The sequence below is a fragment of the Mannheimia granulomatis genome (genome assembly GCF_011455695.1).
Lineage (GTDB): Bacteria > Pseudomonadota > Gammaproteobacteria > Enterobacterales > Pasteurellaceae > Mannheimia > Mannheimia granulomatis_A.
On the sequence record NZ_CP015030.1, the window covers coordinates 1153430 to 1211100 of the forward strand.

Genomic DNA, 57671 nt, shown 5'->3' on the forward strand with positions numbered 1-57671 from the left:
TTGGACATTGTAAAGATGAAGAGGATATTGTAGTAAAAGGCTTAAAAATGATTGCAGACTTTGAGCTTTCAGCCTTGTTAGTCACGCGTTCCGAAAAAGGAATGACCTTGCTACGTGCCGGTAAAGAACCTTACCACTTACCAACCCAAGCTAAAGAAGTTTATGATGTAACCGGTGCCGGTGATACTGTTATCAGCGTACTTGCAACAGCCATTGCAGATGGTCGCCCTTATGAAGAGGCTTGCTATTTAGCTAATGCAGCAGCAGGTGTAGTAGTCGGTAAACTAGGTACATCAACTGTAAGCCCTGTTGAGCTTGAAAATGCAGTACACCAACGTGCTGAAACCGGGTTTGGAGTCGTTTCTGAAGCAGAATTAAAAGTAATTATCGATGAAGCTAAAAAACGTGGTGAGAAAATCGTAATGACCAATGGCTGCTTTGATATCCTTCACCCGGGGCATGTTTCCTATTTAGAAAATGCCCGTAAATTAGGTGATCGTTTAATTGTGGCTGTTAATACGGATAATTCGGTTAAACGTTTAAAAGGTGAATCTCGCCCAATTAACAATTTAGAGGCTCGTATGGCAGTATTAGCGGGCTTAGCCTCTGTGGATTGGGTTGTGCCTTTTGATGAAGATACGCCACAACGTTTAATCGGTGAAATTCTCCCTGATCTTTTAGTCAAAGGGGGAGACTATAAGCCGGAAGAGATTGCAGGCAGTCAAGAAGTTTGGGCAAACGGTGGAGAGGTTAAGGTACTAAACTTTGAGAACGGTTGCTCTACTACCAATGTAATTAAGAAAATTCAAGCATTATAATGACTATGGAAAAAATCATAATTGATACTGAGCAATTTCAGCGAACGATATCTCGTATTTCGCATCAAATTATCGAAAAACACGGAGATATGCAAAATGTGGTTATTGTAGGTATTAAACGCCGAGGAGCTGAAATTGCTGAATTCATTCAAAAACGTATAGCTGAGTTATCTAATATCCATTTACCCAGTATGGCATTAGATATTACTTTCTATCGTGATGATTTAGACTTAATTTATCAGGATCCGGTTTTTACCGGTGCTGATAATCAGCTCAATCTCAATGGTAAAAAAGTAATTTTGGTTGATGATGTGTTATTTACCGGCAGAACCATTCGTGCCGCATTAGATGCTTTGCTAGATTTTGGGCGTGCTGCTCGTATTGAGCTAGTGATATTTGTCGATCGTGGACATCGTGAGTTACCAATTCGAGCAGATTATGTCGGGAAAAATATTCCTACGGCAAAAAATGAACAGATTCAAGTTCAAACATCACATTATGATGGAATTAATCAAGTGGTCTTAGTTCCTGCTTTGAATGAAGAAACTGCTTAAGTTTAGTGAACCTTTTCTATAAAATTATCTCTAATGAAAGGTATTACTTATTATCTCCACTAGGATTGTTATAAAAATGAAATTAGTAAAATCATTATTTGCTGTAGCCGTTGCTACATTTAGTCTTACCCAAACTGCTCACGCTTTTGAAGAACGCGTTGTAGCTTTAGTTAATGATACACCAGTGATGGCCAGCCAAGTGCAACGTATTTTAGGCAAGAAAAAAGTGTCTGAAGCTGCTCACCGTGCTGCCATTGATCAAGTGATTGATGATATGTTGGTTCAACAAGTCACCAAAGAAGCGGGTATTACAATTAGCCCTTCATCAGTTAACCAAGCGGTTGAAAATGTGGCTATCCAAAACGGTATTACCTATGGCCAGCTATTAGACGCTTTAGACTATCAAGGCATTACACTTGAACAATTTAAACGCAATATTGCTCAACAAATGGCAATGGAACAGGTTCGCCATATCAGTATCAGCAAATCTATTCAAGTTGCACCAGAGCAAGTTAAATCTTTAGCCCAAGAATTAATGGCAAAAGATAAAGCAGCTGGCAAACTCAAAACGGTTTTAGGTAAAGAACACCGCGTAAGCCATATTCTCCTTAAAACTAACCCGATCTTAAATGACGCACAAGCAAAAGCAAAATTAAATAGTTTAGCTGCTGATATCAAAGCCGGTAAGACTACTTTTGAACAAGCTGCAAAAGAAAACTCTGTTGATTATGCTTCTGCTGCAGATGGCGGGGATTTAGGTTTTAATATCTTAGATATTTATGATCCTGCATTCGCAAATGTAGCTGCAAAAATGAAAAAAGATCAAATTTCTGCGCCATTTAAATCGCAATTCGGTTGGCATATTCTTAAAATTACCGATGCCCGTGAAGGAGATAGAACCGAAGATGCTTATCACCAAAGAGCTTATCAGCAACTAGTGACCAAACAAGCTGAGGAGGCCTCTAAAGATTGGATTAAAGCATTAAGAAGCACTGCAAATATTCAATACATTGGTCAATAATACAAAGATATTCTAAGAACCTCGCCTTGCGGGGTTCTTTTCTTATTACTAAAAAGGATAAAAATGAGTTCACCAAATTCCAAAAAACATTTAGGTCATACCGCTCGTAAACGTTTCGGGCAAAACTTCTTATACGATATGAATATAATTCATGGTATTGTTTCTGCAATCAACCCTAAAAATGGTCAGTTCCTATTAGAAATTGGCCCGGGTTTAGGTGCTTTAACCGAGCCTGTGGCAGAGCTTGTCGATAAATTAACGGTAGTGGAATTAGACCGTGATTTAGCAGAACGCCTTCGTCATCACCCATTCCTAAATCAAAAATTAACCGTGATTGAACAAGATGCTCTACGTTTTAATTTTCGTGAATATTTTGAAAGTTTGAATTTAGCTGAAAATGAAGCAGTACGAGTATTTGGTAACTTGCCTTACAACATTTCAACGCCGTTGATGTTCCACCTATTCAAATTCCACGATTTGATTGAAGATATGCACTTTATGTTGCAAAAAGAGGTAGTAAAACGTTTATGTGCCGCCCCAAATAGCAAAGCTTACGGCAGATTAACCATTATGGCACAATATTACTGCCAAGTAATGCCTGTGCTTGAAGTGCCGCCAACTGCCTTTAAGCCTGCACCGAAAGTGGACTCTGCCGTAGTTCGCTTAGTACCTTACAAACAATTACCTTACCCAGTAAAAGATGTTTACTGGCTCAATAGAGTGACCACCCAAGCTTTTAACCAACGACGTAAAACGTTGCGTAATGCCCTTTCTACACTTTTTAGTGCAGAGCAGCTTGAAGCATTGGAAATTGACCTCACCGCACGGGCAGAAAATTTAACCATTAAAGATTATGTGCGCTTAGCAAATTGGTTATGCGATAACCCACCTGAAGTGGATAATCTTGAAGAAATTGCCGATAAAGATTGCTAAAAGCTAAGATAAGATAGAAACAACAAGCGGTTATATTTGTAAAAAATTTTGCAAATATAACCGCTTGTGTATTGAGATGAGAAAATTATTTCGTACCGAAAATTTTATCGCCCGCATCGCCTAAACCCGGGATGATATAGCCTTTTTCGTTTAAATGGCTGTCAATTGAAGCGGTATAAAGCTCAACATCCGGATGGGCTTCTTCTAAAACCTTAACTCCTTCAGGTGCTGCAACTAAAACTAATACCTTGATATGTTTACAACCTGCTTCTTTTAGCAGATCGATAGTGGCAACCATTGAACCACCGGTTGCTAACATTGGGTCGGTAATAATGGCTAAACGCTCGTCTACATCATTAGCTAATTTTTTGAAATAAGGCACAGGTTGTAGCGTTTCTTCATCACGGTAAATGCCTACAACACTAATACGGGCACTTGGAATATGCTCTAACACACCATCCATCATACCTAAGCCAGCTCGTAAAATAGGCACAACTGTGACTTTCTTGCCTTTGATACGCTCAACTGCAACTTTATCGCCACTCCAACCATCGATTTCAACTTCTTCCATCTCCAAATCTTTGGTTGCTTCATAAGTCAGTAAACTGCCTATTTCATTTGCAAGCTCACGGAAATCTTTGGTGCTAATGTCCGCCTCACGCATTAAGCCTAATTTATGCTTTACAAGCGGGTGTTTTACTTCAACAATTTTCATTTTAAGTTCCCCTTTGAAAGAATTTATGCACTATTTTTGATTTTTGCCAATTCTTCATCTTTTAATACTCGACGAAGAATTTTGCCTACATTACTTTTTGGTAGCTCATCACGGAATTCAATATCTCGTGGGATTTTATAGCCGGTTAAAAATTGGCGGCAATAAGTACGCAATTCATCACGTGTCAGGCTTTCCTCTTTTTTCGTTACAAAAATTTTAATGCTCTCACCGGAAGCCGGATTTGGCACACCAATCGCTACTACCTCATTAACTTTCGGATTTTGTGAGATAACCTCTTCAATTTCAGTTGGATAAACATTAAAACCCGACACAATGATCATATCTTTTTTGCGATCGACAATGCGTAAATTAAGATCTTGCCCCATTTCAACAATATCCCCCGTCGCCATCCAACCATCTTTCAATACTTCTGCTGTTTCATCCGGGCGATTCCAGTAGCCCAACATAACTTGAGGACCTTTTACTAATAGCTCGCCACGTTCGCCAAGCGGCACCTCATTACCTTCATCATCTACAATACGGATATCGGTATTAGGTACAGGAACACCAATAGAACCTGAATATTCTTGAGAATCGCCACGCGTTGCGGAAATCAATGGGGAACATTCGGTCATTCCATAGCCTTCAATAATATGGCAACCCGTTAAATCATGCCAACGTTTAGCAACATTAGATTGAATCGCTGCACCACCACCTACACTTAATTTCAACGAAGAAAAATCAACTTCTTTTAAGCTTTCATGATTTAATAAGGCATTGAAAAGGGTATTTACGCCTGTAATCACAGAAACACGATATTTTTTTAATTCTTTAATAAAGCCCGGAATATCACGAGGATTAGTAATGAATAAGCCTGTAATTCCCAATTCAAGGAATAATAGGCAGTTTAGCGATAATGCAAGCACATGATATAACGGTAATGGTACAACCCCGATAAGATTAGGAGAGCTTCCTAATAACGGTTCAACAATCCACTTTGCCTGCATCATATTAGCGATAAGATTTTGATGCGTCAGCATTGCACCTTTAGCCACACCGGTTGTCCCACCTGTGTATTGTAAAAACGCAAGATCACTACTGTTAATTGTCGGCTTGACATATTGTCTTTGCTTACCAATACTTAAAGCTTCACGAAAACTTACTGCGTGGGGCAACTTATATTTAGGCACTAACTTCTTAATATATTTAACCACAAAATTAACCAACGTACGTTTACCAAATGAGAGCTGATCACCCATTCGAGTTAAAATAACATGTTTAATATTGGTATTAAAAACCACTTTTTCTAATGTGGCCGCAAAGTTAGACACAATGACAATCGCTTTTGCTCCACTATCATTTAGCTGATGCTCTAATTCACGTGGGGTATAAAGTGGATTCACATTCACCACTACCAACCCCGCACGCAAAGCACCAAATAAGGCAATAGGATACTGTAATAAATTGGGCATCATTAACGCAATACGATCGCCTTTCTGTAAACGCAATTCATTTTGTAAATAGGCTGCAAATGATCGACTCCGTTCCTCTAATTTACGAAAGGTCAGAATTTGCCCCATATTAATATAAGCCGGCATATCAGGATGACGCTGTATCGCCGTTTCAAACATTTCGACTAACGATTCGTATTGATTAGTTTCAATTGTTTGTGGTGAATAGGGAGGGTAATTCTTAAACCATATTTTTTCCATGATAGTCTCCTAAACTTTGCCTAAAAATATAGGCGAAAAATGTGCTTGTCGGCTGCGTTTATCTATGCATTTTTTCACAGCCCAGAAAGTTATTCCTGTAAAAAGCAACATTGTGAGTAAAATAATAAGTTCATTTGCAAAAAATTGTGAAAATATGACCGCTGTCATTATCAACACGAATAGTGGCAAACCGTAAATTAACCCTACACTTTTCAGCAAAGTGTTTTCAGGCAGTCCAAGTTTAATTTCATCCCCAATTTTTAGTGGCTCATCCACTTTAATCCTAAATTTAGGAGCTGTTTTTTCTCCAACTAATGCAGATAAAGCGGTTGTTCCACACATAGAATTAGCGGAACAACCTCCACAACCACGTTTAGCATAGCATTGAACAACTGCAACACCATTGTTATACGCTACAACAGTAGCCTGCTCCATCATCATTAGTTAGCTTCTCCTAAGAATCGAATATTTTGTAGAATCTGCTTAGCTGATTGAATGGGAATTTCGCCAATAATCACAATATCTTTATCATTTACCGTTTGATTTAAAATAGTCAATTTTCCTTGTTGCCAAGCGTACTCATTAAAATTAACCCCTTGGCTTGGCATAATATAAATATTTAATGTAGATAAACCATCGCTATATAAACGACTATCAATACTTTCATTTTCAAGTTTATACATTGCCCCATTCATCGTCTGGTTTTCAATTAAGTTAAAACCTGTTGGCAACCAATCAACTTCCCAATTATGCTGCGATTTCAATGTTTCTATATTTATTGAAGTCAATGCCGGTAACACAAGTGATTCAATTGCAGAGGCAATCATTTCAAGCTCCTTAGCTTGATATAAATGTAGTACTCTGAATTCTTCTAAAAGAGCATTATCAACACCGCGTAATTGACTTTTTAGCAATAAATTGCTCTCATCATCAATCCAAAGCGTATAAGAATGGCGTAAATTATCATTTGGAACGATTCGGATTACTCTGGCAATTCGATCGGCAATACGGTCTTTACCCGAATCTAAAAAAGCATAGCCTTTCAAATTTGCATAGTCGGTATAAAGAACATTAGGCAGGTTATCAAGAATATGAGGGGTATTTAAACTAAACGGTCGAAAATTGTATCCCAAATAACTAACAGTTTGATTTTTTAGAATAATCTCTTCGCGGCTGCGATCTAGGTTTAACAATTGAGCATACTCTTTGCCATCCATAAAAGTATGTCGTAGACGAAAAGATTCTACATCTCCTTCCGTTTGCAAAATATAAAGCAGTTCATAAGTTGATTTTTTATGTGCTTGTGTCATTGCTTCTAAATAAGACAAGGGTGTTTTTAACCCTATTTCTGCCCAAGAAAGAGTAGATTGAGCAAAAATAAGAATAAATAGAAACACATATTTTTTCATCTTAACAAACATACTTATTCTCTAATCAAATAAATCTGGCACATTCTATCAAAAATTTTCTATGATTTCGCTATTTGTTGGTAATTTCTTGTTTTTTAGGTACATTTACATACAAAAAGCCACGTAATTATCTGTCCATTACGTGGCTTTTCGCTAACTTATCTCAACAAATTATTTCTGACTCTTTTCCTGAGCCTCTACATTTGAAGTCTGCGCCTTCTCTTTTTCAGTTTCAGTAAGGATTACAGCATTATTAGTACGGCGTTGTAATTCATGATTTTCTAATAACGCATTTATTCTACGTTGCTGAACTTCCAACTGCTCTGCTGTCGGCTGAGCATTAGCCGGAGCATTGTAACTCACAGCTTCAATAGAATTGCTAAACGGTAAAGTTTTCAAGATATTTGGTTGAGTTTGAGCAACCTCATCTTTATGGCTAAAAGAGTTCACCCCTAAAACAGCAACTAAACATACGGAGGCAGCAATACCGGCTTGCATAATCGGTGTACTCCAGCGTTTAAGTTTAAGCAGCAAACCTTTAGGTTGTTTATTTTTCTCTTCAGAAGATAATGTATCGATTTCTTCGTTTTCAAGCAAGGCTTCCATTTTTGCAGAGAAATCATTACCTAAAATAATTTCATCTCCGTGCATCACACTACGAATAGCATGATAGCTTGCCCACTTTTGCTTTAACTCTGGGCTATTTGTTAATGTTTCGACAAAATCCCTATCAACACCCTGCCCATCCATATAAGCTGAAAGGTGCTCGTTCTGTTGAATAATGCTTTGTTGCATAATCGACTCCAATGATTTTTACATCTATTCTATATTAACTAATACTTCAAAATTCTGATTACTGCATAAGCGGATTGACTTTCGCATCAATCGCTTCTCTAGCACGGAAAATTCGTGAACGAACTGTACCTACCGGGCATTCCATTACTTCAGCAATTTCTTCATAACTTAAACCTTCCAATTCTCTTAATCGAATTGCGGTTTTCAATTCATCCGGCAAATTCTCAATCGTATCAAATACAACACGTTTTAATTCTTCAGATAGCACTAAATTTTCCGGTGTATCACTTTCACGTAATTGAACACCTACATCATAGCTCTCAGCATCTTCTGCTAAAATATCCTCTTTAGGCGGTCTTCTACCTAAAGAGGTCAAATGATTCTTCGCAGTATTCACTGCTATTCTATAAAGCCACGTATAAAAAGCACTTTCCCCGCGAAAAGAGGCTAAAGAACGGTAAGCCTTAATAAAGGATTCTTGCACAATATCTGGAATATCATCTCTTGCGACATAGCGAGTAAGCAAACCGGCTACGCGGTTTTGATAACGTACCACAAGTAAATTAAATGCTTTTTTATCACCTTTTTGTGCTTTTTCGACTAATTCTTGGTCGGTGATCTGTTCGCTCAACTGCGGACTCTCCTAATAATAAACTGTGTCATTTCCATTGCACACACTCCATTAGTGTGTACCTTACGATAAAAAGTTCAAAAAATTTAATATTTTTATGCGAAATTTTTTGTTTCTTAATCATGCCTAAAACACAATTGAGAAAGCGGTCGGATTTTATCGAAAATTTGCAAAATTTTCAAAAAATCTGACCGCTTGTAATATTTTATCACATATAAGTGACAACTATTTCTTCGATTTTAAATCCGCTACTTTTTGTGAACGGTAAATCGCATTAATAGCATGGATTAAGGCTCTTGCAGAACTTTCTACAATATCTGTTGCCAAGCCTACACCATGGAATTTTCTGCCCTCATATTCAACTACAATATCCACTTGTCCTAAAGCTTCCGCCCCTTCACCTTTCGCAGTTAAATTATAATGCGACATTTTCAGATCCATTCCAACAATTTGCATAATCGCATTATAAACCGCATCTACCGGTCCATTACCACCATTTGAGGTTTGGTTCATTCGCTTGCCGTCTAACTCAACTTGAACGAAAGCAGAAGCCGGCAATGTGCTAATAGTTTGTGAGGTAATAACATCTAATTTTAATCTATCTTCATCACCTTGCTGCATATCAATAAATGCTAGAGCTTCTAAATCATAGTCAAACACCTGACCTTTTTTATCTGCTAACTGTAAGAATGCCTCATATAATTTATCCAAATCATAATCGGTTTCGGTATAACCCATATCTGCCATGTGCCCTTTCACCGCAGCACGGCCTGAACGAGCAGTTAAATTCAACTTCTCTTTTTTCAAACCAATGGTTTCCGGCGACATAATTTCATAAGTATTTTTATTTTTAAGCATGCCGTCTTGGTGAATACCCGAAGAATGAGCAAAAGCATTACTACCTACAATCGCTTTATTCGGTTGAATCGGCATATTACACAATTGGCTTACCATTTGGCTCACTCGATGAATTTCTTGCGTGTTAATACGAGTATCCACACCTAAGAATTCTTGGCGGGTCTTAATTGCCATAACAACTTCTTCTAAGGCGGTATTACCCGCTCGTTCACCAATACCGTTAATGGTACACTCAATCTGTCTTGCACCATTTTGAATTGCAGTTAACGAATTCGCTGTTGCCATACCTAAATCATTATGACAGTGAACAGATACCACCGCTTTATCAATATTTGGAACACGATTCATTACCTGATGAATAATATTGCCGTATTCGTTCGGTAAACAGAAACCTACAGTGTCTGGAATATTCACTGTAGTTGCACCTGCATTAATCGCTGCTTCAACAATACGACAGATGTTATCAATACCTGTACGACCGGCATCTTCACAAGAAAATTCCACATCATCGGTATAACCTCTGGCACGTTTTACTGCCGCAACAGCCATCTCAACAACATCATCAAAAGAGCGTTTTAATTTTGCTTCAACATGTAAGGCTGAACTTGCAATAAAGGTATGAATACGAAAAGCCTCCGCCACTTTTAATGCTTCATAAGCCGCATCAATATCTTTTGCGACCGCACGAGAAAGTGCCGCCACACGGCTATTTTTAATATGGCGTGCAATTGTTTGCACAGACTCAAAATCACCTGATGAAGAAACCGGAAAACCAACTTCCATTACATCAACGCCTAAACGCTCTAATGCCAATGCAATTTGTAATTTTTCTTTTACCGTTAGACTTGCTTTTAATGATTGTTCGCCATCACGTAAAGTTGTATCAAAAATAATAATATTATTATTGCTCATAGAAAATCCTTAATTATTTTGAAATATTTTTTGCCTAATAAAAAAAGCCCGCATGTTAAAGTGCGGGCAAGATGTGGATAGTCCATTTACTTTCTCCAGACAACCTCTATACTCGCACAGAATACGATAACAGAGATAATCGGAGAAGGGTAAATTTTTCCATATTGTGTTGTGTGTTTATGTTTGCATTGTTATTCGGTAATGGATGTATGTTATCTTCATCCAAAGTAATGTCAATAGTATTTTTTACCTAACGCAAACGGTTACCCTTTATTTTTGACCAATAAAAATAGATAATTAATCCAACAAAACAACTAAATTTAGATAAAAAAACTATTCACACTTATTAATTTAAGAGAATACTTTACCTTTAAATAAAAAATTAAATATTTCAACTTTCAAAAATATTTTTTAATTTTTTGTTAAATTTTTTAAAAAAACACTAGAACACTATTTTCTTTGAAGTTTGAACTCAAATTTGATACCTTTTCACTAATTTTAAGTTTTAAGGATGTATTATGAATTTACCTTTTCGTGCCATTATTTCAGATCTCGACGGCACCCTTTTGAATGCCGATCATAAAATTGGTCGTTTTACCATAGAAACCTTGGAAAAATTATCCCTACAAGGCGTAGATATCTTTTTCGCTACAGGTCGAAATTACCCTGATGTCTCACACATTATCCGTAAAGTGAAGGTAAAAAATGCAATGCTGGTTACCTCAAATGGCGCAAGAGCCAATGATTTAAACGGCAATACATTAATTACCCAACATTTGCCCGAAGATATTGCCTTAGCACTCATGAATATTAAATTTGATGATAAAAATGTCTGTTTAAATAGCTATCAAGGCGATACATGGTTTATTAATAAAGAAATCGAAGAGCTTAAAAAATATCATCAAGATTCTGGTTTCAGCTATCAAGTAGTAAATTTTGCTAATCATCATGGTAAACAAACCGAAAAAGTCTTCTTTATCGGTAAAACACCCGAAGCTCTAATTCCAATTGAACGTTATATTCAAGCGACTTACGGAGATAGTGTACAGATGACCTACTCTGCACTGCTCTGTCTGGAAGTAATGGCAAAGGGAGTTTGCAAAGCCAACTCTTTGGAAAAATTGGTCAAATTACGAGGCTATACTCTAAAAGACTGTATCGCTTTTGGAGATGGTATGAATGATGCAGAAATGCTCGCTGCTGCAGGAAAAGGCTGCCTAATGGCAAATGCTGACCCACGCTTAAAAGCATTATTACCCAATAATGAAGTTATCGGTAGCAATAAAGATGAAGCCGTTGCCAGCTATATTCGAGACACATTCGGCATTATCTAAATTTTTGCAAAAAATAACTCAATTTTGGCCGCTTGTAGCTTAAATCAACTTAAAGGAATACTATGAAACTAAAACCATTAGCCCTACTTGTGCTAATTACCGCTATCGGAATAGGTGGATATTTCTACTACAATCAACAACAAAAAAATGAACAGATTCATTATATTACCGAGCAGGTAACACGCACCAGCATTGATAAAAAAGTACTTGCAACCGGCTCTGTTCGTGCCAATAAACGCACCGAGGTAGGGGCTCAAGTTTCAGGTAAAGTCCAAAATCTTTATGTTAAACTCGGGCAAAAAGTTAAACAAGGCGATTTGATTGCGGAGATCGATTCCAGTAACCAAAGTAATAGTTTAAGCACTGCAGAAGCACAACTCTCTGCCTATCAAGCACAATTAAGCTCAGCGAAAGTCGCACTTGAGGTTGCGCAATCTAATTACAATCGTTTAACTAAATTATATAAAGCAAACAGCACTTCTTTAAGCGATTTAGAAACGGCCAAAAATACGCTGGCATCGGCAAAAGCAAATGTTGATAACATTAAAGCTCAAATTAAATCGGCTGAAATCTCCGTTAATAATGCCAAAACTAACTTAAATTATACTCAGATCATCTCACCAATAGAGGGAGTAATTGTTTCAGTACCAGTTTCAGTCGGGCAAACGGTTAATGCAAACCAAACTTCTCCAACTATAGTTCAAGTAGCAGATTTATCTAAAATGTTAATAAAACTAGAGATTTCGGAAGGTGATATTGCACAGGTTAAAACGGGGCAACAGGTGAATTTTACGACACTTGCCGAACCGGAGCGGGAATATAATGCGACCATTGATAGCATTGATCCTGCCTTAACAAATCTCACCGATAATAACTACACAGAGAAATCCGGCAATACCGAGGCAATTTATTACTACGCAAATTTACTGGTAGATAATCCAGATAACAGCTTACGTATAGGCATGACAACACAGGCTCGAATCACTATTGCAAAACGGGAACAAGTGCTGGTAATTCCAACATCGGTTATTAAAAAACGAGGTAAAGAGAACTACGTAAATGTGCTGGAAAACGGAATCTCGGTGGAAAAAGCAATTACTCTTGGAATGGCTGATAGTCAGAACACAGAAGTTTTATCCGGTATCAATGAAGGAGATCAAGTGATCTTAACTCAACGAGCAGATGACGAGAAAGTCAGCTCAGCCCGAGGACCAAGAATCTTCTAACTTAAAATGACAAGCGGTTGATTTTACATATTTTTTTGTAAACTTAACCGCTTTATTTATTAAACACATAAGGCATATTCTCTATATATTTTAATTCTATTTAAATAATTAGTATCAAAAAATGTAGCAAGGACCTGTCATTCTTAAGTATAATACCATTCCCTTATCAACAATAAAATTAAGGATATTGTATGAAAATGCTAAAACTCCCTCTACTCACAACGGTAGCAGTCTTAACTCTAAGTGCTTGTAGCCATCATCAAAAAAATGATAAACACCATGAAATGGTGTTGCAAGAGCAAGCCACCTTAGGTGTCAACTGGGTACAACAATCCGGCGAATATCAAGCACTGGCTCATCAAGCATTTAATACTGCAAAAGTAGCTTTTGATCAGGCTAAAGCTAAAAAAGGAAAGAAAAAAGCTGTTGTCGTTGATCTAGACGAAACAATGGTAGATAACAGTCCTTATGCCGGTTGGCAAGTGAAAAACCATCAGTTATTTGATAGTGAAAGCTGGACTCGCTGGGTTAACGCACGTCAAACAGGTGCAATTGCTGGTGCCGTTGAATTTAACAACTATGTAAATAGCCAAAAAGGTACCGTATTCTACGTCTCTAACCGTAAAGACAGCACTGAAAAAGCCGCAACTATTGATGATATGAAAAAATTAGGTTTTATCGGTGTAAATGAACAAACTTTATTTCTGAAGAAAGATAAATCTAACAAAACACCTCGTTTCGAAGAAATTGAAAAGCAAGGCTATGATATAGTCCTTTATATCGGGGACAACTTAAATGATTTTGGTGATGCGACTTACCGCAAATCAAATGCTGAACGCCGAGCCTTCGTAAGTGAAAACAGCAAATTATTCGGTAAGAAATTCATCATATTGCCTAATCCTAACTATGGTGATTGGGAAGGTGGTCTAGACAAAGATTACTACAAAGGTAATGCTGAAAGCCGAATCAAAATTCGCCAAAATGCAATTAAAGCATGGGATGGAAAATAATTAATCACTTGCTACTTTAAACTATTTTGTAAATGTGGCCGCTTATACGTTAATCGTTACAAGCGGTCATTTTTCTATATAGTTTTGCAAAATTTTGTTAGGATAACCCCACTTGAACCGATTAAAGGAAGACTAAAATGACATCAATGAAAATTACGCTTTCGCAACAAGCAGCCCCGGAAATTTGGGGGAAAAATGCTATTCTTTCAGCCGATAATCACGGCTTTATCATCCATAATACAACAAACGATCTTGCTACTATTCAAAAAGCAGCCAGAAAAATCAAAAACCAAGGTATTTTAAACGTCAAACTTTCAGGCGACGGCTGGAATTTAGAAGCCTGCTGGGCATTTCATCAAGGTTTTACCTCGGTTCGCAGCCAAGGCACAGTTGAATATCCAAATTTAGGCGAACAACAAACAGAATTTGAATATCGCCTAAAATGCTCTACTTTCATCAGAGAGCTTATCAACGAGCCATCTGACAGTTTAACTCCTCAAAAATTAGCGCAACAAGCGGCTGAATTTATCCAAAATAGTGCAAATGCGAATACGGTTTCTTATGAAATTATGCTTGGAGAAACATTAAAAGAAAAAGGTTATCACGGTATTTGGACTGTCGGAAAAGGCTCTATCAACCCACCTGCTCTACTTAAATTAGACTTTAATCCAAGCGGTGATGAAAATACCCCGGTTCTTGCCTGTTTAGTCGGCAAAGGTATTACTTTCGATACCGGTGGATACAGCATTAAACCAAGCGACAGTATGATGACTATGCGTACTGATATGGGCGGTGCAGCACTATTAACAGGAGCTTTAGCATTTGCTATTAGCAAAGGCTTAAGTCAACGAGTTAAACTCTATCTCTGCTGTGCAGAAAATATGGTTAGCCACAATGCGTTCAAGCTCGGAGATATTATTACCTACCGCAATAATGTGACAGTGGAGGTTTTAAACACCGATGCCGAAGGACGTTTGGTACTGGCAGACGGTTTAATTGATGCTTGCGAACAAAATCCTCAATTTATTATTGATGCAGCAACCCTTACGGGTGCGGCAAAAGTAGCTGTCGGCAATGACTATCACTCAGTATTATCGATGGACGATGATTTAACTTCAGCCCTACTCCGTGCCGCTAAAGCGGAAAACGAACCGTTCTGGCGTTTACCTTTTGAAGAGTTTCACCGCGGACAAATTTCCTCCTCTTTTGCCGATATTGCCAATATCGGCTCGGTACCGGTCGGTGCTGGAGCAAGTACTGCTACCGCATTTTTATCCTATTTTGTGGAAAACTATCAGCAAAATTGGCTGCATATTGATGCCTCTGCAACCTTCCGCAAATCTGCTAGCGATTTATGGGCGGCTGGTGCTACCGGTATTGGGATGAGAACTTTAGCCAACTTATTACTTTCAAAATAAACTTAATCGGACAAGCGGTCATTTTTAAGCAAAAATTTGCAAAAAATTAGTTTAATTTGACCGCTTGTTGCTCAAGCAAAAAAGGAAAAAATATGGCTAAATCCAACTATATTACCCGAGCAGGCTGGCAAGCTTTAGATCAAGAACTAAAGTTTTTATGGAAAGAAGAAAGACCAAAAGTAACTCAAGCGGTTTCTGATGCTGCTGCTCTTGGCGATCGCAGTGAAAATGCCGAATACATTTATGGTAAACGTAGGCTACGCGAAATTGACCGTCGTGTGCGTTTTCTCTCAAAACGTTTAGAAGTTCTGCAAATCGTAGATTACCACCCTAAACAAGAGGGAAAAGTCTTTTTCGGTGCGTGGGTAGAATTGGAAAACGAGAATGGTGAAGCCAAACAATATCGCATTGTAGGCTGTGATGAGTTTGATCCTGCAAAAAATTGGATCTCCATCGACTCTCCTGTAGCAAGAGCCTTGATCGGTAAACAGATTGATGATGAAATTCGGGTTGAAACTCCGCTCGGAAAAGTACTGCTTTATATCAACAAAATTTGGTATGAAGCATAATATCCATTTCCTAAAAAGTTAACCTATAAGCAACACATAACTGCTTATGAAAGAGCATAAGCAGTTAAATATCTATGACATTTAGGATTGCTGTAGCTCACGTTGCGCAGCGATTGCTAAAAAATGACTACGATCTTTATACGCTGAATTACTTGCTACCTTATTATCAATACGATCTAATAAATACTGCGGTAATACAATATTCACTCGTTGGCGTTTACCTAAGTATGCGGTAATATCAATATCAACTAGCAACCAGCTATCGCAATAATTAAAATCCTCATTCTGTTTATAGGATAGAAATCCTAAATCTTTAATAGTAGTTACATCCTTGCCTTCCTCTACCATCGTTTCTAAAACTAAATGTATCGCCTCAGTTACTATTGGCAAAATATCTTCAACCGTATCTGCCGCACTGAAACAGCTAAATTCATCAGTACAAAGTGCTGGCACACACAATCCAAAGGATTCGTGCTCTCTTTTAGGACTTTCAATACCAACAGTAAATAACATAAGTCACTCCTTTATTTAAGCTCGGCAGGGCTATAAAAGCCCTGCCGATTTTTTAATAGAACATAAAGTCCCGATGGGTAAATATTGTTTTGGATGAGGCACTACAAAGGCTTTTTTCGTATTTGGAGAATACCAAATTTGATGATCACCTTTCCCATGCCTAACAAATTCACAGCCAGCGGCTTTAAGTTCTTTGATTAAGTCGCGTGAGTGCATTATTCCTCCTTCCGTCTTAATCAGATTTAATAATACACACGCGTACACACAAAGTCAATTTTTTATTCACTTAAATGTTATTTAAGTGTAATCCACTTTTCCATAATATCTACCCAAATAACCGATCTATCTCTTCTATTAAGGCTTTGCTTGGCTTGTCAAAATAAACACCATTTTCACTCTTACCATCCATTGCCCTTATGAAAAGATAGACAGCTCCACCGAAATTGCGTTCATAATCATAATTTTCACCTAATCGAGAAGTTAAATAACGATGAACAGCAAGGGTATAAAGTAAATATTGCACATCATAACGATGTTTGCCCATTTCCCGCTGAATATGCTCAAAAGCGTAATTTTGTGGCAAATGCCCCAAAAAGTTTGATTTATAGTCAATCACATAGAACTTCTCGTTCATCTGTACTATACAATCAACAAACCCTCGTACAAATCCTTCCAGCTGCGGAAATTGAAGTGCTGGGAAATGCTTAGCCAATATAGTGTGTTGTTTAAGCAGCTTATTGAGAAGCACTAGCGCTTTATCGTTTTTTAAACGCAGATAGAACTGCCATTCGTTCAAACGCTGCTCCTCATTCACCTCATTTAAACTAAAACCTGCTCCCGCTAACGGTGTTGCTAAAATACGCTCCAACCATTGCATCGCAGGCTCAATCCACGCTTCTGATAAATCAAGCTGCTCACACATCTTTGCTACACTTTCCTGTTCAATAGGTTGTCCAAAGCGACAATGCTCAAAAAAACTATGTAACACCGTTCCAACCTTTGTACCATGTGGAAAGTGGTATGGAGAAAATACGCTAAATTCTCCGACATAATCGGTTTCGAAAATTTCCACATTCTCATCGCGATCTTGTGCAAAATTCGCTACCCGATTACTTTTACCTTTACTTAAACGCTCATGTTGTGCATAGAGAGATGAAAAGCTGGTAATCTGCCCCACTACACGAATATTACCTTCAAAGCTTTTTGCTTGATAATTCTTTCTTTGCTCAACTTGTTCCCAGCGCTCAAACGGTAATTCATTACTCAACTTAATCGGCTTATCCAAAATCGCTTTGCTAGATAAGGCCTCAGCCACAACTACTTTCTCCGCTGTTCCTCCTTCACTTAACAAATAATGTAGCGGACTCCAACCTGAAATCTCAGAGGGTAAAATCAAATTAATCTGAGATTCAGCCCGAGTTAATGCTACATAAAATAGACGTAAGTCTTCCGCATATTCTTCATTTTGCAGAGATTGCTGTACATTCTCATCAATTGAACCCACATACCAATCTATTTCTCCATTTTCATTGCGAAATACACCTAAATTGCCTAAATTATTACTGTCACTTTTTTGTGAAGCAAACGGCAACCAAACAATTGGATATTGCAATCCTTTTGAACCATGAATGGTCACAATCTTAATAAGCTCTTCCTCGCTTTCCAGCCTCAGTTGCTGCTCGTCTTCATAATCTGGGGACTGAATTTGTCTCTCATACCAACGAACAAGTTCTGCCTCAGATTCCAACGATTGCGATTGCTCTTGCAAAATTTCGGTTAAATGCAATAAATCCGTAATCAATCGATCTGAGCCCTGCATTCCTTTCAAACGTTGAATAATACCTTGTTCAAGATAGAGTTTATGCAACATCGGCAAAATGCCTTGCTCTTTCCAAATTGTGTTATATTCCACAAACTGATTTACTTTAATATCAAGTAATATTTCATCTGTTTTATAACGATAAATTTCCGCAGCACTCAACCCCCAAAGCGTTGAACCTAACGCAGAAAACAATGTTTTGGTATTATAGGGATTCAACCCGGCTTGCAGTAGCCAGTAAAGTTCGGTGGCAATTTCCGAACTAAATACACTTGCTGATTCCGCCAAATAGACTGATTTAATATTGCGTTTTTCTAAGGCTGTTTTAATACGTTTTGCTTGAGAACCTTTACGCACTAAAATCGCAATATCTTTCGCTGCAAACGCTTTAAATTCCTTACCTTTTTCAAGCCCAAATTTGCCCTCTGCCATTGCTTTTAATTGCTGATGGATTTGATAAGCACAGATTTCAGCAAAATCATCCAATTTTGTTTTTTCAGTGGTATAGCAAACAAAATGTCCTTGCTCACTCACAAGATTTCCCTTTGAATCATCTGCTTCAACAGGATGAAAACTAATGCCTTGATAGATAAAAGGGGAATGTTCGCTATTTGCAAAATGAAACAAATTATTGACCGCTTGCACCACAGGTGGCAAAGAACGCCAGTTTTTCCCAAGAGTAAACTGTTCATTTGCCTGCTTAGCTGCACTTAAGTAAGTGAAGATATCTGCGCCTCGGAATTTATAGATAGACTGTTTGGGATCGCCAATCATAATAAAGCCATTCCCTTTACCGTCTGCCATAAAAATTTGGCTAAAAATCTCATATTGAGTGAGGTCTGTATCTTGAAATTCATCGATCATCGCAAAAGGGTAAATCGCTCGAATTTTCTGTGCTAAAGCTTTACCTGTGTCTGGCTCTTTTAAGGCGTGATTCAGCATGGTTAAAAGATCATCAAAACTACGCTCCGGGTGATTTTGCTTATAGTCAGAGAGCTTTTCTTTTAACGCTACTAAAAATTGATACAATAGCACGGAAGATAAACTTTGTGCGAAATCCTGTTTGTAAGCGGTCCAAAAAGCCTGATTTTTTACAAGGTGAGCAGTTCTCATCGGCTCACAGTTTTTCTTCGTGCCGGCAGCGATTCTATCTGCAGTAAATAAATAAAATTCTTCGGGTAAATAACGATTGTTAGAATCTGCCCATTGGTTCATCACCAGCACTGCTTCTTCAAAAGCTGTAGCTTTATACCAACCACCGTGCAAAGTAATTTTTTGGGCAAGATCATTACGGATGAGGTTTACTAATTCCTCACTATTTGCTTGCCAATCGGCTTTAATTTCAGCAATAAAATGATTATATTTTTCTAAAGCAGTAACAAAATTTTCTACTTTTGCTGCTTTGGGCAATTCTCCGTTTATATAAGGCTTAACTGCAGCCAAAGCTGCTAAAGGCGTACTAAGCTCAGCAGAAATCACCTCCGTTGCGACTAAATTTTGCGGATAAAACTGCTCTCGCCATACCTCTTCACTTAATTTTTTAAATAGCTCGCTTTGATTTGGCTGTAAATCTAAATCAAACCGAACACCAGATTCAAATGCAAACTGTACCAGCATTTTCTGGCAAAAGCCGTGAATAGTGAATACACTTGCAGTATCCATCTCTCGCTCGGCAATATTTAAGCGTAATAAAGCCTCGTGAATGTTCTCAATTTTTGGATACAGCTGAGTTAAAAAATCAAGATTACTATGGTAAAACCTCTCTTTGCTCTGAGTATCTAATCCATTTGATTTATCTTGTAAAAAATCAGCACATTGCTGAATATTTTTACGAATTCGATCTTTTAGTTCTTCAGTAGCCGCTTTGGTAAAAGTAACCACTAAAATTTGCTCTACCGTAAGAGGCAAACAACCTACCCCTAGCAATAAACGTAAATAGATATTGGCAATAGTGAAGGTTTTACCTGTACCGGCTGAAGCTTCAATTAATACCGATTTATTTAAAGGTAAATCAATAGGATTGAGTTTTTTCATAAGTAGTTATTATATAAAGTTAAAATCCCTGCTATTCTAACTGTAATAGCAGAGATTTTATTATTTAATTCTCTCTAATTTATCAATTAATTGTATTTCCGAAATCGATTGAATTTTTCTCATCTGCCACAACAATAATCCGCTGGCAAGACTTAAACCAATACAGAAAACGAGCCAGAAACCTTGAGCAGCCATAGGCTGAACAATCCAATTTGTCCTAGCTAAAATATAGCCTAATGGCATACTCACCACCCAATAACAAAAAACTGTAACATATAAAATCGGCTGAGTGTGTTTATAACCACGCAAAATGCCATTAGCCACCGCTTGTATAGCATCCGGAATTTGGTATATCGCCGCAAAAATCAATAAATTGGCAGCGATTGAGATAGAAATAGGATCACTACTGAAAGCACGCGGAATTAAATTATTAAACAAAATAATGATGACCGCAGCAATAATAGCAAGCAACGTTGCAGTAATTAAAGCATGGTAGCTTAACACTTTTGCCCTCTGCACATTTTTCTGTCCAAGCGTTTGCCCTATTACAATAGTAGTAGCAATCCCAAATGACATCGGTATCATAAAAAACAGCGAGCTGGTCTGCAATGCCGCTTGATGACTTGCTACCACTTGCGAGCCAAGTGGAGAAAGAAACAACGCTGAAGTTGAAAATAACATGACTTCGGTAAAAGTAGCAAAAGCGATCGGTAAGCCTAATTTACAAAGTTTTAGTAAAGTTTGACCGCTTGGTGCCTCTAGCCATTTTTCAAATAATTTAATGTCTTTTTGTGATCGATTACGGTAACAGTAATGCAGCATTAACAAGAACATAATCCAGTTTACAATGGCGGTCGCAACCCCACAACCAACAGCTCCCATTTCAGGCAAGCCAAATTTACCAAAAATAAAAATATAGTTAAGTGGAATGTTAAGTAATAATCCGAAAAAGGTGATTCGCATAGCTGGTTTCGGATTTGACAAACCATCATTCATACAGCGTAAATTAATGCCTAATAGAGCAGGAATCAGCCCTATTGCCATTACTGTCAAATACTGCTGTGATTTCAGAGAAAATTCAGCCGGAGTATCCATTAAATCTAAAATGAGGTGGCTGTTAAGAAAAACGGCAATCAATGGCACAGAGGTTACTAACACCAACCACATACCTTGTCTAATTTGGTGTGCAATTAAATGTCGATTACCAGAACCGTTTAAATAAGATACAGTCGGCGTAATGGCATTGAGTAAACCCAATACAAACAGGAAAAGGGGAAAGTAAATAGAATTACTTACCGCAATTGCAGAAACATCATCATCGCTGACTAAGCCTGCCATTACAATATCAGCTAACCCCATACCCGATGCGGAAAGTTGGGAGATAAAAATCGGCCATGATAGTTTAAATAATTTACGGGCATTATCAGGATATGCCTGCCATTGAAAATTCATACTCACCTCTTAAAATACTATGCCATTATACTTGAGAAAGCGGTCGTTTTTTCCAAATTTTTTGCAGTTTCAGTCGGAAATTAAATAGAACGAGCGATTAAAAAACAAAAACCTCCGAAAGTCTTTCGGAGGTTTCAGAATTAATCAGCCATTATTTTGCTGCTTTTAATTCTTGGTAGTATTTTTCGTAAAGTTCAATTGCATCACCAACATCATCTTGCCACTGAGATTTTTGTAAAATTTCTGCAGACGGATAAATTGCAGTATCTTCCGTAATCTCTTTTGGTAATACTTTTAACGCTTCAACGTTTGAAGTTGGATAACCAATCGCTAAGGTTAATTGTTCAGAAACTTTTGCACTTAACAAGTAGTTAATGAGTTTATGTGCATTTTCTTTATTTTTCGCACTAGCAGGGATCGCTAATGTATCTACCCAAAGCACCGGACCTTCTTTTGGAAACACCATATCAACAGGCGCATTTTCTTTCTTCGCAATACGTACAGAACCATTCCATAGCTGACCTACAGAAACCTCACCAGAAATGAACGAGTTCGCTGGGTTATCAGAAGTGAATGAAAGTACGTTTGGACGTAATTTTTTCAACTCTTCAAATGCAGCTTTAATGTCATCTGGATTTGTTGTATTCGGGTTTTTACCTAATTTTAATAACGCAATGTTAAATACTTCACGAGCATCATCTAATAATTGGACTTTACCTGCAAATTCAGGTTTCCATAAATCACCCCAAGAAGTGAAGGTTTCACCTTTGTAATCTGCCGTATTAAATGCAATACCCGGCGCACCTAATAACTGTGGTAATGAGTACTTATTGCCTTGATCGTAAGGTTTGTTTAACCAATCTTGGTTTAACTCTTTAATAACTGGAAGTTGAGCATGATCTAATTCCGCTAACATTCCCTCTTTTGCCATTTTAGAAACAAAGTAATTTGATGGAGCGATAACATCATAACCGCCATCTTTACCTTGTAACTTTAATTTCGCGTACATTGTTTCGTTAGATTCAAGACTTGAAACTTCTACTTTAATGCCGGTTTCTTTGGTAAATTCATCTAACAAGCCTTCAGGTACATATTCAGTCCAAGTATAAAGATGAACTGTTTGATTTGTTGCTTGTGGTTTCGCATCAGCAGCGGCTTTTGGCTCCGCGCCTTTTTCTTCATTACATGCTGTTAATGCAACTGTTGCTAAACCTGCTGCAAATAAACCTGCTAATTTTTTCATTTAAGTTTTCTCCGTTAAAGAAAAGTGAGTAAAAAATATAGCCTTGCCTAAGGGCATTAAAAAGACTGGGAAATTGTAAGCTACCCCCTAGATTTTGCAAGCCTTTTCTTATTGAAAAGGTCATTTTTCATTAAAATTTCTTCTCAAAACTTGAAATCCCCTGATTTATCGCTATATTAAGGAAGATTTATCCTTTCCGGATTTAATATTTTTAGAGCTAGAGGTTAAAAATGACAACAAACGAAAATGTTCAAGAAGAAATTAAAAATGAAGAAATTCAAATGGAAGCAGTAACAGAAGAACAAGAAAAAATCGAGATTGATCCATTAGCTGTCGCTCAAGACAAAATTGCCGAGCTGGAAGCTTACATTCTTGAAGCTGATAAGCGTGAACAAGATATCCAACTCCGTGCGCAAGCAGAAATTCAAAACATTCGCCGTCGCGCCGAGCAAGATGTCGAAAAAGCGCATAAATTCGCCTTAGAAAAATTCTCAAAAGAATTATTAACCGTAGTGGATAATTTAGAACGTGGCTTAGATGCCTTAGACAAAGCCGTAACCGATGAAACTACTCAAGCCTTAGTTGATGGAGTGGAAATGACCCACAAAGAATTTATCAACACCCTAGCTAAATTTGGTGTTGTTTCAATTGGTGAGGTAGGTGAAGCCTTTAATCCAGAATTACACGAAGCTATTTCAATGCAACCGGCAGAAGGCATTGAGGCTAATCATATCAGTGCCGTACTGCAAAAAGGCTACACTTTACAAGGCCGTGTAATTCGCCCTGCAATGGTGATGGTTGCCGCTTAATATTCAATTTTAGCATGATATCCCTCTCTCCCTTACTTCCTCGAAGTAAGGGGTTTTACGTTTTAATACTATGACACTACAACTGAATTCCGTTGCTTTATTGCTGGTGGTACTGATTGTACTTGGCTTAGTCAGCCAAAACAGTGCGGTCACCATTTCGGCCGCCGTGCTGCTGATTATGCAGCAGACAGTCCTCTCCAAATATCTTCCGTTTGTCGATCAATACGGCTTAAAAATCGGGATCATTATTTTAACCATTGGTGTGCTGGCACCACTGGTTTCAGGGCGGATAGCAATCCCCGAAGTAGCCCAATTTCTCAACTGGAAAATGGCTCTTGCCATTGTTGCTGGTGTGATTGTGGCGTGGCTCGGTGGGCGTGGCGTCGGCTTAATGGGCGGGCAGCCGATTTTGGTGACGGGCTTGCTGATTGGCACCGTCATCGGCGTGGCATTTTTGAAAGGTGTACCGGTCGGGCCGCTGATTGCCGCTGGGATTTTATCGTTAGTGATAGGGAAATCATAATGGCTGAATTGCACAAAAATCAGAAAAATCAACCGCTTGTCAAACTCGAAAACATCACCACAAGCGACTATCGCCGTTTGCTTTCTCGTCTAAAAGGTGCCGAAAATATCAAAAACGAGGCAAACAAGCGGTCGGTTTTGGCAGAAATTTCGCAAGACTTGACCGCTTGTCAGGCACGCTTTTTCAGTCGCCAACAGCACGCTCAAAGCCTGAAAATTAACTACCCTGATCTGCCTGTTTCCGCTCGCCGTGAAGAGATTTTAAAACTGATTGCCGAAAATCAGGTGGTGGTAATCGCAGGCGAAACCGGTTCGGGCAAAACCACCCAATTGCCGAAAATGTGTTTGGAGCTCGGGCGTGGGGTAAAAGGCTTGATTGGCCATACCCAGCCCCGCCGAATTGCCGCTCGCTCAGTTGCCACCCGCATCGCCGAAGAGCTGAAATCGGAACTCGGCGACACAGTTGGTTACAAGGTTCGTTTTAACGATCAAGTCGGCGAAAACAGCCTCGTCAAGCTGATGACGGACGGGATTTTGCTCGCCGAAATTCAGCACGACCGCTATCTCAACCAGTACGACACGTTGATTATTGACGAAGCCCACGAACGCTCGCTCAACAACGATTTTATCTTGGGTTACCTCAAACAAATTCTGCATAAACGCCCCGATCTGAAAGTGATCATCACCTCGGCAACCATTGATGTGGAACGCTTCTCCAAACATTTCAACAACGCCCCAATTATTGAAGTTTCAGGACGGACGTTCCCTGTGGAAGTGCGTTACCGCCCGATTGTGGAAGAGGACGATCAGGATCAACTGCAAGGGATTTTAAATGCCGTTGATGAACTTCAAGCCGAAGGGCGTGGCGATATTCTGATCTTTATGAACGGCGAGCGGGAGATCCGAGATACTGCCGAAACCCTACAAAAACGGGAGCTTCGCCATTGCGAAATTTTGCCGCTTTACGCCCGCTTGTCGGCGGCGGAACAGCAGCGGATTTTCCAGCCAAGTGGTGGGCTAAACCGCATTATTTTGGCAACCAACGTGGCGGAAACCTCGCTCACGATCCCGAATATCAAATATGTGATCGACACAGGCACGGCACGCATTTCTCGTTATAGCTACCGCACCAAAGTGCAACGTTTGCCGATTGAGCCGATTTCACAAGCCTCGGCAAATCAGCGAAAAGGACGATGTGGGCGTATTTCCGATGGTATTTGTATTCGCCTCTACTCTGAGGAAGATTTTAACAATCGCCCACAATTTACCGATCCGGAAATTCTGCGGACTAATCTTGCCTCTGTGATTTTGCAAATGGCATCGCTTGGGTTGTCTGATATTGCCAACTTCCCATTTGTGGATTCTCCAGACATACGCCAAGTGCAAGACGGTATTCGATTATTGGAAGAACTACAGGCATTTCATCACAAAAAAACCAAATATGGCGAGGTGCGTGAATTAACCCAAATCGGCAAACAACTTGCTCAACTGCCTATCGACCCACGTTTAGGTCGAATGGTCATTGAAGCCGCCAAAAACGGGAGTTTGCACGAAGTAATGATGATTGTGTCTGCCCTTTCGATTCAAGACCCAAGAGAACGCCCGCAAGAAAAACAGCAATCAGCTGATGACAAACACCGCCGTTTTGCCGATAAAGATTCGGATTTCTTGGCATTTGTGAATCTGTGGCAGTTTATCCAAACGCAACAAAAAGAGCTGACAAAAAACCAGTTCCGTAAACTCTGCCAAAAGGATTACTTGAATTATCTGCGAGTGCGTGAGTGGCAAGATATTTATCACCAACTTCGCCTTGCTGTGCGTGAAATGGGCTTGCCGATTAATAGCCTAGAGGCAAACTATCAGCAAATCCACACCGCTTTGCTGACAGGTTTACTTTCACATATTGGGCTGAAAGACAATGAAAAAATGCACTATTTAGGAGCAAGAAACACCCAGTTTTTTATTTTCCCTAATTCGATACTGTTTAAAAAGCAGCCGAAATGGATTATCGCTTCTGAGCTAGTTGAAACGACAAAGCTATGGGCAAGAACAGTTGCCAAAATCGAACCTGAATGGATTGAACCTTTGGCCCAACATTTAGTAAAGAATAGTTACAGCGAGCCGCACTGGTCGAAATCCAAAGGCTCTGTGATTGCTTATGAAAAAGTCTCACTCTACGGTTTGCCGATTGTAACAAATCGTCCGGTGAATTATGGGGCGATCGATCCTGAAACCTGTCGGGAGATTTTTATCCGCTCGGCAATGGTGGAAGGCGATTGGCACAATAATTACAAATTTTTCAAAGAAAATAACCGCTTGATCAAGGAAGTTGAGGACTTAGAACATAAATCCCGCCGTCGTGATATTTTGGTGGACGAGCAGGTGCTGTTTGATTTCTACGACCAACGTGTCGGCACAGAAGTTGTGTCAAGCAAACATTTTGACAGTTGGTGGAAACAAGCGAGCAAGCAAGATCCTGAATTACTGAACTTTGAAAAATCCTTCCTGATCAACGAAGATGCCAATAAAGTGAGTGAATTAGACTTCCCGAACTTCTGGCACCAAGGGCAACTCAAGCTGAAATTAAGCTATCAATTTGAAATCGGCAAAGATCACGATGGGGTAACAGTACATATTCCATTGCCTTTATTAAATCAAGTTGAACCGGAGGGCTTTGATTGGCAAATTCCCGGCTTACGACACGAATTAGTGGTTTCATTGATTAAATCACTTCCCAAAGCCACTCGCCGAAATTTTGTGCCAGCACCAAACTATGCAGAGGCATTTTTAGCGAAAGCCGAGCCGTTTACCAAACCGTTACTTGAAAGCTTAACTTACGAATTAAGAAGAATGACCGGAGTAACAGTGGAAGCTGAGCTTTGGGATATTACCCAACTGCCTGCACATTTGAGAATGACTTTCTGTGTAATTGATGAGAAAGGTAAAAAAATTGCCGAAAGTGAAAACTTAGACGAGTTAAAATTTTCATTAAAAGATCAGGTTCAAAATACGTTATCAAATATTGCCGATGATGGTATTGAGCAAAGCGGAATTCACGTTTGGAGCTTTGCCGAGCTACCAAAGTTTTACGAGCAGAAAAAACAGCATTTTAGTGTTAAAGCCTACCCGGCGATTGTAGATGAAAAAGAGTCTGTAGGCATTAAATTGTTTGAAACCGAGTTCGAACAAGCTCGAGCAATGCAAGCCGGCTTACGCCGTTTGTTGCTTTTAAATGTACCTTCACCGATTAAATATCTACATGAAAAATTGCCGAATAAAGCAAAACTAGGGCTTTATTTCGCCCCGTTTGGCAAAGTATTAGACTTAATTGATGATTGTATCGCATGTGCAGTAGATAAATTAGTGGAAGAGTTCGGTGGCTTTGTTTGGAATGAGGAAAAGTTCCAAGGGTTACACGAATTTGTGCGTGCAAACCTAAATGATACAACCGCAGAGATAGCGTTACAGGTTGAAAAATGCCTTACACTTGCCTTTGAAATAAACAAGCGTATGAAAGGAAAAATGGACTTTACCATGGCATTTGCCCTCTCAGATATTAAGGCTCAAATCGAAGGACTGATTTACCCTGATTTTGTGACCAAAACTGGCTACACTAGACTGCCCGATTTACACCGCTATTTGACGGCAATTGAACGCCGTTTGGATAAATTGGTGGTGGATAGCAACGCCGACCGTGCCAAAATGTTGCGGGTGGAGGCCGTGCAAGAGGCGTATAAACAGCTCCTCGCCAAACTGCCAAAATCCAAAGCCGTGCCGGATGAAGTGCTGGAAATTCGCTATATGATCGAAGAACTGCGCGTCAGCCTGTTCGCCCAACAGCTCGGCACCAAATATCCGATTTCCGATAAGCGGATTTTGAATGCCATTTCTGCAATAAATTAACATTTCTATAGGGTACAAGCGGTAAGATTTGCAATATTTTTTGCAAATCTTACCGCTTGTCTCGTCTCTCTTATATCAACTAGCTTAAATTATTTTCTATCACTATCTAAACTCTCAATGTAAATTTAATTATCCATAAAAAATTTGAGGTAAATCAAAAAAGATGAGAACTATTTGCAATAATAAACATCATAGGTATAATTCCACTTTTTTTATAAGGAGAAAAACAATGCTTGAAAAAAAATATTATTTTAATAAAAGCTGTATTGCAATGGCCATTTCTACTTTCTTATCTACCAGCTTAGCCTACGCAAACTCTTTAGAGTCGCCTCATTCAACCATTAAGCTTTCGGATGAGATCAGCTCTAAATATAGTGGTAAGGGAGTAAAATTAGGTGTATTAGATGGCGGGTTTGTTGTTCAGCATCCTCTGCATTCATCAAAACTTCACCCATCTAATTTTAAATTAACTTCACCGGATGGAAAAGTACTCACCTATGATCCGAGTTACTTGCAATTTGAAGTAAAGCCCGTTGAACAGGAGAATGGAAAAAAAGCACTAGCAGCTCTATTTGAAACTCATGGCTTAGGGGTATCTGGTGTCATTTCAGCGAAAGCTTCTAAAGAAAACGGCTTTAAAGGTGGTGTCGCTAAAGATGCAGAAATCCATATCGCAACAAATACCGCAAACCGAAGCTTAGCTGAATTAATTGCTGAAGCTCAGAAAGCAGAGAATCAAGGCGAGGAACAAGAAGAGAAAGAAAACCAAAAACCTAATTTTGATGAGCTTGCTAAAGCTGATTTATTACTAGCTAAAGATAAAAAGCTTTCATTTGAACGCTTAGAATGGGCTACAGCTTTAAATAAGCTTGTCGAACGAAATCTATTCGCCATTAATAATAGTTGGAATCTTGATCCTATCAGCGATAATATTGCAGATTTCGATAAATTTTATCATTCTCTCTCAACAGATAAACAAAACTCACTACTTCAAGCTGTCTTAAATGCCAAAAAGAAAAATACGTTACTGGTCTTTGCAGCAGGAAATGAGAGTAAAAAGCAAGTTGGTGTGATGGCAATGTTACCTCGTTACCTACCTGAGCTGGAAAAACACTACCTATCAGTTGTAGCTGTAGATAATAAAAATGATCTCACTGAATACTCTAACCATTGTGGTGTGAGTAAAAATTGGTGCGTTGCCGCTCCCGGAAATCTTGCGGTCCTCAATGCAGTTCCAGATAAGAACCTTAAACCACAATATAATTTTGGTAAAGAAGAAGGAACATCCCTCGCTGCGCCTGTAGTTACGGGAGCCTTAGCTATCTTAAAAGAACGTTTTAACTATCTAGCTCCAACACAAATTCGTGATACTTTATTAACCACTGCAACCGATCTCGGTGAAAAAGGTGTTGATGATAAATACGGCTGGGGAGTGATTAACTTAGCTAAAGCAATTAATGGACCAAGTCAATTTTTAAATGATGAAATAGTTAATGTGACACAAGATGATCGCTGGAAAAACGATTTCTCAAGTAAATTTAAGTTTACTAAGAGAGGTGAAAAATCATTAGATTTAGCTGGTAAAAATAATATTGCCCAAATTAACATTGAACAAGGTAGACTCAATTTAAGTGGTATTACGCAAACCAAACTGGTCCAAAATAATGCCCATCTAGGGGTAAATCAGACCGAAATTGAGAAAAATTATATTGCAGCTGAAAATAGCCAATTAACCCTATTGGATAACAATGGTTTAATTGGTAAAGATAAAGCAATTATTCAGTTAAATGGCTCGTTAAAAATATCTGATAAATTAACGGAAAATAGTAAGCAAGGCAGTATTTCAGCTACTGTTGTAAAACTTCATGATAAAGCGAGCTATCAAGGTGGGTTCACAAAACTAATTGATAATAAAAATTTAACCAATAGAGGCTTAATGCAAGATCTCTATTTCAAACAATCTGAAATTATTGCGAAAGTAAATTCAAATAAAGCCTTTACCGATCCTAATGCCAACGATAATGCCAAGTCCGGATTGAGCTTATTAAATCAGCTCAGAACAAGCTCACTTGCATATCGTCAAGGGGTATATAATAACTGGCTACAATCTGCATTAGAGCAAAAGAAACTAGGCCAGCTACATTATGCGGTTTCTAATCATATTTATGCTGATGCTTTAGCATTATTGCGTCACCAAAATGCAAAACAGCTTAATCATATTCAGCATCATTTATTTACAGCAGCTTATTCACCACAAAAAACATCAGTTTGGCTTGAGCATAGTGGCCAAAAACATTCTAAAGTGGCAATTAAGCAGAGTTCATCTGCTCTTAGTTTGACCCATAAGCTAAATGATAAAGCATTATTGAGTGCGACATTAATGCGAAAAAATCATCATATGGACAAAGATTTTGCTCATGCAGACCTAAAACAAACAAGCTTAAATATTGGATTACGTTATCCTTTAGCTGATCATTGGTTTAGTGAGTTAGCGCTACAATTTGGGCAGCAGAAATATAACCAACGCCGTTGGTACAAAAAATCTCAGCTCGGTCAGGCTCAAAACAAAGGGCATCATATGGGTGGGGAAATTCGTGTAGGTTATCAATTTATGCCTCAAACTTGGATAATTGAACCTAGCCTAGGAGTTCAGTTCATTCAAACTAGAATGAAAGCCCTCAATGAAAAAGGCGAACTTGCAACAAATACCGCAGCTCTTCGCTATAACGATATTAATCTCACACCGAGTGTGAAATTAAAATACACCGTTAAATTTGAGCAAGGCAGCATTTCACCTTATGTTGGTTTGAACTACTTACATCGAGTAAAAGGAAAAGAAAGTAAAATTACCAGCCAACTCAATGGCTACCCATTACAAAGCTATGCGACACAAAAACGCAATCATGCTTTAAATCTTGAAGCCGGTATGCAGTTCCAATATAAAAATTGGTTCATTTCTGCGAATGTTGATTATGATCGCATAAAATCAACGAATGCTTTTGGTTGGAAAACCAATATCGGCTTAACTTTCTAACTAATTATTCCAAACCTAAAAAAGCGGCACAAGCTTGCTTTGCTTGTGCCTATATCCTTTTTATTTAACTCTAATTATAGTATTTACATTCAAACAATCTTATGAAGAAGTTCTTTCATTTCCCCAAATTTACTGAAACGTTCCCAAATGAAAAAAGACCATCTAAGCTACTAAGAGAATATTTTCGTTATAGCTTCCGTAAGGTATGGTGTTCAACCCAATGTATTCAATTGACAAATTACTTAAACAATTCGCCTTTATGGGCAAAATTATTTAATCAAAACTTATATCGGGTTAATACACTTTTAGATACTTACTGTGATAAAACTTTTAATAAAAAACAAAGATTAAAAGCTATCAAAGAAAACTTTACACGTTTTGAAAATTTATTCAGAATAAATTTTTGCAATCAGCTTGTAACACAGCAAGAGATTTGTATTGCCAAATTAAGTGATGAACTGAATTTATATCTTAGCATTAATCAAATCGATCCCCTAGAAGGTTTCTTTTCATTAAATATTAGAAATAATCAAAAAGAGCATATCTACGATGCTTCTTTTACCTTATTAGAAGCAAATAAAATTCTAATTTCCTCAATACAAGGACCTAACAGTAAATCTGCACAGGATCTTATAAAATCAGCTACTAAACAATTATATGGTATTCGCCCTATGTTTATGCTGATTTATATATTTAAATTAATTGCTGAGAAATTTAATTTAGAATTACTTGGAATCCCTCATAAAAAACAAGCAAAATACCGTTGGAATGACCATTCCAGATTATTATTCAATTACGATATTTTTTGGCAAGAGAATAATGCTATTCTTATAAAAAATGATTATTGGTTATTGAATAATAATATTGAGAGAAAACCACTAAATATCATACCAAGCAAAAAACGTTCTATGTATAAGAAACGTTACCAATTGCTCGATGATATTAAAGAAAAAATAAATTTAATGTTCTAATTAATATACACATAATAATCTAGACAAATTTATTTCTCTTACATAAAAGACCGATCTTTTATTAGATTGGTCTTTTACGTAAATATTATGCAATACTGTTATTAATAATCTATTTCTAGCCGTAATTGCCAATTAATCGGAGCTATTCCTTTCGAAAGCAAATATCTATTGGTTTTTGAAAAATGCTTACATCCAAAAAATCCACGATAAGCAGAAAGTGGTGATGGATGAGGAGAAGTCAGAACCAAGTGACGGTTACGATCAATAAACTGCCCTTTTCTCTGAGCATGACTTCCCCAAAGCAAGAAAACTAAATTTTCACGGTAAGTATTTAACTGTGCGATCACTTTATCTGTAAAAATTTCCCAACCAATTTGAGCATGAGAGTTAGCTCTGCTTTGTTCAACTGTTAATACCGTATTCAACATAAACACTCCTTGTTTTGCCCAATCAACTAGATAACCATGTTGAGGAATTTGAAATCCTTCAATATCATCAGATAGTTCTTTATACATATTAAGCAAAGAAGGAGGAGGAGCAATCGGCGGTTTTACAGAAAAAGCCAAACCATGTGCTTGATTCGGCCCATGGTAAGGATCTTGTCCAAGAATAACTACTTTCACCTCGCTAAATTCTGTCAAAGCAAAAGCACTAAACACCTCATTTTGAGGCGGGTAAATGACCTTACCTGCTAACCGTTCATTATGCACATATTGCAAAATATGCTGAAAATAACTTTTTTGTTTTTCTTCGCCTAAAGCTTCTGTCCAAGTTTTCATAACAACACCCAAATGACTACTTTTTAATCAATCAATATATTTATCTTCAAATTTGGTTAAATTTTTATCGCTTTTTATCTCAAAAAGGGTAAAATAGCTTCAAATAAATTTGAATATTTAAAATTTTTTTGTAATTTTCACTTTAACTGCTATTTATTAGGAGAAATTAAAATGATCAAAGGTGTACAAATCACTGAGTCAGCAAACAGCAACTTATTGAATTCATTCTGGTTATTAGATGAAGCTAAAAACGAAGCTCGCTGCCTAGCTGCTAAAGCAGGTTACCAAGAAGATCAAATTGTTGCAATCAGTGACTTAGGTCAAATTGCGTATCGTGAAGTACCGGTTAATGTTGCACCAACTATCAAAGTTGAAGGTGGTCAGCACTTAAACGTAAATGTCTTACGCCGTGAAACATTGGAAGATGCAATCAAAAACCCAGAGAAATATCCTCAATTAACTATCCGTGTTTCTGGTTATGCAGTTCGTTTTAACTCATTGACCCCAGAGCAACAACGTGATGTTATTACTCGTACATTTACAGAAAGCTTATAATATCAGCTTTTAACAATAAGAAGCACCCTAGTGGTGCTTTTTTATTCCCTCTAATTACCTATAAGCGGTCAAAATACTGGTTAAATTTACAAAAAATTTTGCTCAAACTATTGACACTGGTATTTTACCCAGTAAAATAACCTGTATAAAAACACAGATTGAGGATTTTACCATGGCTTCAGTTACACACATTAGTGCTAAAACAGTATCACACCAACCTATTCCACTTTATCGTGATTTTAACAGTAACCGCTCTGTTAAATTGGATTTAAATTCACTTTGTATTAAACGCCCAACAGAAACATTCTTTATTCATGTTAAAAACCCTAATCTACTCGCTTGGGGAATTGAGCTGGATGACTTATTAATTGTTGAAAACACTAATCAATACTTAGTTAATGATCTACTGGTTATTGAAAAAAATGGAGAATATAAGTTCTACCAATTTTTTAACGAAATCGAAAATACTTATGGAATTAAAGAAAAAATTTTATTCTCATTAGATGTCAGTGAGCCAAACCTACGCATTAAAAATTGGGATGAAATTGAAGTTTCTGGTGTAATTATGAATGTCGTACACCAAATGCGTACACGTGGAGCATTCACTCAAGCAAAACAACGTGTGGCCTAATGAAGATGATAATAAAAAAGCGATAAAGGACACTTTTATAAATAAGAGTGTCCTTTAATCTAAAAAATAATTAAATGACTCGGCGAGATTGCGTGTAAGTTCTTGACCAGTAACTTTCTGATAATGAACTCGTAGTAACACCACGGCTTGAACTTGCGTGAACAAATTTACCGTTACCAATATAAACGCCAACATGATTATTTTTGCGGAAGAAGACTAAATCTCCCGGACGAAGATCTGATTTTGAAATAGAACGGCCGACATAGCGTTGTTCTGCGGTTGAACGAGGCATATCTTTGTTGAAAGCCTTGTCCATTACTTCACGCACAAATGCCGAACAATCAATACCGGCTTTAGTTGTGCCTCCCATTCTATAACGAGTTCCAGCCCAATTATGGTAAACACTATGAATGCGGCTAAAATTAGAATTAACTGAAATAGTCGGACGATTAGTTAAAGAGACGGAAGATTTAGATAATCTTTCTGCTTTACTTGCGATAATTTGGTTTGGTGTTGCAGGTTTAGAACTTAAACTTGCGGCTGCAATAGAGGAATATCCTCCCAAAACTGCCAAAATAGAAGTAATCAATAAAGGTTTAAAGGTCGTTGCAAAAAGATTTTTTTTCATAATTTATATCTCGTCTCGCCAGAACAATTACAGCGGTTAATTCCTTAGTGAAGATCTTCTCAAAGATCAAAAATAAATAAAACAATGGTCTGGATTTCTCCAGACCCACAACTCAGACCAGTATAACCTATTTTAGTTCCAATGTGCGAAGAAATTTTATCTCCTCTGCCCAAATTTCAGGCGAAATTGTCTCTAAAATAAGTGGAATGCGATCAAAATTTGCATTTTGCATAATAAACTCAAATACTTCTGTGCCAATTGTACCTTCTCTTAAAGTATGATGACGGTCAACTCGGCTACCCAACGGAGTCTTTGAGCCGTTTAAATGCATCCCTTTTAAATAATTAAAACCAATTGTTTGCTCAAAATCTTTAAAAACAGCCTCACTGCTTTCACAGGAGCTAATATCATAGCCAGCAGAATATAAATGGCAGGTATCTAAGCAAACTCCAACTCGACTTTTTTCTTCCACTTGCTCGATAATCTTCGCTAAGTGATCAAAATGCCAGCCTAAATTAGAGCCTTGACCTGCCGTATTTTCAATAACTGCAATCACATTAGGCACTTTTTCTACGGCTATATTAATCGACTCCGCAATTCGAGATAAACAATCTTCTTCCGAAATTTTTTTCAAATGTGCACCTGGATGGAAATTTAGTAATTTCAGACCTAGCTGATTCGCTCTTGTCATTTCATCAATAAATGCTTCACGCGACTTAGCCAAAGCTTCCGCCTCCGGATTACCCAAATTAATTAAATAGCTATCATGCGGTAAAATTTGCTCGGCACTAAAATGATGTACCTGACAAAATCGCTTAAATTTTTCAATTGTATCTGCTTTTAAAGCAGGCGCTTGCCATTGCCGTTGATTTTTTGTAAACAAAGCAAAGGCATTTGCTCCTATTTCTACTGAACGCAATACAGCATTCTCAACACCGCCGGAAGCACTAACATGGGCACCAATATATTTCATTTTATCCTCTCTTATTTTTATTTCTGCTATACTACTAGTTATATCTTATACTTACACAATTATTTATTATGAGCGAAACAAGCATTAACGATTTTTCATTACTCTGCCGTTTATTCGGCAACTTATTCTATCGTAGTCCAACCGACCCGATTTTAGCAGGTACCTTCAACTGGATTGCAAAAGGTGGCTTACAACAACATTGGGCACTTAGTACTGATGCTCAAAGTGAAAATGCACTTTCCACTTTGCAAAAGTTCGCATCTAACCCTACGCAATTAGAGTCAAGCTATCAAGCACTTTTTGTACTGTCAGGCTCTATTGCTACAAAAATTTCCGCCTATGGATTATCGGCTGACGATTTTATTCAATTCCGTCAAGATCGGGCAATACCTGAACTTGAGAATCCAGATCATATTGCCTTATTACTATTAACAGCCTCTTGGATTGAAGATAATATTGACTCTACACAGGCACAAAAACAATTATTCGAACAGTTCTTACTACCATCAGCTAGCCAATTTTTAGGGAAAGTAGAAGCTTTTGACATCGGATTTTATAAAGCACTCGCTCAATTAACCCGCGATGCACTCAGTGCTATGGCTGATGAGCTGGAAGAAAGCGAGCAAGAGAACGCTGAATAAACAATCTAATCAAATAAATATAGAGGGCTTGAAAATGAAAATGTTTAAATTAGGTTTAACCCTTTCATTATCATTAATGTTAACAGCTTGTGCTTTAACTCCGGAGCAGCAAGCTGAGCGCCGAGCCAAACAGGTTCGAGCAGAACAAGACTTACAAGTCAAATTAGCTCAACAATGTGATGCTGAGACTGCCGAGCTTATGCATCAGCAATTTAATCCACCACTTAGCCAAACGGAAAAAGAAGAAAAGATCTTCAAGAAACGTTATAGCGAAAAAGTCAATGACCCAATATTCCAAGCCTGCTACAAAATAGCTTGGCAAAATTACATCGCACAAGAAGAGCTAGAGCAAATGCGTTGGAATTATCAAAGAGAATGGATGTATGGATATGGCGGCTGGCGTTATTGCCACTATTGTTGGTAATGTAGAGAAATAACAAGCGGTCATTTTTGCAAAAAATTTACCAAAAATGACCGCTTGTTAGGTTAAAAGCTATATTATTTCGCGTTTTTCTTCGCCCAATCCAAGAAACGTTTTTGAGTTTCTTTATCTGCCTTTTGGAATAGCACCTGTAACTGTTCTTGCGATACATTTTTCGTATCTACAAGCATTTGTCCTTTCGCCTCTAAAGCAGCATTAGCAAGCTTTTCTACCGAGGCCGGATGCTTACCTAAATTATATTTAGATAAATTTTCTTCCACACGGGTTGAGCCTAAAAAACCTTCACCTTTTAAGAAATCTTGCTTGTGAGAGATCACTTTGCCTGAATCTGTTTTAATTGACACCGTTTGATTTTCAGTGAATTTACGTAGATCTAATTTCGACTGTAATCTTGGTGGCTCTAACTTTGCATTTTCCGCACTACCTTGGAAGGTTAAAATAAGTTTATCCGAGTTGAAATAATCTCCTTCCACAATGCCTGCAACTTCAACCACAACTTGGTGTGTTTGATTTTCATTCATTTGAACGGAGCTTGTCCCCGATTTAACTCTCTGACCATCAAAAGCTAAAATTTCAACCATAGATGATGAACTTAATGTGCCGGCCACACTCATAGAACTGATAAATAATGTACTCAAAGCCAATGCCATTTTGGTTAGTTTCATGCAAAACTCCTAAAATAATGAAGAAACAAAAAGATTTTGCTTATCCTATGCTAATTTGAGTGAAAATAGCAATCTTTTATTTGATTTGTCCTCTAATTTGCTTATTATAAGCGTAATTATTCTAACGGAAAAAAACTATGAGTGATGAACAGCAAAGTGTAAATACAACGGAAAAATCAGAGAAAAAATCCATTTTACATAGCTTATTTAGCGGGCTTTTTCAAAATGAGCCCAAAAATCGTGAAGATTTAGTAGAAGTCATCAGAGACTCAGTCGAAAACGAGCTAATTGACAGCGATACTAAAGAGATGATCGAAGGCGTAATGGAAATTTCAGAATTGCGCGTTCGCGATATTATGATTCCCCGAGCTCAAATTGCTTTTATTGATGCTAACGAACCTCTTGACGCTTGCCTTGATTTAATTATCGAAACAGCACACTCTCGTTTTCCTGTCATTCGTGGCGAAAAAGATACAATTGAAGGCATTCTCCATTCTAAGGATTTACTGAAATATCTCCGTACCGATTCCGAACCGTTCAATCTAGCGGAAATTCTACGCCCTGCGGTGATTGTGCCGGAAAGTAAACGGGTGGATCGAATGTTAAAAGAATTCCGCTCTGAGCGTTTTCACATGGCAGTCGTAGTGGATGAGTTTGGTGCAGTTTCTGGCTTGGTAACAATTGAAGATATTCTTGAACAAATTGTTGGTGATATTGACGATGAATTTGACGAAGAGGAAGTAAAACCTATCCGCCAACTTTCAAGGCATACCTATGCTATTTTACCGTTAACAGATATTAAAAAATTTAACGACTTCTTCGCTACTAATTTTAATGATGAAGAGGCAGATACCATTGGCGGATTAGTAATGAAAGCGTTCGGCTATTTCCCCAAACGAGATGAGCAGATTGAATTAGATGGATTGAGTTTTAAAGTCACCTCCGCCAACAGTCGCCAGCTTATTCAGTTGAGAGTAACCTTATCTGATGAGCAGTTGGAAAAAATGGAACAACATACTCAATCAGAAGAAGAATAAGTTTTTAATATAACTTCAGGCACGTTTAGACGTGCCGTTATTATTTCGAAGAACCTATGAATTTTGCAAAAAATCCCCAAATTTTAACCGCTTGCTTGCTTGCCTTATTCTTTGGAGCAAGTGGCACATTTGCTTACTCCCCTTTTGACATTTGGCCTGTTGCTTTTATTTCTGCTTCGGGCTTAATTTGGGCTGCAACGTTATCAAATCGTAAAGCTGCACTATGGTCAACATTGAGTTGGTCTGTTGGTTATTTTTGTGCCGGTGTAAGCTGGGTTTCCGTGAGCATGACACAATTTGGTGGCGTACCAACTATCGTAAGCTATATTGCTGTATTCCTACTTGCCTGTTATTTAGCCCTGTACAATTTGTTATTTAGTGTAATCTCGCATAAGAGCAAACTTACCCAACCTTTTGCGTTAGCGGCAATTTTCACCTTCACCGAATATCTACGTGGTGTCGTATTCACAGGCTTCCCTTGGCTACAATTCGGTTATAGTCTTATCGACAGTCCATTTGCCGGCATCGCCCCTATACTGGGCGTGGAAGGCTTGACCTTTTTGGTCATGGCTACCAGCGCTTATTTAGTCCTACTACTAAAAAAAGAGGTTAAAGGCGTGCCGACATTAACAGTACTAGCGGTCATTTTTTCTCTCAGTTTTGCAACTCGCTTTATTAACTTTGTGCAAATTGACAAAGAAAAACAACCGCTTGTTGTCAGCCTTGTGCAAGGAAATATTAAGCAAAAAATAAAGTGGAATCCGGAACATTTCAGCCACAGCGTAAATACTTATAAACAATTAATTACGCCTCTGCTGGGAAAAAGTGAGGTCATTGTACTGCCGGAATCTGCCATTCCAGCCCTTGAAAATCAGATTACATCTATTCTTGCCTCATTAGATCAAGCTGCCACCCAAAGTGGCAGTGAGGTGGTTATCGGCACACTCTACCAAAATACCGGAGAAGATTTATTTAATAGCGCCGTACTATTGGGAGACGCGGAAAAACCTTACTCTTTAGCAACAGAGAACCGCTACAATAAACATCACCTTGTGCCGTTTGGCGAATATGTGCCGTTCGGTTCAATACTGGATTGGATGCGAGATGTATTTATTCTGCCAATTAATTTATCTCAAGGTAGCTTTATTCAAAGCCCGATTTTAGCCAAAAGCAATCGATTTAATATGGCGATTTGCTATGAAATCATTTTTGGTGATCAGGTACAGAAAAACCAAAAAAGCCAGAATGCCGATTACTTGCTAACCATTACTAATGATGCTTGGTTTGGCTCATCTATCGGGCCTTGGCAACATTTGCAAATGGCAAGAATGCGTGCATTAGAACTGGGCAAACCACTTCTGCGTGCGGCTAATACAGGTATCACCGCAATTGTGGACGCAAATGGAAAAGTTGTTCATCAACTTCCGCAGTTCACGGCTAGTGTACTCACTGCCACCATTCATCCGACTCAAAGCGATACACCATTCAAACAATTCGGCAATTGGCTGATTTATGGACTAAGTGCCTTGTGTATCCTATTAGGGTTTGTCTTTAGACGAAAATAACCTTCACTAGAGATAACAAATCCCCTTAGCATTTTCTTCTAAGGGGATTTAATTTTTATCTTAGCCTAATGCTTTTAATAGGTTAGCCATTTCAATCGCAACCATTGCACACTCTTCGCCTTTATTACCGGCCTTAGTACCTGAACGCTCAATCGCTTGCTCTAAATTTTCTACGGTTAAAATGCCGTTGATAATCGGTACTCCGGTTTCCAGAGCAGAGGTGCTGATACCTTTTGCTGATTCATTTACCACTACATCATAGTGACTGGTTGCACCACGCACCACAGCACCTAAACAGATAATTGCATCGTAACGACCGCTTTGTGCCATTTTTTTCGCTGCAATCGAGATTTCCAATGCCCCAGGTACCCAAACAGTGTCGATGTTTTCTGCTTCTACACCGTGACGAAGTAATTTGTCGGTTGCGCCGTTTAGCAATTGGTCAATAAATATTTTGTGCCAGTTAGTTGCCACAATACCGAATTTTAATCCGCTTGCAATGTAGTTACCTTGAAATGTTGCCATTTTTTGTTTTCCTTCTTTGAAAAATAAATTGATAATACTGTAGGCCCGAAACATTTTTCGCCCTATCTCTTAGGGAAATTATTGGGCAAATGATAATTCCCTACCTATATTAGAAATTAAACATATGTCGCATTTTATGCTGTTTAACTTTTAAATATTCCAAATCATGTTCGTTTGGTTCAACCATAATCGGCTCACGGGCAACCACATTCAGTCCTTGCTCAACTAAGCCTTCAATTTTAGCTGGATTATTAGTTAATAAACGGATAGATTTCACCCCTAATTTCTCAAACATTTGAGCGGCAATGTAATATTCACGTTCATCATCTTTAAAACCTAAGGCTAGATTCGCTTCAACTGTATCCATCCCTTGATCTTGCAATTCATACGCACGCAGTTTGTTAATTAAGCCAATACCTCGTCCTTCTTGGCGAAGATAAAGTACTACACCACGCCCTTCAGCTTCAACTTGGTTCATTGCTGCAGCAAATTGCTGCCCACAGTCGCAGCGTTGTGAACCAAACGCATCGCCTGTTAAACACTCTGAATGAATACGACATAACACATTCTCACCATCGCCAATCTCACCTTTTACTAAAGCAACGTGCTCTTTGCCTGAGATAGTTTCTACAAAGCTATGGGCTTTAAATTCACCAAATTTAGTTGGCATTTTTACCACAGAAACCACATCTACCAGACTGTCATATTTTCTGCGGTATTCCTGTAATTGCTGAATAGTAATAAACGGCATATTATGCTTTTGTGCGAATGCTTGTAATTCCGGCATCTGCATCATTGTGCCGTCTTCTGCCATAATTTCGCAACATAAGCCAGCAGGCTTTAAGCCCGCAAGACGGGCTAAATCCACAGTTGCCTCGGTATGACCATTACGCACTAATACCCCGCCTTTCTTAGCTACTAATGGGAAAATATGCCCCGGGCGACGAAAATCGTCTGCTTTCGCATTATCATCTAACATTTTCAGACAGGTCAAAGAGCGTTCAAAAGCAGAAATACCCGTACTGGTCTCTACATGGTCAATCGACACGCTAAAAGCAGTTTGATGGTTATCTTGGTTTATCGCCACCATAGGATGAAAATTCAGTTTTCCAGCAAGTTCTTCGGAAATTGGCGTACAAATCAACCCTTTACCATAAGTTGCCATAAAATTGATATTCTCCGGTGTAGCAAATTCTGCCGCACAGATAAAATCACCCTCATTTTCACGGTCCGCATCATCGCTTACTAAAATAATTTTGCCTTCTCGAATGGCTTTAATTGCCTCTTCTACAGGGGAAAATTTAAACATTGTTAATCCTTTCTAATTTTAAAAACCTGCATTTTTCAGAAAATCGACCGTCAATTTACTCGCCGGTTTTTCCACTTCTTTTTTTAATAAAAACTGTTCAATATATTTGCCTACAATATCATTTTCTAAATTCACCAAACTGCCGACTTTTTTAGTGCCAAGATTGGTTTCTTGAATAGTGTGCGGAATAATCGAGACACGAAATGACTCTTCATCGGTATCCACCACCGTTAAACTAATACCATCAATAGTAATTGAGCCTTTTTCGATAATATAGCGCATTAATTTTGGCGAGGTTTGAATACGATACCAGGTAGCATTATCTGCCGGAGTAATCTCCGTAACTTTGCCAGTGCCATCAATGTGTCCTGACACAATATGTCCACCAAAACGTCCGTTAGCTGCCATAGCACGTTCAAGATTGACGGGACTATTAATGCCTAACTCTCCTAACGAAGTTCGCTTAAGCGTTTCAGACATCACATCTGCGGTAAATTGTTCTGTTGTAAAAGAAGTCACCGTCAAACAAATCCCATTTACCGCAATGCTATCTCCCAAGTGTACATCTTTTAGAATTTTTTTTGCCTTTATTGTTACAACTGCAAACTCGCCCTGTTTTTTAATTTGGGCGATACTGCCTACTTCCTCAATAATTCCTGTGAACATTAATTATTTTCCCCATTCTACGCTCCTCTTATCTAAAAGAGGAACTTACCTGATAATCCAACAAAATATCTTCACCAATCAGCTCGGTTGATTTCAGCGTTAATTCCACGGCTTGGGATAACTCACCAATCCCTTCCCCACCAACGGGTGTTTTTGCGGTCTTGCCTCCGACTAATTTGGGCGCAATATAGCAATGTATTCTGTTTACACAACCGGCTTTTAACGCACTAAAATTCAGGCTGGAACCACCTTCAATTAATAAACTGTCAATTTGCATTTCGCCTAATTTTTGCAAAAGTTTCGGCAAATTTACCCGCTTGTTCTCAGCTTCGATAACTATCACCTCCACGCCCAACCGCAGGTAAGGCTCATGCGCAACTTTATTATCATTTAGCGTAGCAATAATAGTGCGGTACTCTTTTGCCGTTTGTACCAACTTGCAATTAAGTGGTGTACGTAGTTGACTATCACACACAATTCTCACCGGCTGTTTCGCATTCGGCATTCGGCTGTTGAGCATTGGGTCATCTGCTAAAACCGTTTCGACTCCAACCATAATCGAACTATACTGATGGCGGGTTTCTTGCACTTTTGCCCGAGCTAACTCGCCTGTAATCCATTTCGATTCCCCTGTGCTAGTCGCAATTTTACCATCCGCTGTCATCGCATATTTCAGCAGCACATAAGGGAGCTTAGTTTGGATGTAGTGGAAGAAGATTGGATTCAATTCATCACATTCAGCCCGCATAAAATCTTCCACAACCTCAATGCCTGAAGCTTTCAACTGCATAGCCCCATTACCGGAAACCAGCGGATTTGGATCGCGAGATCCGATAAAGATTTTTTGAATACCACGTTCAATTAATAAATCTGAACACGGAGGCGTTTTTCCATGATGGCAACAAGGCTCTAAAGTGACATAAGCCGTTGCACCTGTTAGATCTTGCTGAGAATTTAAAATGGCATTACGTTCAGCATGCCATTGGCCATATTTTTCATGGTACCCCTCAGCGACGATTTTGCCGTTTTTAACAATCACACAGCCGACTAGAGGATTCGGATTTGTCCAGCCTCGAGCTTTTTTTGCAAGTTCGATGGCATAAGCCATATATTGAGCATCAGTCATGGTTTTTAGCGGATTAAGTCAGAAATTAAGGGCGTGATGAAAGATTACTTTAAATACAAGCGGTCAAATTTCTTTAAAATTTTGCAAATGCCAACTTAATTTAAAATAATAAAGCCTTGAAATCATACGATCTCAAGGCTTGCAAAAAAGACGCAAAAAACAACCGCTTGTACGGTATTTTTTACGATTTTTGACTCTTCTTCCATCCAGACTATACTGTCGGTACCGGAGTTTCACCGGTTCCTGCCAAACCTTTTTCGTTTTGCTCGCGGACTTTACCGCCGATCGGGAATTTCACCCTGCCCTGAAGATAAAAATTTGCCAAGAATTCTGCTTTCATTCGCTTGTGATGTCAAGTAAGAATTTGACTACTTTAGTAAGTTTTTAACGATTGATTAAATCGAAAAATAATATGATCTTGATCGCATTGAGTTTTTTTAATTTAAATCAAATTTTCCCTTGTTTTTCGTAAATTCGTCCTCATAATGGGTAAATTACATTTTTGTGAGATAAAGAGAGCAAATTTATGGCACCAAGAAAAAAGAAAACAATTGAATTACCACTACTTCCGTTACGTGATGTGGTGGTCTTCCCTTATATGGTTATGCCGTTATTTGTAGGACGTGAAAAATCAATTCAAGCCCTACGCTCGGCGATGGATTCAAATAAACAACTGTTTTTAGTTACTCAGCAAGATCCGAATAAAGAAGACCCTAATAGCGAAGATATGTATAACGTTGGGGTGGTTGCCAATATCATTCAAATGCTTAACTTACCAGACGGTACGGTAAAAGTATTGGTAGAAGGGCAAAGTCGTGCCAAAATTGAACAGATTCATGATGACGAAAAAGGCTTTTGGGCGGAAGTTCAACCTATCAACTCTGAATATGATGAAGAAAATGAAGAGTTAAAAACTATTGCTAAAACTACTCTCGCGGAATTTGAAAATTACGTTAAAAATAATAAGAAAATTCCGGCTGAAATTTTGCCTAAATTGCAAAGAATCGCACTTGAAGACCGCTTGGCAGATACTATTGCCTCTAATCTAATTGCCCCTGTGAAGAAAAAACAGGAACTTTTGGAAGAAGCAAATCTGATTGCTCGTTTTGATGCACTGTTAATTGCGATGGCAACGGAGATGGATACACTTGAAACTGAAACCCGTATCCGTAACCGCGTTAAGCAGCAAATGGAAAAAAACCAACGTGATTACTACCTTAATGAACAAATCAAAGCGATCCAAAAAGAGCTAGGCAATGGAGATGATGTCGAGCAGAGTGAGTTAGATAAGCTTAAAGAAAAAATTGATGCGGCAAAATTACCAACCGAAGTCAAAGAAAAGCTTGATGCTGAATTTAGAAAGCTTAAAGCAATGCCACAAAGTTCTTCTGAAGCAACCGTGGTGCGTGGCTATATTGACTGGATTTTACAAATGCCTTGGCATACAAAATCGGCCGTCAAAAAAGATTTAGCCAAAGCCCAAGCAGTTTTAGATAAAGATCACTACGGTTTAGAACGTGTGAAAGAACGCATTGTCGAATACCTTGCAGTGCAAAGCCGTTTAAACAAATTAAAAGGACCTATTCTTTGCTTAGTTGGCCCACCGGGCGTGGGAAAAACTTCATTAGGTCAATCCATTGCCAATGCAACAGGACGTAAATATGTGCGTATGGCATTAGGTGGTGTACGTGATGAAGCGGAGATCCGTGGCCATCGCCGTACCTACATTGGCTCAATGCCGGGGCAATTAATGATGAAAATGGCAAAAGTAGGCGTGCGTAATCCGCTATTCTTGTTAGATGAAATCGACAAAATGGCTCAAGACATGCGTGGCGACCCTGCCTCTGCCTTACTGGAAGTATTAGACCCAGAGCAAAACAAAGCCTTTAACGATCACTATTTGGAAGTAGACTACGATTTATCGGATGTTATGTTCGTGGCAACTTCGAACTCTATGAATATTCCACCGGCATTATTAGATCGTATGGAAGTTATTCGCCTTTCAGGTTATACCGAAGATGAAAAAATGCACATTGCCCGTGATCACTTATTGGCGAAACAGCAGGAAAATAATGGCTTAAAAGAAGGTGAATTAGTGGTTGAAGACAGTGCAATTTTAAGCATTATCCGCTACTACACCCGTGAAGCCGGCGTACGTGGGCTTGAGCGTGAAATTGCTAAAATCTGCCGTAAAGCCGTAAAAGCACTAGTGTTGGATAAAAAACTGAAATCTATTACGGTCTCTGAGCATAATATCGAAGACTATTTAGGTGTCAAACGCTTTGATTACGGCAAAATGGACAGTCAAAACCGTATTGGTGAGGTGACAGGGCTAGCTTGGACAGAAGTAGGTGGAGATTTATTAACTATTGAAACTACATCAGTAACCGGTAAAGGCAAATTCTCTTACACCGGCTCACTAGGCGATGTAATGAAAGAATCTATCCAAGCGGCAATGATGGTAGTACGAGCCAGAGCAGAAAAATTAGGTATTGCGGAAGACTTCTACGAGAAACGTGATATTCACGTTCACGTGCCGGATGGTGCTACACCAAAAGATGGCCCAAGTGCCGGCATCGCAATGTGTACTGCACTTATTTCGAGCCTTACCGGTAACCCTGTTCGTAAAGAAGTCGCGATGACAGGAGAAATCAGCCTACGTGGAAAAGTACTTCCAATCGGCGGACTCAAAGAGAAATTACTTGCAGCACACCGTGGCGGTATTACTACCGTGATTATTCCGAAAGAGAATGAAAAAGACTTAGAGGAAATTCCGGAAAACGCTAAAGCAGCCCTGAATATTCATGCGGTCGAAACTATTGATGAAGTGCTGGCAATCGCCCTTGAAAACCCACCAATGGGAATTGACGTGATGCCAAAAGCACAAATCAAAGTGAAAAAATCACGGGCTAAAGCAGTGGTTCAATAATCATAAAATATTAGGGCAGACAAAACTGTCCTATTGCAACAAAACAACAAGCGGTCATTTTTCTTTAAGATTTTGCAAAAAATCAGAGAAAAATGACCGCTTGTTTTAGTCTGTAATATGCGGTAATAACGCCCAAAAGGCGGCAATAATCGGTTCTTGAAGGCGTTTTTGTTGAACACAAATACCCAATTCAAAAGGTGTAATTGGGGAAGGTAAATTCAAATAAGAAACCTGATTATTCATCGGGCTATGTTTAATCACTACATCAGGCAGCAAAGCTACTCCAAAGCCAAGAGCTACCATTGGCACTATGGCTTCATGCCCACTGACCGTAGCATAAATTCTAGGTTCTTTAATTTTCTGTTCTTTAAACCAACGATCAATACGTTTTCTTACCGGTCCATTAACCGGCAAAATAAAGGGAACATTTTTCCAATCTATCGGTGACTGCTGCAAAATTTGCGTTGCTGCACAGGCTACGCGAGGAGCAATAATTGAGAGCTTAATATCATCAATATAATGAAAAACTATGTTATTTGGTAAAAACGCCGGCTTACCTGCAACAGAAATATCTGCTGATAATGATTGCACTTCATGCACTGCCTGAGCTGGGTCACCCGTACTCAATTTAATTTCTACCTTGGGATGAACTTGGCGAAAACGTGACAAAATCTGAGGTAGATGACTATAGGCAGCGGTTACTGAACAAAATACTTTCAACTCACCTTCTAACTCCCCTTGAGTTGGTGAAAGTTGATGTTGAAGCTGCTGCCATTCTGTCCAGCTTTGTTTAGCAAATTCCAGAAATTTTTCGCCTGCTTCCGTTAAATGCACTTGGCGATTATCCCGTAGAAACAACGGCTGTCCCAACTCCTCCTCCATTCGCTGAATATGGCGAGTGAGTGTGGAAGCCGTCATATAGTTTTTCTCCGCACTGCGGATAAAACTACGAGTTTGGGCGATGTCTAGGAAAAGTTTAAGGCTTTGGAATTCCATGTTTTTAATCCACTAACCATTCCGGCTTTATTTGTTCAGGAGAAATTTCATTGATATTTTCCTTATAAAACAAAATATGGGTTTCTGATTTATTTAATGGTCTCCAATGAGTAAAATTTTCTATACCATCTCCATAAAGAGCAATTATTTTTTTATTCAGACCGGATGCAATATGCACCGTTGCTGTATCAGGTGAAATAATAACTTCTGCAGTCCTAATTAACTCAATAGTATTAAAAATAGTCTTTGTTGGTGGTACATAAACACCTTGATATTTTTTTGATATTGAGCTTAATTCCTCAAAAACATCGGGATAACTAAGTAATATTAGAGGTTTACTTGGTATAATTTTTTTTAGATATTCAATATATCTTATTATATTATCGTAACTAATTTTTCTTGAATTAGCGGCCCCAAAAAAATTAATTGCAATATAATTTCTAATTTCATTCTTATCCAAATATGTCATTATTTCATCTTGTGATGTTTGATCGAATGGTATGTCATAGCTATCATCATCAACTTTAAACCCTACCATTTCTAGTGCAGTTTTATATACTTCAGAAAAATGCTGAGGAGTTTTAATATTTATATTAAAAAGCTGATAACTCTCTTTCTGGTAACCAATATAATACTTAGCATTAATCAACCGTAAAAGCAAAAGATCTCTGTTTCTTATTAAAACTGTCGGATCAACCACAATATCATATTTTTCTTTGCTTAAACTTATTCCACATTTTATATAATCTAATATATTACGTTTTTTTACATAGTAAATATGATCAATATATGGATTTTTCTTGTATAAATAAGCATCTTTTTTTGTGCAAACAATTCCTATTGTTAAATCATTCTTTTGCTTTTTTAACTCACGAAAAACAAATGAGCTAACAATATAATCTCCTATTTTTCCATCCTGTCGTAAAAAAAGAATTTTTTCAGGTGATATTAAAAGGGATTTATAATCACTTTTTCGATCAAGGATATATTTCCCCAGAAACAGGCGAATTTTTTGTAAAAATAATTTTATTTTCATACACAATTTTCTTCCAAATAATGTTTAAGCCAGTTAATTGCTTTGGAAAGTTCAAAATTTTCAGTCAAATTAGAATTTGTCCCTACATCATTTTTAGTTAAAACTTTAAAATGAGGCGTACTTGGCAAAAGTAATGGCTCCCACGTTCCCATATTCGGCATACTTTTAGCAAAAAAACTTAATAATGGTTTTTGAAATGCACATGCAATATGCAATGCACCACCATCAACAGCAATCACAAAATCTGCACTGGCAACCAAAGATAAATATTCACTTAATGACATCTTAGGCGATAATCGAATATTTAAATTCGGACAATTTTGTTTAAGCTCTTGATAATACTCTTGAGATAATTCTGTATAACTTAAAATAATATCTATTTCTTCAGCCTTTTCTATAATAGACTGATTAAGTAATACCACTAATTCATTGGCAGGAATCTTACGTTTACTGCCATAAGGACATAATAGCAATCTGTATTTACCCGATTTCCATATATCTGATACTTTATCATCATGTTCTGACTGAGTTTTTAAAATACTATATTCAATAGATAAACTATTATTAAGATTAAATCCTGAGTTTAATAAATAATTACTTAATTTCTCACTAGCTTCTTGTGGATAATAGAAATTATAATTTTTAACATTATCCAAATTGTAATGATTTTTATGATACTTTCTAAAAATTGCAATATATTCAGGATTAATAATCCTGTCCATTAGTAGAGAAGATGTATTAAAATTATTTTCAAAATCAATAACTAAATCCCATTTTTTATAATTTCTAATATAATCTACTAGGTTCCTATAAATATAACAATCAACCAATTGAGAATGCTCATAGATTATTTTATTACCAGAGGCAACCACTACTCCAATTTTTGCATTAGGATAAAGTTTCCTAAGCTGATTGATATGTGCCGTATGAACTACAGCATCACCGATCGCCCAGCCAAGAGGACGAATGAGAATAGAGTTAATTACTGCAGAATGTAAAACTTTATCATCCAGAATATGGCGTTTTTCCAATAAAGAAAGAATTAATTTCTTGAAGATTTTCATTACGCTGAATACCAATCAGTTTATTTATATCTATTCTCAATCTCATCAATTTCTGAAATATGCCCACCAAAAACACAAGCAGGTTCTACACCATAAGCGTGAATATTTGTCATTTGTAGCAAACCAGTTAAAAAATCAGATGGCAAGCGAACTGGATAAGCAAATTTAAGTAATTTCTTAGCTCCTTCTTGAGTAATTAAATAAGCAGTCGTTCTAATAATAGAACGTTTAGAGTTTTTTGAAGGCTTTAAATATCTTGCTAGGCGATAACGCTCTACTAAATTTTTCATAAATGGAAATGCTTTTGCCTTACCGTGATCGAAAAAAATAATTTCTCTACGATATGGTACTTTTTTTAATACATCCGCTAAAATTTGCTTAAAATAAAGAGATACTATCGCATCATCTTCCAAAATAATTGCTTCTGGAATATTATTATCGACAATATACTCATACATTTTTATATGGCTTAATGCACAACCTATTTCTCCCAATGTCAATGGCTTTCTTGCCGCATACTTTTGCGGATAGAATTCAAAATCAACTTGGTTGAGCTGTTCTTGTGTAAGCTCTTTACCATATACTGCGTCAAAAAATTGAAACTCTAACCCTAAGCTATTTAGTCTTTCCGAGATTTCTTTTCTGCGTGAAGAATTTTTTAAACTGATGATAAAAATAGGGGGGAAATTATTCATAATAAATTAGTCCTTATTAACAGTTTGCGATAATATACGTGTCATATCAGCAATAAATTTAGGCATATTATGAACTTCTTTAATATATTCTACCGCCTCTAATACCAATTTAGTACGTTTCTCATCATTCCGCATTATCTCTCTGACAGCATTTACATAAAGTGAAACGGATTCAAATCCATCACCTAAAACAGTACCAACATCCACACCAAATTTAGCTGTTAAATTTTCAGGATTCTGATTACTAACTAATAAAGTTCCATAAGATAACGCTTCCAAAAATGAAATCGGTAATGCTTCGTGAATAGAGGTATTAATTAAAATCTTTGCATCTTTTAGATACTGATCTTTTACTTCACCATCTACGTGGCCAACAAAATGTAAATTTGGAACATTCTTATATTGATTGATAATTTCGGAATTTCTCTCTGCATCATAGAATGTTTGCCCTAACATATAAAAATTATATTCAGGGCATTTTTTAGCTATCTCACAGAATAACCAACCCCTCTTAACTGATTCAATACGCCCTAAGAAAATAATAATGTCTTTTTTAGGATAAGTAGTTACATCAAATTGCTCATCAATTTCAATCGGATTTGGCAAATAAGTAATCTCTACATCGTCATCTAAGCGATAGAGTTCTTTAGCTTTATCATTTAAAAAATATCCTTGAGATACAAATTTGATTCTATTTTCCTTATAAAGTTGATGTACATTATCATAGGCCTTTTGATCATAATAGCAGGGCTCAGGAAACAGTTTTACTGTATTAATTTCATCCCAATCACTTAATGGTCTAGGGTCTTGAATCCAAAAAATTAATTTTTTCTCTTTATTTGGCTCAATCATTATAGGTAGATCAAAAGTAGTCTCAATGCTTAAGTAAGCATCGTAATTTTGACTTTTTAACCATCTTTTTGCAAACCATTCTTTTTTAGGTATCTCATAGACATTGACGCCATCAACATTATGCTTTCTAGCAAACATACCAAAATTTCTTGATGTGGTTTTTAGTAGAACATCAACTTGTACATTATCATTATTCAAGTATTTAGCAATCAATCTACGCGCTAAAAAACCATATCCACCAAACCCTGTACCTAAAGCTCCAAAATATTCATTAATAAGTAGTGCTACTTTAAATTTTTTCATTATTAATTCCTGTCATCTGATAAATAAGTGATAGAAATTTTCTTTTGATTTCAAACTCACTAAATTTTTTAATATGAATATTCATATTATTTTTATAATAATTGATTTTCTCTTGTTCCTCTAGTAATACTAGAGTTTTGTAAATAAATTCCTCTTTATTTCCCATTTCAACAAGCTCACCACATCTTCCATTATCTAAAATTTCTCTTGGTCCTGTTGGACAGTCCATTGCTACTACTGGAGTATTTAAAATTATACTTTCAAGTAATACCGTAGGTAAACCTTCTCTTTCTGAGGTGTGAAGAAATAGCTTGGCATTTTTTATGTAAGGATATGGATTTTCTATTTCACCTAGTAAATAACAACTTTCTTGCAAACTTAAGTCATTAATTAAATTTTTTAAATTATGGAATTCTGGTCCACCACCAATAATTAATAATTTCTCTTTTCTACCACTATTAGCCAACCGACTAAAAATAGTAATCAAATCTGAATGTCTTTTTATTTTATCCAATCTGGCGACTTGTACTAAATAACCAAATTCATATTCAACTGGAATGCTCTCATTAGATAGTTTAAGTACTTTATTCACTTCTATTGGATTAAATAAAACTTCTATTTTATCAGAGGGTATAAAATCAATTAACTGCTTTTTCATATCCTCACAAATTGTAATAACCTTATGGTATTTATTTAAAATATTTATATCTTTTTCTCTGATATTATTATCTATTGCCAAATGCTGCCATCTAATCACGGGGCACGTCAATTCTTCAAAAATGATATAAGAATCAAAATGGTTACTAAAATTAATTATAATATCATACTTTCCTTTTGAGATATAATCCATCAAACTTTTCCGTTTAACCATTTTCTCTTTAAAATTAAAGAATTTGTATTTAATCTTTTTTAGCCAATTTTTATTTCTTTCAGCATATAAATTTTCTTTATATGAACAGTAGTGATTATTAAACAAATAATCAACACTCATACCACTTGGAATTAATCGATGAAATACATTATTTTCTTTATCATAATCAATAAGTATATCTATATGGAGATTTTTTTCATCTTGCAATATTGATAGATAGTTTACTAGAATCCTTTCTATCCCCCCCATAATTAACCACTTATGTAAAAATAATATTTTCACTTACATTCCTTAATTGTAATAATTATATAAAATTACGCTTATGTTTAATATGGCTTTGAATATTTCTCTCCGCATCTTTCTTATCCCAAACTTGTAATTCCCAAGGGTAATAAAAGTTGCTCGCATTTTTAAAATAAATATGAATACCAATATATTCTTCTTTATCTCGTAAATACCAATTTTTCAAACCATACTTTTCTTTCCATTCATCTAAATTATCCATTACTTGTTGAATAGTTTCACTATCAACAATCATTCTTGCACCAAATATATCATTTAAAATACTATTTACAGGATAACCTTCGCTACGTTGATTAAACCGTTCAATTTTATAAAGAATAGACTCTGAAGTTTTTACTCGATAAAAATAATGGGTATCATATAAATCAGCACGGTATAAATAGTCATTAATAGATTCGTGTAAATTTAGTCGATACGCTAAAATATGTTCTACAGGAACTTTGGCTAGTGTATGTTTGAGATTTACTTTTTCAATTTTACCGGATTCAAAATAATCTAGTGAAAAAGCTAAATGTACTTTATTAATTTCATCAATTAATTTCTCAACTTTTGCTAACATATCTAATCAACCAATTTTAAATAGACAAAACCCCGCATTTGCGGGGTTTGCAATAATTAAATTATTTTGTGCTTGGGATGCTGAAACGTTTGTTAAAGCGTTCAACACGACCACCGGTGTCAACAACACGTTGTTTACCAGTGTAGAACGGGTGGCAGTTACCACATACGTCTAAGTTTAAATCTTTACCTACTGTTGAGCGGGTTTTAACTACATTACCGCAAGAACATGTTGCAGTAATTTCTTTATATTCTGGATGAATATTTTGTTTCATTGGGGAACCTCATAAGAAGCCATATCGCCACCTATCTTGTTAGACTCTCTACCGCTGATAGGTACCATATGTGATTAATAAAAATTGAGCATTTGCTCAACGCCTAAAAAGAGTGCATATTCTAGATAAATTTGTAGCCGAGATCAACCATTAAATACAACTGTTATAAAGATTAGAAAGTCATTCTCTTAAAATTAAAACAGTAAATCCTATGACAAAAAAATCAAAAACAATCACAATAAATCATCATATAATCACATTTTTGTGAGATAGATCACATTTTTTATATTTAGATTTTTTGAGTTTTTCTTAAAAACTGGTTAGAATCAACGGACCAATTTTCTCACATTTATATACAACATTCTTTACTAGGAGTAAACACATGGCAGAACGTAAAAAACTTGCAAATGCAATTCGTTTTTTAAGTATGGATGCAGTACAAAAAGCTAACTCCGGGCACCCTGGTGCACCAATGGGTATGGCTGATATTGCTGAAGTTTTATGGCGTGATTTTTTAAAACATAACCCGACTAATCCTAAATGGGCAGATCGCGACCGTTTCGTTCTATCAAACGGCCATGGTTCAATGCTAATTTATAGCTTACTTCATTTAACTGGCTATGATCTTTCTATTGAAGATTTAAAACAATTCCGTCAATTACACTCTAAAACTCCAGGCCACCCTGAATATGGCTATGCTCCGGGTGTTGAAACAACAACTGGTCCTTTAGGTCAGGGGATTACCAATGCAGTAGGTATGGCTATTGCAGAAAAAACACTTGCTGCACAATTTAACCGCGAAGGTCATGAAATTGTAAACCACTATACCTACGCATTCTTAGGTGATGGCTGTTTAATGGAAGGGGTATCTCATGAAGCATGCTCATTAGCCGGTACATTAGGTTTAGGCAAATTAATTGCATTTTATGATGACAACAATATTTCAATTGATGGTCACGTTGATGGTTGGTTCACTGATGATACTGCACAACGCTTTGAGTCTTATGGCTGGCAAGTTATCCGTAATGTAGATGGTCATAACCCTGAACAAATCAAATTTGCAATTGAGAATGCGCAAGCAGAAAAAGAGCGCCCAACCTTAATTATTTGTAAAACAATTATCGGGTATGGCTCACCAAATAAATCAGCATCTCATGATTGCCACGGAGCACCATTAGGTGATGCAGAAATTCAAGCTTCTCGTGAATTCTTAGGTTGGGAACACGCACCATTTGAAATCCCGGCAGATATCTATTCAGAGTGGGATGCAAAAGGTAAAGGCACTTTAGCTGAGAAAGATTGGAATGCAAAATTTGCAGCCTATGAAGTCGCCTATCCTGAATTAGCAGCAGAATTCAAACGCCGTACTGCAGGTGAATTACCGGCAAATTGGGAAGCAGAAAGCAAAGCATTTATTGAAAAATTACAGGCAAATCCGGCAACTATCGCAAGTCGTAAAGCATCACAAAATGCAATTGAAGCTTACGCTCACATCTTACCTGAATTCTTAGGTGGTTCAGCAGACTTAGCAAGCTCAAACTTAACATTGTGGTCTGGGTCAAAACCAATCCGTGCCGATCACAATGTAGATGGTAACTACATCAACTATGGTGTGCGTGAGTTTGGTATGTCAGCTATTATGAACGGTATTGCTTTACACGGTGGTTTCATTCCTTACGGTGCAACATTCTTAATGTTCTATGAATACGCTCACAATGCAGTTCGTATGGCGGCATTAATGAAACAACGTGCATTATTTGTCTATACTCATGACTCTATCGGTTTAGGAGAGGATGGTCCAACACACCAACCTGTAGAACAAACGGCTTCATTACGCTTTATTCCAAACTTAGAAACATGGCGCCCAGCAGACCAAGTGGAGTCAGCGGTTGCTTGGAAAGCAGCGGTTGAGCGTAAAGATGGTCCAAGTGCATTAATCTTTACCCGTCAAAACTTGGCTCAACAAGAGCGAAATGCTGAGCAATTAACCAACATCGCTCGCGGTGGTTATATCTTACGTGAATGTTGTGAAAAAGGTGGTTGCCCGGATTTAATCCTCATCGCAACAGGTTCAGAAGTTGATTTAGCAATGAAAGCAGCAGATGTATTAGCCTCTGAAGGTGTGAAAGTACGTGTTGTTTCAATGCCAAGCACCAACGTGTTCGACAAACAAGATGAAGCTTATCGTGAATCAGTATTACCTCGTTCAGTAACCAAACGCGTTGCAATTGAAGCTCAGCTATCTGATTTCTGGTACAAATATGTTGGCTTTGAAGGTCGTATTGTTGGTATGAATAGCTTTGGTGAATCAGCACCTGCTGACCAGCTATTCAAACTTTTCGGCTTCACTGTTGAAAACGTGGTAGCTAAAGCAAAAGAAATTTTATAATTCAGTTATAAAATAAAAGCGGGAACTTAATTCCCGCTTTTTTGTTGTTTACAAGCGGTCATATTTGCAAAAAAATTTGTAAATATGACCGCTTGGATTATAAAGTTTCTGCTTGTGCTAGAATTTTCTCTTGCTCAAGAGCAAGTTTTTCTAACTTTCGTTGTTCTCTTCTTTCTTCATCAATCGCTTCCCAAGCATCATAGGCTTGTACAATTTTAGCCACCACTGGATGGCGAACAATATCTTTGCTATCGAAGAAATTAAAGCTCAGTTCCGGCACATCTTTCAACACCTCCATTGCGTGTTTTAATCCGGATTTTTGGCTACGAGGTAAATCTACTTGAGTAACATCGCCCGTAATTACCGCCTTTGAATTAAAGCCAATACGGGTTAAGAACATTTTCATCTGCTCGGTCGTAGTATTTTGGCTTTCATCTAAAATAATAAAAGCATCATTTAACGTTCGCCCACGCATATAAGCAAGTGGAGCAATTTCAATTACGCCTCGTTCCATCAGCTTTTGTGCTTTTTCAAAACCCAGCATTTCAAACAGAGCATCATATAACGGACGTAAATAAGGTTCGATTTTTTGCCCTAAATCACCGGGCAAGAAACCTAATTTCTCGCCAGCCTCAACCGCTGGACGGGTCAGCAAAATACGTCGAATTTCTTGTCGTTCCAACGACTCCACCGCAGCAGCCACCGCTAAAAATGTTTTACCTGTACCGGCAGGTCCAATACCAAAACTAATATCATGGCTTAAAATATTACGCAGATAGGCTTGTTGATGCTCACCTCGCGGCTTAATAACACCTCGTTTAGTCTTAATTGATATCTCACCTTGTATGCTGGATTGCCACTGATTTTGCAATAACATTCGGCTTTCTTGAATAGCAAGATGCACATCTTCTAAATCAAGTTCTTTAATTTTGCCTTTAATAGGGGCAGTTTCATTATAAAGCTGCTTGATTAGTTTTACGCTGTTTTGAATCAAGGTTGCCGAATAATGGTTTTCATCTGCCGATTGCACGGTGAAGTTAAATCCTTGACGCGCAATAATCAGATTAAAACTTTTTTCAATTAATGCCAGATGCTCATCAAACGCTCCACATAAAGACTGCAAACGTGCGTTATCTTGTGGTTCTAAGCTAAATATAATTTCGTTCAAAATGATACCTTTTAAAGCTTACCAAAACTCTCTGGGATATTCACTGAGAGTTTTTTCCAAATTTCACTGCTTGACTGACGATTTTTTGCCATACAAGCGGCGGCTTTTTCATGATCTTTTGCAATACAAGCTGCTAGCAATGTACGATAAAAACTAAGAGTTAAGTGACGGTTATTTTCATCAGTAAAGAAGATTTTTGCCACTTGATGATACATTGATTTAAAACTGTTTAAAATCAATGCATAAACAGGCTTATTGGCTAAAAAGGTAAATTGCCTAAATAAAGCGTAATCAAATTCGGCATAAGCTTGGGCCGTATTTTCTAAACACTCTAACTCAGAAAATAATTTGATACACTCTTCAGGTTCATACAAGACAGCTTCAGGGATATAAGCCTCAGCCATACGTGTACGCAAAGATACGACATTTGCAATAATAACTGGTAAATAATTTTTATCTAATTTAATGATAGTAC

Annotated in this window: 52 protein-coding genes and 1 riboswitch (2 of these 53 running past the window's edge); of the genes, 22 read left to right on the forward strand and 30 right to left on the reverse strand. The window is 37.5% G+C overall.

The window, feature by feature from the left end:
• From hldE to rsmA, 4 genes are all read left to right on the forward strand, one after another.
• On the forward strand, nucleotides 1–818 hold the 3' portion of the coding sequence (gene hldE / locus A4G16_RS05525; protein ID WP_165889045.1) for a bifunctional D-glycero-beta-D-manno-heptose-7-phosphate kinase/D-glycero-beta-D-manno-heptose 1-phosphate adenylyltransferase HldE. 610 nt of this gene lie to the left of the window's left edge; only the last 818 of its 1428 coding nucleotides appear in the window; its start codon lies beyond the left edge, outside the window; its stop codon occupies nucleotides 816–818.
• Between the two features lie 5 nt (nucleotides 819–823).
• Nucleotides 824–1372: a bifunctional pyr operon transcriptional regulator/uracil phosphoribosyltransferase PyrR gene (gene pyrR / locus A4G16_RS05530; RefSeq protein WP_165889046.1), complete on the forward strand. Its 549-nt coding sequence runs from the start codon at nucleotides 824–826 to the stop codon at nucleotides 1370–1372.
• Between the two features lie 76 nt (nucleotides 1373–1448).
• Nucleotides 1449–2393: a peptidylprolyl isomerase gene (locus tag A4G16_RS05535; RefSeq protein ID WP_165889047.1), complete on the forward strand. Its 945-nt coding sequence runs from the start codon at nucleotides 1449–1451 to the stop codon at nucleotides 2391–2393.
• A gap of 63 nt (nucleotides 2394–2456) precedes the next feature.
• Nucleotides 2457–3326 (forward strand): 16S rRNA (adenine(1518)-N(6)/adenine(1519)-N(6))-dimethyltransferase RsmA, encoded by an 870-nt coding sequence (rsmA, locus tag A4G16_RS05540; protein ID WP_165889048.1) that lies wholly within the window; start codon nucleotides 2457–2459, stop codon nucleotides 3324–3326.
• An 85-nt stretch (nucleotides 3327–3411) separates the two neighbouring features.
• Here the strand turns inward: rsmA and upp are convergent, their stop codons facing one another.
• The 7 genes from upp to leuA form a co-directional block, all read right to left on the reverse strand.
• Nucleotides 3412–4041, reverse strand: coding sequence for a uracil phosphoribosyltransferase (upp, locus tag A4G16_RS05545; protein WP_027074362.1), 630 nt, complete (start codon nucleotides 4039–4041; stop codon nucleotides 3412–3414).
• A gap of 23 nt (nucleotides 4042–4064) precedes the next feature.
• Entirely contained in the window at nucleotides 4065–5753 is a 1689-nt protein-coding gene (gene fadD, locus A4G16_RS05550) for a long-chain-fatty-acid--CoA ligase FadD (protein WP_165889049.1), read from the reverse strand.
• A 9-nt stretch (nucleotides 5754–5762) separates the two neighbouring features.
• Nucleotides 5763–6194, reverse strand: coding sequence for a SoxR reducing system RseC family protein (locus tag A4G16_RS05555; RefSeq protein WP_165889050.1), 432 nt, complete (start codon nucleotides 6192–6194; stop codon nucleotides 5763–5765).
• The gene (locus A4G16_RS05560) at nucleotides 6194–7174 is read right to left on the reverse strand and encodes a MucB/RseB C-terminal domain-containing protein (protein ID WP_165889051.1); all 981 of its coding nucleotides are present in this window, start codon (nucleotides 7172–7174) and stop codon (nucleotides 6194–6196) included. The genes A4G16_RS05555 and A4G16_RS05560 overlap by 1 nt, the downstream gene beginning before the upstream one ends.
• 159 nt (nucleotides 7175–7333) lie before the next feature.
• Nucleotides 7334–7957, reverse strand: a complete 624-nt coding sequence (locus tag A4G16_RS05565) for a sigma-E factor negative regulatory protein (RefSeq protein WP_165889052.1) — start codon at nucleotides 7955–7957, stop codon at nucleotides 7334–7336.
• Between the two features lie 58 nt (nucleotides 7958–8015).
• Nucleotides 8016–8588 carry an RNA polymerase sigma factor RpoE gene (rpoE, locus tag A4G16_RS05570; protein WP_027074357.1) on the reverse strand — a complete coding sequence of 191 codons (573 nt, stop codon included), beginning with the start codon at nucleotides 8586–8588 and terminating at the stop codon, nucleotides 8016–8018.
• A gap of 225 nt (nucleotides 8589–8813) precedes the next feature.
• Nucleotides 8814–10358, reverse strand: a complete 1545-nt coding sequence (leuA, locus tag A4G16_RS05575; RefSeq protein WP_165889053.1) for a 2-isopropylmalate synthase — start codon at nucleotides 10356–10358, stop codon at nucleotides 8814–8816.
• Between the two features lie 518 nt (nucleotides 10359–10876).
• On the opposite strand from leuA, the gene A4G16_RS05580 reads away from it, so the two are divergent.
• The 5 genes from A4G16_RS05580 to greB all read left to right on the forward strand — a co-directional run bounded on the left by A4G16_RS05580 (nucleotide 10877) and on the right by greB (nucleotide 15915).
• The gene (locus A4G16_RS05580; RefSeq protein WP_165889054.1) at nucleotides 10877–11692 is read left to right on the forward strand and encodes a Cof-type HAD-IIB family hydrolase; all 816 of its coding nucleotides are present in this window, start codon (nucleotides 10877–10879) and stop codon (nucleotides 11690–11692) included.
• Nucleotides 11693–11754: 62 nt separating this feature from the next.
• Nucleotides 11755–12918: an efflux RND transporter periplasmic adaptor subunit gene (locus tag A4G16_RS05585; RefSeq protein WP_165889055.1), complete on the forward strand. Its 1164-nt coding sequence runs from the start codon at nucleotides 11755–11757 to the stop codon at nucleotides 12916–12918.
• Nucleotides 12919–13109: 191 nt separating this feature from the next.
• On the forward strand, nucleotides 13110–13928 hold the full coding sequence (locus A4G16_RS05590) for a 5'-nucleotidase, lipoprotein e(P4) family (protein WP_165889056.1): 819 nt from the start codon (nucleotides 13110–13112) through the stop codon (nucleotides 13926–13928).
• A 137-nt stretch (nucleotides 13929–14065) separates the two neighbouring features.
• The gene (gene pepB / locus A4G16_RS05595; protein ID WP_207951331.1) at nucleotides 14066–15346 is read left to right on the forward strand and encodes an aminopeptidase PepB; all 1281 of its coding nucleotides are present in this window, start codon (nucleotides 14066–14068) and stop codon (nucleotides 15344–15346) included.
• 92 nt (nucleotides 15347–15438) lie between these two features.
• Entirely contained in the window at nucleotides 15439–15915 is a 477-nt protein-coding gene (gene greB / locus A4G16_RS05600) for a transcription elongation factor GreB (RefSeq protein ID WP_165889057.1), read from the forward strand.
• An 81-nt stretch (nucleotides 15916–15996) separates the two neighbouring features.
• On the opposite strand, the gene A4G16_RS05605 is transcribed toward greB, so the two are convergent.
• The 5 genes from A4G16_RS05605 to A4G16_RS05625 all read right to left on the reverse strand — a co-directional run bounded on the left by A4G16_RS05605 (nucleotide 15997) and on the right by A4G16_RS05625 (nucleotide 22976).
• Nucleotides 15997–16428 carry a type II toxin-antitoxin system HicB family antitoxin gene (locus A4G16_RS05605; RefSeq protein ID WP_165889058.1) on the reverse strand — a complete coding sequence of 144 codons (432 nt, stop codon included), beginning with the start codon at nucleotides 16426–16428 and terminating at the stop codon, nucleotides 15997–15999.
• A 30-nt stretch (nucleotides 16429–16458) separates the two neighbouring features.
• Nucleotides 16459–16644, reverse strand: a complete 186-nt coding sequence (locus A4G16_RS05610) for a type II toxin-antitoxin system HicA family toxin (protein WP_165889059.1) — start codon at nucleotides 16642–16644, stop codon at nucleotides 16459–16461.
• 109 nt (nucleotides 16645–16753) lie between these two features.
• Nucleotides 16754–20281 carry an exodeoxyribonuclease V subunit beta gene (gene recB, locus A4G16_RS05615; protein ID WP_165889060.1) on the reverse strand — a complete coding sequence of 1176 codons (3528 nt, stop codon included), beginning with the start codon at nucleotides 20279–20281 and terminating at the stop codon, nucleotides 16754–16756.
• A gap of 60 nt (nucleotides 20282–20341) precedes the next feature.
• Complete coding sequence (locus A4G16_RS05620; RefSeq protein ID WP_165889061.1) at nucleotides 20342–21733, reverse strand: MATE family efflux transporter; 1392 nt, start codon at nucleotides 21731–21733, stop codon at nucleotides 20342–20344.
• A 151-nt stretch (nucleotides 21734–21884) separates the two neighbouring features.
• Complete coding sequence (locus A4G16_RS05625) at nucleotides 21885–22976, reverse strand: extracellular solute-binding protein (protein ID WP_165889062.1); 1092 nt, start codon at nucleotides 22974–22976, stop codon at nucleotides 21885–21887.
• A gap of 230 nt (nucleotides 22977–23206) precedes the next feature.
• On the opposite strand from A4G16_RS05625, the gene grpE reads away from it, so the two are divergent.
• The 5 genes from grpE (at nucleotide 23207) to A4G16_RS05650 (ending at nucleotide 32215) form a co-directional block, all read left to right on the forward strand.
• Complete coding sequence (gene grpE / locus A4G16_RS05630) at nucleotides 23207–23785, forward strand: nucleotide exchange factor GrpE (protein ID WP_165889063.1); 579 nt, start codon at nucleotides 23207–23209, stop codon at nucleotides 23783–23785.
• Between the two features lie 70 nt (nucleotides 23786–23855).
• Complete coding sequence (locus A4G16_RS05635) at nucleotides 23856–24308, forward strand: DUF441 domain-containing protein (RefSeq protein ID WP_165889064.1); 453 nt, start codon at nucleotides 23856–23858, stop codon at nucleotides 24306–24308.
• Nucleotides 24308–28210 carry an ATP-dependent RNA helicase HrpA gene (hrpA, locus tag A4G16_RS05640; protein WP_165889065.1) on the forward strand — a complete coding sequence of 1301 codons (3903 nt, stop codon included), beginning with the start codon at nucleotides 24308–24310 and terminating at the stop codon, nucleotides 28208–28210. Before A4G16_RS05635 ends, hrpA begins: the two co-directional genes overlap by 1 nt.
• A gap of 229 nt (nucleotides 28211–28439) precedes the next feature.
• A complete protein-coding gene (locus tag A4G16_RS05645; protein ID WP_165889066.1) occupies nucleotides 28440–31244 on the forward strand; it encodes a S8 family serine peptidase in 2805 nt (934 codons plus the stop codon).
• A gap of 101 nt (nucleotides 31245–31345) precedes the next feature.
• Nucleotides 31346–32215 (forward strand): VirK/YbjX family protein, encoded by an 870-nt coding sequence (locus tag A4G16_RS05650; RefSeq protein ID WP_165889067.1) that lies wholly within the window; start codon nucleotides 31346–31348, stop codon nucleotides 32213–32215.
• 101 nt (nucleotides 32216–32316) lie between these two features.
• Here the strand turns inward: A4G16_RS05650 and ung are convergent, their stop codons facing one another.
• The gene (ung, locus tag A4G16_RS05655) at nucleotides 32317–32994 is read right to left on the reverse strand and encodes a uracil-DNA glycosylase (protein WP_115590449.1); all 678 of its coding nucleotides are present in this window, start codon (nucleotides 32992–32994) and stop codon (nucleotides 32317–32319) included.
• A gap of 171 nt (nucleotides 32995–33165) precedes the next feature.
• On the opposite strand from ung, the gene grcA reads away from it, so the two are divergent.
• Both grcA and A4G16_RS05665 read left to right on the forward strand, forming a co-directional pair.
• Nucleotides 33166–33549: an autonomous glycyl radical cofactor GrcA gene (gene grcA, locus A4G16_RS05660; RefSeq protein ID WP_027074339.1), complete on the forward strand. Its 384-nt coding sequence runs from the start codon at nucleotides 33166–33168 to the stop codon at nucleotides 33547–33549.
• Between the two features lie 172 nt (nucleotides 33550–33721).
• Nucleotides 33722–34180: a LexA family protein gene (locus A4G16_RS05665; RefSeq protein ID WP_165889068.1), complete on the forward strand. Its 459-nt coding sequence runs from the start codon at nucleotides 33722–33724 to the stop codon at nucleotides 34178–34180.
• Nucleotides 34181–34250: 70 nt separating this feature from the next.
• Here A4G16_RS05665 and A4G16_RS05670 read toward each other — a convergent pair whose 3' ends face one another.
• Entirely contained in the window at nucleotides 34251–34808 is a 558-nt protein-coding gene (locus A4G16_RS05670; protein WP_165889069.1) for an NlpC/P60 family protein, read from the reverse strand.
• A gap of 127 nt (nucleotides 34809–34935) precedes the next feature.
• The gene (gene nfo / locus A4G16_RS05675; protein ID WP_165889070.1) at nucleotides 34936–35781 is read right to left on the reverse strand and encodes a deoxyribonuclease IV; all 846 of its coding nucleotides are present in this window, start codon (nucleotides 35779–35781) and stop codon (nucleotides 34936–34938) included.
• Between the two features lie 68 nt (nucleotides 35782–35849).
• On the opposite strand from nfo, the gene A4G16_RS05680 reads away from it, so the two are divergent.
• Both A4G16_RS05680 and A4G16_RS05685 read left to right on the forward strand, forming a co-directional pair.
• On the forward strand, nucleotides 35850–36422 hold the full coding sequence (locus tag A4G16_RS05680; protein WP_165889071.1) for a TorD/DmsD family molecular chaperone: 573 nt from the start codon (nucleotides 35850–35852) through the stop codon (nucleotides 36420–36422).
• 34 nt (nucleotides 36423–36456) lie between these two features.
• Nucleotides 36457–36846, forward strand: coding sequence for a hypothetical protein (locus A4G16_RS05685; RefSeq protein WP_165889072.1), 390 nt, complete (start codon nucleotides 36457–36459; stop codon nucleotides 36844–36846).
• Nucleotides 36847–36920: 74 nt separating this feature from the next.
• Here A4G16_RS05685 and A4G16_RS05690 read toward each other — a convergent pair whose 3' ends face one another.
• Nucleotides 36921–37529 (reverse strand): DUF2057 family protein, encoded by a 609-nt coding sequence (locus A4G16_RS05690; RefSeq protein ID WP_165889073.1) that lies wholly within the window; start codon nucleotides 37527–37529, stop codon nucleotides 36921–36923.
• A gap of 137 nt (nucleotides 37530–37666) precedes the next feature.
• Here A4G16_RS05690 and corC point away from each other — a divergent pair, with 137 nt between their 5' ends.
• Both corC and lnt read left to right on the forward strand, forming a co-directional pair.
• Entirely contained in the window at nucleotides 37667–38566 is a 900-nt protein-coding gene (gene corC, locus A4G16_RS05695) for a CNNM family magnesium/cobalt transport protein CorC (protein ID WP_165889074.1), read from the forward strand.
• 56 nt (nucleotides 38567–38622) lie between these two features.
• Nucleotides 38623–40131, forward strand: a complete 1509-nt coding sequence (lnt, locus tag A4G16_RS05700) for an apolipoprotein N-acyltransferase (protein WP_165889075.1) — start codon at nucleotides 38623–38625, stop codon at nucleotides 40129–40131.
• Between the two features lie 60 nt (nucleotides 40132–40191).
• On the opposite strand, the gene ribH is transcribed toward lnt, so the two are convergent.
• The 4 genes from ribH to ribD all read right to left on the reverse strand — a co-directional run bounded on the left by ribH (nucleotide 40192) and on the right by ribD (nucleotide 43757).
• Nucleotides 40192–40656 carry a 6,7-dimethyl-8-ribityllumazine synthase gene (gene ribH, locus A4G16_RS05705; RefSeq protein ID WP_027074330.1) on the reverse strand — a complete coding sequence of 155 codons (465 nt, stop codon included), beginning with the start codon at nucleotides 40654–40656 and terminating at the stop codon, nucleotides 40192–40194.
• Between the two features lie 109 nt (nucleotides 40657–40765).
• Nucleotides 40766–41965 (reverse strand): bifunctional 3,4-dihydroxy-2-butanone-4-phosphate synthase/GTP cyclohydrolase II, encoded by a 1200-nt coding sequence (locus A4G16_RS05710; RefSeq protein ID WP_165889076.1) that lies wholly within the window; start codon nucleotides 41963–41965, stop codon nucleotides 40766–40768.
• Between the two features lie 18 nt (nucleotides 41966–41983).
• On the reverse strand, nucleotides 41984–42631 hold the full coding sequence (ribE, locus tag A4G16_RS05715; protein WP_165889077.1) for a riboflavin synthase: 648 nt from the start codon (nucleotides 42629–42631) through the stop codon (nucleotides 41984–41986).
• A 28-nt stretch (nucleotides 42632–42659) separates the two neighbouring features.
• Nucleotides 42660–43757 (reverse strand): bifunctional diaminohydroxyphosphoribosylaminopyrimidine deaminase/5-amino-6-(5-phosphoribosylamino)uracil reductase RibD, encoded by a 1098-nt coding sequence (ribD, locus tag A4G16_RS05720; RefSeq protein WP_165889078.1) that lies wholly within the window; start codon nucleotides 43755–43757, stop codon nucleotides 42660–42662.
• Nucleotides 43758–43947: 190 nt separating this feature from the next.
• A riboswitch (FMN riboswitch) is annotated at nucleotides 43948–44073 on the reverse strand.
• A 210-nt stretch (nucleotides 44074–44283) separates the two neighbouring features.
• Here ribD and lon point away from each other — a divergent pair.
• Entirely contained in the window at nucleotides 44284–46686 is a 2403-nt protein-coding gene (lon, locus tag A4G16_RS05725) for an endopeptidase La (RefSeq protein WP_165889079.1), read from the forward strand.
• Nucleotides 46687–46791: 105 nt separating this feature from the next.
• On the opposite strand, the gene ilvY is transcribed toward lon, so the two are convergent.
• The 8 genes from ilvY to rpmE form a co-directional block, all read right to left on the reverse strand.
• On the reverse strand, nucleotides 46792–47682 hold the full coding sequence (ilvY, locus tag A4G16_RS05730; protein WP_042801096.1) for an HTH-type transcriptional activator IlvY: 891 nt from the start codon (nucleotides 47680–47682) through the stop codon (nucleotides 46792–46794).
• A gap of 4 nt (nucleotides 47683–47686) precedes the next feature.
• A complete protein-coding gene (locus A4G16_RS05735; protein WP_165889080.1) occupies nucleotides 47687–48718 on the reverse strand; it encodes a glycosyltransferase family 9 protein in 1032 nt (343 codons plus the stop codon).
• On the reverse strand, nucleotides 48715–49782 hold the full coding sequence (locus tag A4G16_RS05740; protein WP_165889081.1) for a glycosyltransferase family 9 protein: 1068 nt from the start codon (nucleotides 49780–49782) through the stop codon (nucleotides 48715–48717). Before A4G16_RS05740 ends, A4G16_RS05735 begins: the two co-directional genes overlap by 4 nt.
• Nucleotides 49783–49802: 20 nt before the next feature.
• The gene (locus tag A4G16_RS05745) at nucleotides 49803–50477 is read right to left on the reverse strand and encodes a glycosyltransferase family 25 protein (RefSeq protein WP_165889082.1); all 675 of its coding nucleotides are present in this window, start codon (nucleotides 50475–50477) and stop codon (nucleotides 49803–49805) included.
• Between the two features lie 6 nt (nucleotides 50478–50483).
• The gene (locus A4G16_RS05750) at nucleotides 50484–51632 is read right to left on the reverse strand and encodes a glycosyltransferase family 4 protein (RefSeq protein ID WP_165889083.1); all 1149 of its coding nucleotides are present in this window, start codon (nucleotides 51630–51632) and stop codon (nucleotides 50484–50486) included.
• The gene (locus A4G16_RS05755) at nucleotides 51619–52785 is read right to left on the reverse strand and encodes a glycosyltransferase (RefSeq protein WP_165889084.1); all 1167 of its coding nucleotides are present in this window, start codon (nucleotides 52783–52785) and stop codon (nucleotides 51619–51621) included. Before A4G16_RS05755 ends, A4G16_RS05750 begins: the two co-directional genes overlap by 14 nt.
• Nucleotides 52786–52807: 22 nt before the next feature.
• Complete coding sequence (locus tag A4G16_RS05760) at nucleotides 52808–53365, reverse strand: GTP pyrophosphokinase (RefSeq protein WP_165889085.1); 558 nt, start codon at nucleotides 53363–53365, stop codon at nucleotides 52808–52810.
• 61 nt (nucleotides 53366–53426) lie between these two features.
• On the reverse strand, nucleotides 53427–53639 hold the full coding sequence (rpmE, locus tag A4G16_RS05765; protein WP_027074319.1) for a 50S ribosomal protein L31: 213 nt from the start codon (nucleotides 53637–53639) through the stop codon (nucleotides 53427–53429).
• 382 nt (nucleotides 53640–54021) lie between these two features.
• Between rpmE and tkt the strand changes: the two genes are divergently transcribed.
• On the forward strand, nucleotides 54022–56028 hold the full coding sequence (gene tkt / locus A4G16_RS05770) for a transketolase (protein WP_165889086.1): 2007 nt from the start codon (nucleotides 54022–54024) through the stop codon (nucleotides 56026–56028).
• Nucleotides 56029–56125: 97 nt separating this feature from the next.
• Here the strand turns inward: tkt and A4G16_RS05775 are convergent, their stop codons facing one another.
• Both A4G16_RS05775 and fadR read right to left on the reverse strand, forming a co-directional pair.
• On the reverse strand, nucleotides 56126–57196 hold the full coding sequence (locus A4G16_RS05775) for a PhoH family protein (protein ID WP_165889087.1): 1071 nt from the start codon (nucleotides 57194–57196) through the stop codon (nucleotides 56126–56128).
• 11 nt (nucleotides 57197–57207) lie between these two features.
• A protein-coding gene (fadR, locus tag A4G16_RS05780; protein WP_165889088.1) for a fatty acid metabolism transcriptional regulator FadR crosses the window boundary here: on the reverse strand, nucleotides 57208–57671 show its 3' portion. It continues 262 nt past the right edge of the window; the window shows 464 of its 726 coding nt (coding positions 263–726); its start codon lies beyond the right edge, outside the window; its stop codon occupies nucleotides 57208–57210.

Excerpts from the sequence above, each read along its gene's own strand:
- pyrR (WP_165889046.1), top strand. The coding sequence starts at position 824 with ATGGAAAAAATCATAATTGATACTGAGCAATTTCAGCGAACGATATCT.
- A4G16_RS05535 (WP_165889047.1), top strand. The coding sequence starts at position 1,449 with ATGAAATTAGTAAAATCATTATTTGCTGTAGCCGTTGCTACATTTAGT.
- rsmA (WP_165889048.1), top strand. The coding sequence starts at position 2,457 with ATGAGTTCACCAAATTCCAAAAAACATTTAGGTCATACCGCTCGTAAA.
- upp (WP_027074362.1), bottom strand. The coding sequence starts at position 4,041 with ATGAAAATTGTTGAAGTAAAACACCCGCTTGTAAAGCATAAATTAGGC.
- fadD (WP_165889049.1), bottom strand. The coding sequence starts at position 5,753 with ATGGAAAAAATATGGTTTAAGAATTACCCTCCCTATTCACCACAAACA.
- A4G16_RS05555 (WP_165889050.1), bottom strand. The coding sequence starts at position 6,194 with ATGATGATGGAGCAGGCTACTGTTGTAGCGTATAACAATGGTGTTGCA.
- A4G16_RS05560 (WP_165889051.1), bottom strand. The coding sequence starts at position 7,174 with ATGTTTGTTAAGATGAAAAAATATGTGTTTCTATTTATTCTTATTTTT.
- A4G16_RS05565 (WP_165889052.1), bottom strand. The coding sequence starts at position 7,957 with ATGCAACAAAGCATTATTCAACAGAACGAGCACCTTTCAGCTTATATG.
- leuA (WP_165889053.1), bottom strand. The coding sequence starts at position 10,358 with ATGAGCAATAATAATATTATTATTTTTGATACAACTTTACGTGATGGC.
- A4G16_RS05580 (WP_165889054.1), top strand. The coding sequence starts at position 10,877 with ATGAATTTACCTTTTCGTGCCATTATTTCAGATCTCGACGGCACCCTT.
- A4G16_RS05585 (WP_165889055.1), top strand. The coding sequence starts at position 11,755 with ATGAAACTAAAACCATTAGCCCTACTTGTGCTAATTACCGCTATCGGA.
- A4G16_RS05590 (WP_165889056.1), top strand. The coding sequence starts at position 13,110 with ATGAAAATGCTAAAACTCCCTCTACTCACAACGGTAGCAGTCTTAACT.
- pepB (WP_207951331.1), top strand. The coding sequence starts at position 14,066 with ATGACATCAATGAAAATTACGCTTTCGCAACAAGCAGCCCCGGAAATT.
- greB (WP_165889057.1), top strand. The coding sequence starts at position 15,439 with ATGGCTAAATCCAACTATATTACCCGAGCAGGCTGGCAAGCTTTAGAT.
- A4G16_RS05605 (WP_165889058.1), bottom strand. The coding sequence starts at position 16,428 with ATGTTATTTACTGTTGGTATTGAAAGTCCTAAAAGAGAGCACGAATCC.
- A4G16_RS05610 (WP_165889059.1), bottom strand. The coding sequence starts at position 16,644 with ATGCACTCACGCGACTTAATCAAAGAACTTAAAGCCGCTGGCTGTGAA.
- recB (WP_165889060.1), bottom strand. The coding sequence starts at position 20,281 with ATGAAAAAACTCAATCCTATTGATTTACCTTTAAATAAATCGGTATTA.
- A4G16_RS05620 (WP_165889061.1), bottom strand. The coding sequence starts at position 21,733 with ATGAATTTTCAATGGCAGGCATATCCTGATAATGCCCGTAAATTATTT.
- A4G16_RS05625 (WP_165889062.1), bottom strand. The coding sequence starts at position 22,976 with ATGAAAAAATTAGCAGGTTTATTTGCAGCAGGTTTAGCAACAGTTGCA.
- grpE (WP_165889063.1), top strand. The coding sequence starts at position 23,207 with ATGACAACAAACGAAAATGTTCAAGAAGAAATTAAAAATGAAGAAATT.
- A4G16_RS05635 (WP_165889064.1), top strand. The coding sequence starts at position 23,856 with ATGACACTACAACTGAATTCCGTTGCTTTATTGCTGGTGGTACTGATT.
- hrpA (WP_165889065.1), top strand. The coding sequence starts at position 24,308 with ATGGCTGAATTGCACAAAAATCAGAAAAATCAACCGCTTGTCAAACTC.
- A4G16_RS05645 (WP_165889066.1), top strand. The coding sequence starts at position 28,440 with ATGCTTGAAAAAAAATATTATTTTAATAAAAGCTGTATTGCAATGGCC.
- A4G16_RS05650 (WP_165889067.1), top strand. The coding sequence starts at position 31,346 with ATGAAGAAGTTCTTTCATTTCCCCAAATTTACTGAAACGTTCCCAAAT.
- ung (WP_115590449.1), bottom strand. The coding sequence starts at position 32,994 with ATGAAAACTTGGACAGAAGCTTTAGGCGAAGAAAAACAAAAAAGTTAT.
- grcA (WP_027074339.1), top strand. The coding sequence starts at position 33,166 with ATGATCAAAGGTGTACAAATCACTGAGTCAGCAAACAGCAACTTATTG.
- A4G16_RS05665 (WP_165889068.1), top strand. The coding sequence starts at position 33,722 with ATGGCTTCAGTTACACACATTAGTGCTAAAACAGTATCACACCAACCT.
- A4G16_RS05670 (WP_165889069.1), bottom strand. The coding sequence starts at position 34,808 with ATGAAAAAAAATCTTTTTGCAACGACCTTTAAACCTTTATTGATTACT.
- nfo (WP_165889070.1), bottom strand. The coding sequence starts at position 35,781 with ATGAAATATATTGGTGCCCATGTTAGTGCTTCCGGCGGTGTTGAGAAT.
- A4G16_RS05680 (WP_165889071.1), top strand. The coding sequence starts at position 35,850 with ATGAGCGAAACAAGCATTAACGATTTTTCATTACTCTGCCGTTTATTC.
- A4G16_RS05685 (WP_165889072.1), top strand. The coding sequence starts at position 36,457 with ATGAAAATGTTTAAATTAGGTTTAACCCTTTCATTATCATTAATGTTA.
- A4G16_RS05690 (WP_165889073.1), bottom strand. The coding sequence starts at position 37,529 with ATGAAACTAACCAAAATGGCATTGGCTTTGAGTACATTATTTATCAGT.
- corC (WP_165889074.1), top strand. The coding sequence starts at position 37,667 with ATGAGTGATGAACAGCAAAGTGTAAATACAACGGAAAAATCAGAGAAA.
- lnt (WP_165889075.1), top strand. The coding sequence starts at position 38,623 with ATGAATTTTGCAAAAAATCCCCAAATTTTAACCGCTTGCTTGCTTGCC.
- ribH (WP_027074330.1), bottom strand. The coding sequence starts at position 40,656 with ATGGCAACATTTCAAGGTAACTACATTGCAAGCGGATTAAAATTCGGT.
- A4G16_RS05710 (WP_165889076.1), bottom strand. The coding sequence starts at position 41,965 with ATGTTTAAATTTTCCCCTGTAGAAGAGGCAATTAAAGCCATTCGAGAA.
- ribE (WP_165889077.1), bottom strand. The coding sequence starts at position 42,631 with ATGTTCACAGGAATTATTGAGGAAGTAGGCAGTATCGCCCAAATTAAA.
- ribD (WP_165889078.1), bottom strand. The coding sequence starts at position 43,757 with ATGACTGATGCTCAATATATGGCTTATGCCATCGAACTTGCAAAAAAA.
- lon (WP_165889079.1), top strand. The coding sequence starts at position 44,284 with ATGGCACCAAGAAAAAAGAAAACAATTGAATTACCACTACTTCCGTTA.
- ilvY (WP_042801096.1), bottom strand. The coding sequence starts at position 47,682 with ATGGAATTCCAAAGCCTTAAACTTTTCCTAGACATCGCCCAAACTCGT.
- A4G16_RS05735 (WP_165889080.1), bottom strand. The coding sequence starts at position 48,718 with ATGAAAATAAAATTATTTTTACAAAAAATTCGCCTGTTTCTGGGGAAA.
- A4G16_RS05740 (WP_165889081.1), bottom strand. The coding sequence starts at position 49,782 with ATGAAAATCTTCAAGAAATTAATTCTTTCTTTATTGGAAAAACGCCAT.
- A4G16_RS05745 (WP_165889082.1), bottom strand. The coding sequence starts at position 50,477 with ATGAATAATTTCCCCCCTATTTTTATCATCAGTTTAAAAAATTCTTCA.
- A4G16_RS05750 (WP_165889083.1), bottom strand. The coding sequence starts at position 51,632 with ATGAAAAAATTTAAAGTAGCACTACTTATTAATGAATATTTTGGAGCT.
- A4G16_RS05760 (WP_165889085.1), bottom strand. The coding sequence starts at position 53,365 with ATGTTAGCAAAAGTTGAGAAATTAATTGATGAAATTAATAAAGTACAT.
- rpmE (WP_027074319.1), bottom strand. The coding sequence starts at position 53,639 with ATGAAACAAAATATTCATCCAGAATATAAAGAAATTACTGCAACATGT.
- tkt (WP_165889086.1), top strand. The coding sequence starts at position 54,022 with ATGGCAGAACGTAAAAAACTTGCAAATGCAATTCGTTTTTTAAGTATG.